The sequence below is a fragment of the Veronia nyctiphanis genome (assembly GCF_004116385.1).
In the GTDB taxonomy this organism is placed as follows: domain Bacteria; phylum Pseudomonadota; class Gammaproteobacteria; order Enterobacterales; family Vibrionaceae; genus Veronia; species Veronia nyctiphanis.
The window spans coordinates 1-57671 of record NZ_PEIB01000023.1 but is presented as its reverse complement, the minus strand read 5'-3'; the positions used below and the strand labels follow the sequence as shown (position 1 = coordinate 57671).

General features: G+C 48.3%; 39 protein-coding genes, 2 tRNA genes, 1 other RNA gene and 16 pseudogenes. 27 read left to right on the top strand and 31 right to left on the bottom strand.

Annotation, left to right across the window (positions count from 1 at the left end; all coding sequences use genetic code 11):
* Positions 1 to 38: 38 nt before the first annotated feature.
* Positions 39 to 221, bottom strand: a non-coding RNA gene (gene ssrS / locus CS022_RS16535) — 6S RNA.
* An 8-nt stretch (positions 222 to 229) separates the two neighbouring features.
* Positions 230 to 541 carry a cell division protein ZapA gene (zapA, locus tag CS022_RS16530; protein ID WP_129123205.1) on the bottom strand — a complete coding sequence of 104 codons (312 nt, stop codon included), beginning with the start codon at positions 539 to 541 and terminating at the stop codon, positions 230 to 232.
* Between the two features lie 268 nt (positions 542 to 809).
* Between zapA and CS022_RS16525 the strand changes: the two genes are divergently transcribed.
* The 3 genes and pseudogenes from CS022_RS16525 to CS022_RS16515 all read left to right on the top strand — a co-directional run bounded on the left by CS022_RS16525 (position 810) and on the right by CS022_RS16515 (position 3816).
* Complete coding sequence (locus CS022_RS16525; RefSeq protein ID WP_129123204.1) at positions 810 to 1379, top strand: YecA/YgfB family protein; 570 nt, start codon at positions 810 to 812, stop codon at positions 1377 to 1379.
* Positions 1380 to 1394: 15 nt separating this feature from the next.
* Positions 1395 to 2597 (top strand): annotated as a pseudogene (gene ubiH, locus CS022_RS16520) (2-octaprenyl-6-methoxyphenyl hydroxylase).
* Positions 2597 to 3816 (top strand): annotated as a pseudogene (locus tag CS022_RS16515) (FAD-dependent 2-octaprenylphenol hydroxylase). The pseudogenes ubiH and CS022_RS16515 overlap by 1 nt, the downstream one beginning before the upstream one ends.
* Before the next feature lie 113 nt (positions 3817 to 3929).
* On the opposite strand, the gene eno reads toward CS022_RS16515, so the two are convergent.
* The 5 genes and pseudogenes from eno to rlmD form a co-directional block, all read right to left on the bottom strand.
* Complete coding sequence (eno, locus tag CS022_RS16510; protein WP_129123203.1) at positions 3930 to 5231, bottom strand: phosphopyruvate hydratase; 1302 nt, start codon at positions 5229 to 5231, stop codon at positions 3930 to 3932.
* A gap of 80 nt (positions 5232 to 5311) precedes the next feature.
* Positions 5312 to 6947 (bottom strand): annotated as a pseudogene (locus tag CS022_RS16505) (CTP synthase).
* A gap of 143 nt (positions 6948 to 7090) precedes the next feature.
* Positions 7091 to 7902 (bottom strand): annotated as a pseudogene (mazG, locus tag CS022_RS16500) (nucleoside triphosphate pyrophosphohydrolase).
* Between the two features lie 73 nt (positions 7903 to 7975).
* Complete coding sequence (gene relA, locus CS022_RS16495) at positions 7976 to 10192, bottom strand: GTP diphosphokinase (protein WP_129123202.1); 2217 nt, start codon at positions 10190 to 10192, stop codon at positions 7976 to 7978.
* A gap of 61 nt (positions 10193 to 10253) precedes the next feature.
* Positions 10254 to 11569 (bottom strand): annotated as a pseudogene (gene rlmD, locus CS022_RS16490) (23S rRNA (uracil(1939)-C(5))-methyltransferase RlmD).
* Between the two features lie 172 nt (positions 11570 to 11741).
* On the opposite strand from rlmD, the pseudogene barA reads away from it, so the two are divergent.
* A pseudogene (barA, locus tag CS022_RS16485) lies at positions 11742 to 14508 on the top strand (two-component sensor histidine kinase BarA).
* Between the two features lie 57 nt (positions 14509 to 14565).
* Here barA and acpS read toward each other — a convergent pair.
* From acpS to rpoE, 11 genes and pseudogenes are all read right to left on the bottom strand, one after another.
* Entirely contained in the window at positions 14566 to 14940 is a 375-nt protein-coding gene (gene acpS, locus CS022_RS16480) for a holo-ACP synthase (protein ID WP_129123200.1), read from the bottom strand.
* Positions 14940 to 15671 carry a pyridoxine 5'-phosphate synthase gene (pdxJ, locus tag CS022_RS16475; protein WP_129123199.1) on the bottom strand — a complete coding sequence of 244 codons (732 nt, stop codon included), beginning with the start codon at positions 15669 to 15671 and terminating at the stop codon, positions 14940 to 14942. The genes acpS and pdxJ overlap by 1 nt, the downstream gene beginning before the upstream one ends.
* A pseudogene (gene recO, locus CS022_RS16470) lies at positions 15671 to 16380 on the bottom strand (DNA repair protein RecO). Before recO ends, pdxJ begins: the two are co-directional and overlap by 1 nt.
* 41 nt (positions 16381 to 16421) lie before the next feature.
* Positions 16422 to 17327: a GTPase Era gene (era, locus tag CS022_RS16465; protein WP_129123198.1), complete on the bottom strand. Its 906-nt coding sequence runs from the start codon at positions 17325 to 17327 to the stop codon at positions 16422 to 16424.
* Positions 17324 to 18001, bottom strand: a complete 678-nt coding sequence (gene rnc / locus CS022_RS16460) for a ribonuclease III (protein ID WP_129123197.1) — start codon at positions 17999 to 18001, stop codon at positions 17324 to 17326. Before rnc ends, era begins: the two co-directional genes overlap by 4 nt.
* An 11-nt stretch (positions 18002 to 18012) precedes the next feature.
* Positions 18013 to 18911, bottom strand: a pseudogene (lepB, locus tag CS022_RS16455) (signal peptidase I).
* A gap of 28 nt (positions 18912 to 18939) precedes the next feature.
* Positions 18940 to 20735, bottom strand: a pseudogene (lepA, locus tag CS022_RS16450) (translation elongation factor 4).
* Positions 20736 to 20811: 76 nt separating this feature from the next.
* A complete protein-coding gene (locus CS022_RS16445) occupies positions 20812 to 21309 on the bottom strand; it encodes a SoxR reducing system RseC family protein (protein ID WP_129123196.1) in 498 nt (165 codons plus the stop codon).
* A 2-nt stretch (positions 21310 to 21311) separates the two neighbouring features.
* A complete protein-coding gene (gene rseB / locus CS022_RS16440) occupies positions 21312 to 22277 on the bottom strand; it encodes a sigma-E factor regulatory protein RseB (protein WP_129123219.1) in 966 nt (321 codons plus the stop codon).
* Between the two features lie 13 nt (positions 22278 to 22290).
* Positions 22291 to 22912, bottom strand: a pseudogene (locus tag CS022_RS28200) (RseA family anti-sigma factor).
* 27 nt (positions 22913 to 22939) lie between these two features.
* The gene (gene rpoE / locus CS022_RS16430) at positions 22940 to 23518 is read right to left on the bottom strand and encodes an RNA polymerase sigma factor RpoE (RefSeq protein ID WP_129123195.1); all 579 of its coding nucleotides are present in this window, start codon (positions 23516 to 23518) and stop codon (positions 22940 to 22942) included.
* Positions 23519 to 23930: 412 nt separating this feature from the next.
* Here rpoE and nadB point away from each other — a divergent pair, with 412 nt between their 5' ends.
* On the top strand, positions 23931 to 25544 hold the full coding sequence (nadB, locus tag CS022_RS16425; protein WP_129123194.1) for an L-aspartate oxidase: 1614 nt from the start codon (positions 23931 to 23933) through the stop codon (positions 25542 to 25544).
* Between the two features lie 39 nt (positions 25545 to 25583).
* On the opposite strand, the gene CS022_RS16420 is transcribed toward nadB, so the two are convergent.
* The 3 genes from CS022_RS16420 to CS022_RS16415 all read right to left on the bottom strand — a co-directional run bounded on the left by CS022_RS16420 (position 25584) and on the right by CS022_RS16415 (position 28175).
* Complete coding sequence (locus CS022_RS16420) at positions 25584 to 27389, bottom strand: methyl-accepting chemotaxis protein (RefSeq protein WP_129123193.1); 1806 nt, start codon at positions 27387 to 27389, stop codon at positions 25584 to 25586.
* Between the two features lie 152 nt (positions 27390 to 27541).
* Positions 27542 to 27868, bottom strand: coding sequence for a protein YgfX (locus CS022_RS28195; RefSeq protein WP_408057255.1), 327 nt, complete (start codon positions 27866 to 27868; stop codon positions 27542 to 27544).
* A 46-nt stretch (positions 27869 to 27914) separates the two neighbouring features.
* Positions 27915 to 28175, bottom strand: coding sequence for an FAD assembly factor SdhE (locus tag CS022_RS16415; protein ID WP_129123192.1), 261 nt, complete (start codon positions 28173 to 28175; stop codon positions 27915 to 27917).
* Positions 28176 to 28370: 195 nt separating this feature from the next.
* Here CS022_RS16415 and ygfZ point away from each other — a divergent pair, with 195 nt between their 5' ends.
* From ygfZ to CS022_RS16400, 3 genes and pseudogenes are all read left to right on the top strand, one after another.
* On the top strand, positions 28371 to 29354 hold the full coding sequence (ygfZ, locus tag CS022_RS16410) for a tRNA-modifying protein YgfZ (RefSeq protein WP_129123191.1): 984 nt from the start codon (positions 28371 to 28373) through the stop codon (positions 29352 to 29354).
* A gap of 4 nt (positions 29355 to 29358) precedes the next feature.
* A pseudogene (locus CS022_RS16405) lies at positions 29359 to 29837 on the top strand (aminoacyl-tRNA deacylase).
* Positions 29838 to 30108: 271 nt separating this feature from the next.
* Complete coding sequence (locus CS022_RS16400) at positions 30109 to 30312, top strand: DUF1107 family protein (RefSeq protein ID WP_129123190.1); 204 nt, start codon at positions 30109 to 30111, stop codon at positions 30310 to 30312.
* 89 nt (positions 30313 to 30401) lie between these two features.
* Here CS022_RS16400 and gcvH read toward each other — a convergent pair whose 3' ends face one another.
* From gcvH to epd, 5 genes and pseudogenes are all read right to left on the bottom strand, one after another.
* Complete coding sequence (gcvH, locus tag CS022_RS16395) at positions 30402 to 30794, bottom strand: glycine cleavage system protein GcvH (protein WP_129123189.1); 393 nt, start codon at positions 30792 to 30794, stop codon at positions 30402 to 30404.
* A gap of 200 nt (positions 30795 to 30994) precedes the next feature.
* Complete coding sequence (gene mscS / locus CS022_RS16390; protein WP_129123188.1) at positions 30995 to 31849, bottom strand: small-conductance mechanosensitive channel MscS; 855 nt, start codon at positions 31847 to 31849, stop codon at positions 30995 to 30997.
* Between the two features lie 212 nt (positions 31850 to 32061).
* A pseudogene (gene fbaA, locus CS022_RS16385) lies at positions 32062 to 33137 on the bottom strand (class II fructose-bisphosphate aldolase).
* Positions 33138 to 33312: 175 nt separating this feature from the next.
* A pseudogene (locus CS022_RS16380) lies at positions 33313 to 34475 on the bottom strand (phosphoglycerate kinase).
* Between the two features lie 78 nt (positions 34476 to 34553).
* Positions 34554 to 35567, bottom strand: a complete 1014-nt coding sequence (gene epd / locus CS022_RS16375) for an erythrose-4-phosphate dehydrogenase (protein ID WP_129123187.1) — start codon at positions 35565 to 35567, stop codon at positions 34554 to 34556.
* 546 nt (positions 35568 to 36113) lie between these two features.
* Here epd and metK point away from each other — a divergent pair.
* The 7 genes and pseudogenes from metK to ruvX all read left to right on the top strand — a co-directional run bounded on the left by metK (position 36114) and on the right by ruvX (position 41609).
* Positions 36114 to 37268 (top strand): methionine adenosyltransferase, encoded by a 1155-nt coding sequence (gene metK, locus CS022_RS16370; RefSeq protein WP_129123186.1) that lies wholly within the window; start codon positions 36114 to 36116, stop codon positions 37266 to 37268.
* A 104-nt stretch (positions 37269 to 37372) separates the two neighbouring features.
* Complete coding sequence (locus CS022_RS16365; RefSeq protein ID WP_129123185.1) at positions 37373 to 37858, top strand: SprT family zinc-dependent metalloprotease; 486 nt, start codon at positions 37373 to 37375, stop codon at positions 37856 to 37858.
* Positions 37859 to 38032: 174 nt separating this feature from the next.
* Positions 38033 to 38740 carry an endonuclease gene (locus tag CS022_RS16360; RefSeq protein WP_129123184.1) on the top strand — a complete coding sequence of 236 codons (708 nt, stop codon included), beginning with the start codon at positions 38033 to 38035 and terminating at the stop codon, positions 38738 to 38740.
* An 87-nt stretch (positions 38741 to 38827) separates the two neighbouring features.
* The gene (rsmE, locus tag CS022_RS16355; protein ID WP_129123183.1) at positions 38828 to 39559 is read left to right on the top strand and encodes a 16S rRNA (uracil(1498)-N(3))-methyltransferase; all 732 of its coding nucleotides are present in this window, start codon (positions 38828 to 38830) and stop codon (positions 39557 to 39559) included.
* A gap of 13 nt (positions 39560 to 39572) precedes the next feature.
* Positions 39573 to 40519, top strand: a pseudogene (gene gshB, locus CS022_RS16350) (glutathione synthase).
* Between the two features lie 104 nt (positions 40520 to 40623).
* Positions 40624 to 41187 carry a YqgE/AlgH family protein gene (locus CS022_RS16345; RefSeq protein WP_129123182.1) on the top strand — a complete coding sequence of 188 codons (564 nt, stop codon included), beginning with the start codon at positions 40624 to 40626 and terminating at the stop codon, positions 41185 to 41187.
* A complete protein-coding gene (ruvX, locus tag CS022_RS16340; protein ID WP_129123181.1) occupies positions 41184 to 41609 on the top strand; it encodes a Holliday junction resolvase RuvX in 426 nt (141 codons plus the stop codon). The genes CS022_RS16345 and ruvX overlap by 4 nt, the downstream gene beginning before the upstream one ends.
* Positions 41610 to 41667: 58 nt before the next feature.
* Here ruvX and CS022_RS16335 read toward each other — a convergent pair whose 3' ends face one another.
* Positions 41668 to 42768, bottom strand: a complete 1101-nt coding sequence (locus tag CS022_RS16335; protein ID WP_129123180.1) for a PilT/PilU family type 4a pilus ATPase — start codon at positions 42766 to 42768, stop codon at positions 41668 to 41670.
* Between the two features lie 11 nt (positions 42769 to 42779).
* A complete protein-coding gene (locus CS022_RS16330; protein WP_129123179.1) occupies positions 42780 to 43820 on the bottom strand; it encodes a type IV pilus twitching motility protein PilT in 1041 nt (346 codons plus the stop codon).
* Between the two features lie 27 nt (positions 43821 to 43847).
* Between CS022_RS16330 and CS022_RS16325 the strand changes: the two genes are divergently transcribed.
* The 7 genes and pseudogenes from CS022_RS16325 (at position 43848) to CS022_RS16295 (ending at position 50632) form a co-directional block, all read left to right on the top strand.
* Positions 43848 to 44555, top strand: coding sequence for a YggS family pyridoxal phosphate-dependent enzyme (locus CS022_RS16325; RefSeq protein WP_129123178.1), 708 nt, complete (start codon positions 43848 to 43850; stop codon positions 44553 to 44555).
* A 49-nt stretch (positions 44556 to 44604) separates the two neighbouring features.
* Complete coding sequence (proC, locus tag CS022_RS16320; RefSeq protein ID WP_129123177.1) at positions 44605 to 45423, top strand: pyrroline-5-carboxylate reductase; 819 nt, start codon at positions 44605 to 44607, stop codon at positions 45421 to 45423.
* Positions 45424 to 45432: 9 nt separating this feature from the next.
* The gene (locus CS022_RS16315) at positions 45433 to 45987 is read left to right on the top strand and encodes a YggT family protein (RefSeq protein WP_129123176.1); all 555 of its coding nucleotides are present in this window, start codon (positions 45433 to 45435) and stop codon (positions 45985 to 45987) included.
* A 285-nt stretch (positions 45988 to 46272) separates the two neighbouring features.
* Entirely contained in the window at positions 46273 to 46713 is a 441-nt protein-coding gene (locus tag CS022_RS16310) for a DUF4426 domain-containing protein (protein WP_129123175.1), read from the top strand.
* Positions 46714 to 46839: 126 nt separating this feature from the next.
* A pseudogene (locus tag CS022_RS16305) lies at positions 46840 to 47435 on the top strand (XTP/dITP diphosphatase).
* Positions 47436 to 47439: 4 nt separating this feature from the next.
* Positions 47440 to 48591 carry a radical SAM family heme chaperone HemW gene (hemW, locus tag CS022_RS16300; protein ID WP_129123174.1) on the top strand — a complete coding sequence of 384 codons (1152 nt, stop codon included), beginning with the start codon at positions 47440 to 47442 and terminating at the stop codon, positions 48589 to 48591.
* A gap of 91 nt (positions 48592 to 48682) precedes the next feature.
* Positions 48683 to 50632 (top strand): DUF3857 domain-containing protein, encoded by a 1950-nt coding sequence (locus CS022_RS16295; protein WP_129123173.1) that lies wholly within the window; start codon positions 48683 to 48685, stop codon positions 50630 to 50632.
* A gap of 59 nt (positions 50633 to 50691) precedes the next feature.
* Here CS022_RS16295 and CS022_RS16290 read toward each other — a convergent pair whose 3' ends face one another.
* The 3 genes from CS022_RS16290 to trmB all read right to left on the bottom strand — a co-directional run bounded on the left by CS022_RS16290 (position 50692) and on the right by trmB (position 53298).
* Positions 50692 to 51453, bottom strand: a complete 762-nt coding sequence (locus CS022_RS16290; RefSeq protein WP_129123172.1) for a DUF2884 family protein — start codon at positions 51451 to 51453, stop codon at positions 50692 to 50694.
* 37 nt (positions 51454 to 51490) lie between these two features.
* Positions 51491 to 52411: a glutaminase B gene (gene glsB, locus CS022_RS16285; RefSeq protein WP_129123171.1), complete on the bottom strand. Its 921-nt coding sequence runs from the start codon at positions 52409 to 52411 to the stop codon at positions 51491 to 51493.
* A gap of 170 nt (positions 52412 to 52581) precedes the next feature.
* A complete protein-coding gene (trmB, locus tag CS022_RS16280) occupies positions 52582 to 53298 on the bottom strand; it encodes a tRNA (guanosine(46)-N7)-methyltransferase TrmB (protein ID WP_129123170.1) in 717 nt (238 codons plus the stop codon).
* Between the two features lie 279 nt (positions 53299 to 53577).
* On the opposite strand from trmB, the pseudogene mutY reads away from it, so the two are divergent.
* The 5 genes and pseudogenes from mutY (at position 53578) to CS022_RS16255 (ending at position 56496) form a co-directional block, all read left to right on the top strand.
* A pseudogene (gene mutY, locus CS022_RS16275) lies at positions 53578 to 54640 on the top strand (A/G-specific adenine glycosylase).
* 15 nt (positions 54641 to 54655) lie between these two features.
* Complete coding sequence (locus CS022_RS16270; protein ID WP_129123169.1) at positions 54656 to 54928, top strand: oxidative damage protection protein; 273 nt, start codon at positions 54656 to 54658, stop codon at positions 54926 to 54928.
* 102 nt (positions 54929 to 55030) lie between these two features.
* A complete protein-coding gene (gene mltC, locus CS022_RS16265; RefSeq protein WP_129123168.1) occupies positions 55031 to 56170 on the top strand; it encodes a membrane-bound lytic murein transglycosylase MltC in 1140 nt (379 codons plus the stop codon).
* 127 nt (positions 56171 to 56297) lie between these two features.
* A tRNA-Phe gene (locus CS022_RS16260) sits at positions 56298 to 56373 on the top strand.
* Between the two features lie 47 nt (positions 56374 to 56420).
* Positions 56421 to 56496, top strand: a tRNA-Thr gene (locus tag CS022_RS16255).
* Positions 56497 to 57671 lie beyond the last annotated feature (1175 nt).

The window sequence follows — 57671 nt, the reverse complement described above, 5'->3', positions numbered from 1 at the left end:
TGTCCTTGCCGCGATGGAGGGCTCCACATTTTGCATTAGGGGGCCCCGGAGTGCCGTTGGGATCGTCAGCCCTTGAACCCTGCGGTTCAAGGCGGACAAGGCGAATAAACCGTAGGCTTCTCGGTACGAGCCGAGCATGCTCAATAGCTTATAACACATCATCCTTAAGTTTGCTTATCGGCTCAGGGACGTGGATCCGCTGACAAACACTCCAGGGTCAAACTGGTTTCTAGGCTTCATGCCGGGCGCTGTGTTTTTGCAGCGCCGCTTCGATGGATTGCTGAAGCAAGTCTATGCGCTGCTTCATTAGCTCCTTCTCGGAATCACTTTTCGCTCTTTCTGCATGCAGTTCATTACAAACATTCAATGCAGCGATAGTAAGCAGCTGTTCCGTATTGGTTACTTTAGTGCGCTCAGACAATTCATGCAACCGCTGATCAAAGTCTTCCGCTGCAGTGACAAGCGCTTCTTCCTGCCCAGACGGGCAGTTAACACGCATCACTTTACCAAGAATTTTTATTTCAACAGCCTGAGTAATCATAATCTTTGTGAGCTCCATGCAGAACGCGTTGTCGCACTCTGACGCAACAGCCGCAACTATAAGAAAAGCAATATTAAACTTCAAGTTTATCCTACACCTGAGTGTCTCACGACGTGTTAACTAGTCGAAAAGCCATCAATGTGATGAAAATCAGAACAAATGGTCTTTCTGGTCAACAGAGCGAGACTTTTTTCACTGCTTTGTTTAGTCATTTTTGATGGAAGTGGTAGCATGGCATCAATATTTTTCAGCATGCAAGGTAGTTCCATTGACTGACACCACTCTACCTCAATACGAGGCAATTAAAACCACACTCTCAACCAGCAGTCTGGCCGTGACACCTGCTGAGATGCATGGGCTTCTAGCAGGAATGATGTGTGGAGGCCTGGACTCGGAGCAAGGTACATGGGTACCAATGCTGTACGATTTCACTAATGACGGTATGGCGTGGCCTACCAATGCCATGCTGATTGCAACCAACAGCATGTCTATCATCAAAGGTGAGCTATTGTCTGATGAGCTGTCGTTTTCTCTGCTACTGCCCGATGAAGATGGTGATCTAATTGACCGTGCTGACGCGTTAAGTGAATGGGTAAGTAGTTTTATGGCGGGTATCGGGTTGATGAACATCAAACAAGCTGACCTCGACAGTGATATCAAAGAGGCGCTTGGCGATCTGACAGAAATTGCGCAACTCGGCGTTGACGAAGATGATGACATGGAAGAGCAAAGCATTTTGTTTGAACAAGTGATTGAGCACGTGCGCGTTTGTGCCATGACTATTCACGCCGTTCTTGGTAAACGCCAACCGCCGGAACAAAACAAAACGTTGCATTAAGGGAGCAGGCACCTCATGGCAGACACTAAGCAAAACCATCAATATGATCTCGTGATTGCCGGTGGTGCAATGGCTGGAGCAACACTTGCTCTGGCTTTGGAAAAACTCACGGCGGGTAACATCCGTGTGGCTGTGGTAGAAGCAGCGGTGCCCGACGATAGTCATCCGGCTACGATGCCAGAAGTATCGCGCTGGCCTATGGCAGTTGCCAGCTTCTTGATGAGCTTGGGTTGTGGCAGCAGCTCTCACCAAGCGCCACCGCCATCAAAGCCATCAAGGTGTCAGACAGTGGCCATTTTGGACACACGGCCTTTTCCGCTGACAGCGAAGGGCTTCCCTTTTTAGGCAATGTCATCGAGTTAGCTGATGCTGGGCGTGTTTTTCATCAAGCTCTCAATGCCAGCGATGCCGTCACGCTCCTTTGCCCAACCAAAGTCAGCAATATCAATCGCTATGTCGATAGCGTCGATGTTGAATTAGATAACGGTACAACGATCAATACAAAACTCACTGTCGCGGCAGATGGTGCGGTTTCCGCGTGCTGCGAGATGCTTGGCCTTGACCGCTCTGAATTCGATTACCATCAGGTCGCTGTGATTGCCAATGTATCAACCGAACGCCTCATCACGGATTCGCCTTTGAGCGATTTACTCGTTCAGGCCCTGTCGCCATGTTGCCAATGAGTGAGGGGCGTTGCTCTCTGGCATGGTGTATTCCGCCGGAGAAAGTGGATGAAATCATGGCGTTGCCTGACAGTGATTTTCTAGAACAGTTACAACAGGCGTTCGGCTGGCGACTGGGGCGGTTAACCCAAACAGGTAAACGTTCCGCCTATCCGCTTCTTCTGCGTCAGGCCAACCAGTTAGTCAGTCACCGTTTCGCTGTTATTGGTAATGCCGCACAGACGCTGCACCCTATTGCCGGGCAAGGTTCAACCTTGGACTCCGCGATGTGGCGACGCTTGCCGAAGAAATCGCTGCACACCTCGCCAATGGTGCCAAGGACTCTGGCGATATGTCGCTGCTGCAACGCTATCGCACTCGACGCGAAAAAGACCGAAACAAAACGGTGATGATGACATCCGCGCTGGTGTCGGGCTTCTCAAATGATTCTTCCATACTTGCCCTTGGCAGAAATCTCGGTCTGAATGCCATGACGGCGCTTCCCCCACTCAAAGCACCTTTGTTGAAACAAGCTATGGGACTGGTGAACCGATAATGAAAATGACCAATGTAGACATCGCCATTTCCGGTGGTGGTATGGTAGGACTGACACTGGCTGCTGCGCTGGCTGACAGCGATTTACGTATCGCAGTGATTGAAGGTCATGAACCTGACGGACAATTGCCGGATCAACATGACCTCAGAGTGTCAGCACTTAGCCGCGCCAGCGAACGCATTCTTCGCCGTGTAGGGGCATGGCCGGGTATAGAGTCCCGTCGCATGAGCCTTACCAAAAAATGGACGTTTGGGAACAAGACAGCTTTGCGGCCATTGATTTCGATGCCATGTCTTTAGGCCAACCTAACCTCGGGTACATTGTTGAAAACAGTGTTATCCAGCTGGCATTGTGGGAAAAAGTAAAACAGCAGGACAATGTCATACTGCTTTGCCCGGACAAGTGCAGCAACATCATGTTTGGTGAGAGCGAGGCATTCCTCACCCTGTCTTCAGGCAAGGCAGTGACCGCCAAACTGGTGGTGGGCGCTGACGGTGCCAATTCATGGCTACGAAACGAAGTGTCGATTCCTCTCACCCATTGGGATTATGGCCACAGCGCACTGGTTGCAAATATCCGAACCGACGAGCCTCATGGCGGTATAGCAAGACAAATCTTTACACCTGATGGCCCCCTGGCCTTTCTGCCGCTCTCAGACCCACACCTGTGCTCAATTGTCTGGTCGCAATCCCCCGATAATGCGCAGGCTCGCTGCGAAATTGAAGACGATGCATTCAATCGTGAGCTTACCGCCGCCTTTGACAGCCGTTTGGGGCTTTGTCATGTGGAAAGCGAGCGCGTAGCGTTTCCGCTTAAAATGCGCTATGCCAGAGACTTTGTCAGAGACCGTGTCGCATTGATTGGCGATGCCGCCCATACTATTCATCCACTAGCTGGACAGGGCGTGAACCTTGGTCTTTTGGATGCCGTATCCTTAGCGCAAGAAATTGAACGCCTGCACAATGTCGGCAAAGATATTGGCGATAAAGCAAATCTGCGCCCGTTCGAACGTTGGCGTAAAACAGAAGCTGCGCAGATGATTGCGGCTATGCAGGGCTTTAGAGATTTGTTCTCAGGTGAGCACCCAATGAAAAAACTTTTTCGCGGCATTGGCCTGACGGCAGCATCTGTATTGCCAGGCGTAAAAGACTTATTTATCCGCCGTGCACTTGGGCTAAGTGGCGATTTACCAAATATAGCTAAACCAGATAAAGCATAAACTGACTACGAAAAATTAAGCGCAACGCAAGCAATAAAAAACGGCTCCCACTTTGAAAGTTGGGAGCCGTTTTGTTTCAAAGCGCCGCTTTTGCAGCGCTACGTCGCGAATAATTACGCTTGGCCTTTCACTTCTTTCAGACCGTTGTATGGTGCTTTTTCGCCCAGCGCTTCTTCGATACGGATCAGCTGGTTGTACTTAGCAACACGGTCAGAACGGCTCATAGAACCTGTCTTGATTTGCCCTGCTGCAGTACCTACCGCTAGGTCAGCGATAGTTGCATCTTCTGTTTCACCTGAACGGTGAGAGATAACAGCCGTGTAGCCTGCATCTTTCGCCATCTTGATCGCAGCCAGAGTTTCGGTCAGTGAACCGATTTGGTTGAATTTGATCAGGATAGAGTTAGCAACACCTTTCTCGATACCTTCAGCAAGGATCTTAGTATTCGTTACGAACAGGTCGTCACCAACCAGTTGGATTTTGTCGCCCAGCAGTTCAGTCTGGTGCTTGAAGCCAGCCCAGTCAGACTCGTCCAGACCGTCTTCGATAGAAACGATTGGATACTGATCAACCAGACCTGCCAGGTAATGGTTAAACTCTTCAGAAGAGAAGACTTTACCTTCACCTTTCATGTTGTAGTTGCCTGCTTCTTTATCGAAGAACTCAGATGCCGCGCAGTCCATCGCCAGAGTAACGTCTTTACCCAGCTCGTAACCTGCCAGCTCAACAGCTTCTTTGATAGCAGCCAGTGCCGCAGCGTTTGACTCAAGGTTTGGTGCGAAACCACCTTCGTCACCCACTGCTGTGCTCATACCTTTGCCTTTCAGAACTTTAGCAAGGTTATGGAACACTTCTGCACCAACGCGTAGGCCTTCTTTCAGGGTTTTCGCGCCAACTGGCTGGATCATGAATTCCTGAATGTCTACGTTGTTGTCTGCGTGCTCACCACCGTTGATGATGTTCATCATTGGCAGAGGCATAGAGAATTGACCTGCAGTGCCGTTCAGCTCAGCAATGTGCTCGTACAGTGGCATGCCTTTGGCAGCAGCGGCTGCTTTTGCGTTAGCCAGAGAAACCGCCAGAATAGCGTTCGCACCGAATTTAGACTTATTGTCAGTACCGTCCAGATCAATCATCAGCTGGTCGATATCTGCTTGAGCTTTAGCATCCTTACCCAGAAGTGCTTCTGCGATTTCGCCGTTTACCGCTTCAACCGCTTTAAGAACACCTTTGCCCAGGAAACGTGCTTTGTCGCCGTCACGCAGTTCCAGAGCTTCACGAGAACCGGTTGATGCACCTGAAGGCGCAGCAGCCATACCCACGAAACCACCTTCTAGGTGAACTTCCGCTTCTACAGTTGGGTTACCGCGTGAATCAATGATTTCGCGACCCAGAACTTTAACGATCTTAGACATTGTGTTTCCTCTTAATATGTCATTTAGCTTCAAAAAACAAAGCGGCTGCAAGCTCAGCCTGCAACCGCTCTTTAATCCTTTTATTTCAACTCGCCGCGCTGATTTTTCCCTGCTGCCGCGACAAAGCCCTCAAACAGAGGGTGGCCGTCACGAGGCGTTGAAGTAAACTCTGGGTGGAACTGACACGCCACAAACCATGGGTGAGCCGGGTTTTCGATGATTTCAACCAGCTTCTTGTCAGCAGACAGGCCAGAAACTACCAGACCTGCTTCTTCAAGCTGAGGACGCAGCACATTGTTGACTTCGTAGCGATGGCGGTGGCGTTCATGAATCGTCGCGTTGCCATAGAGTTCACGTGCTTTGGTGCCGTCAGCGAGGTGACACAGTTGCGCACCCAGACGCATTGTGCCGCCTAAATCAGATTTTTCAGTGCGTTGCTCAACCAGCCTTCGCCGTCAACCCACTCAGTGATCAGACCAACAACGGGGAATTCAGAGGCTTTATTAAATTCTGTTGAGTTTGCACCTTCCATACCCACAACATTGCGTGCGTATTCAATCAATGCAACCTGCATACCGAGCAGATGCCGAGGTACGGGACATTGTTTTCACGGGCATAGTTTGCCGCTTTTATCTTGCCTTCAACACCACGGTCGCCAAAGCCACCCGGTACCAATATCGCATCAAGACCCTGAAGGGCTTCTTCGCCTTTAGCTTCAACATCTTGTGAATCAACGTACTTGATGTTCACAGTTAGACGATTTTTAAGGCCACCGTGCTTCAGTGCTTCGTTGACTGATTTGTAGGCATCCGGCAGTTCTATGTACTTACCCACCATACCGATGGTGACTTCACCCGTTGGGTTGGCTTCTTCGTAGATAACCTGCTCCCACTCAGACAGGTCAGCTTCAGGCGCTTCGATACCGAAACGCTGACAAATCAGGTCATCAAGTCCCTGTGAACGAATCAACGATGGGATCTTGTAGATGGAATCGACGTCTTTCATTGAAATAACGGCTTTTTCCTGCACATTACAGAACAGTGCAATCTTGGCACGCTCGTTAGCAGGAATAACACGGTCACTGCGGCAAACCAGCACGTCTGGCTGAATACCGATAGAAAGCAGCTCTTTCACTGAGTGTTGTGTCGGCTTGGTTTTCACTTCACCAGCAGCGGCAAGGTAAGGAACCAAAGTCAGGTGCATAAACATTGCACTTTCGCGGCCCAACTCAACCGCCAACTGACGAATTGCCTCAAGGAACGGCAGTGACTCAATGTCACCCACTGTTCCACCGACTTCAACAATCGCAACATCATGGCCTTCGCCACCTGCCAGCACACGCTCTTTGATTGAGTTTGTGATGTGAGGGATAACCTGAATAGTGGCACCCAGATAGTCACCACGGCGCTCTTTACGCAGTACGTCTGCATAGACACGACCGGAGGTGAAGTTATTACGTTTGCTCATTTTGGTGCGAATAAAGCGCTCATAGTGACCGAGATCGAGATCAGTTTCTGCGCCATCTTCCGTTACGAATACTTCACCGTGTTGAATCGGGCTCATGGTACCCGGATCGACATTGATGTAAGGGTCAAGTTTCATCATGGTTACTTTCAAACCACGTGCTTCTAGAATTGCTGCCAATGATGCTGCAGCAATACCCTTACCAAGGGAGGATACAACACCGCCCGTAACAAAAATGTAATTCGTTGTCATGCTAAACCTGAGAGTTGGGTTAGGGGAATTTTTTGGAAATCTGGACGGGAAGCCATGATACCAGAGCCTTAAAATTCCCACAACGTGAAAACTATCACATCAAGATGTCTTTTTTTTTATCACAAATCAAGTGTTTGATTGTTTCAGTTTTTTTGTTCTTTTCGTTTAACGTCTTGCCAGATCGCTTCTAACTCATCCAATTGACTTTGCTCAATATTTTTCCCGCACTCCCTGCAAGCATCCTCACTTGCCTGAAGCGACGTTCAAATTTGCTGTTTGCTGCGCGAAGTGCCATTTCCGGATTGGTGCCCACATGCCTTGCTAAATTGACGACGGCAAACAGAAGATCGCCAATTTCTTCATCGACGCGCTGCTGGTTAATATCTGCCATTAGCGCCTCTTCCATCACCTCTTCAATTTCTTCATGCACCTTGTCGACAACAGGGCCCAGTGAGTCCCAGTCAAATCCAACATGGGCACAACGCTTCTGGATTTTATTGGCACGGTTGAGAGCCGGCAGTGCGTTGGGAATATCATCAAGCACACTTGCAACCTTTGCAGGCTCCGTTTTGCCTTCACGCTCTTTGGCTTTTATCCCTTCCCAATCAGCGGGCACCAATAGCTTACCATCGGCATCTTTCTCACCAAAGACGTGTGGATGACGGCGCACTAATTTGTCGCAAATACTCTGTGCGACGTCCTCAAAATCAAACAGCTCTTGTTCTTTGCCCATCTGACTGTAGAAAACAATCTGAAACAGTAAATCACCCAGTTCATCTTTTACCTCTGACCATGCTTTATGTTCGATGGCATCAATCACTTCATAGGTTTCTTCGAGGGTGTACGGGACAATAGAGTCAAATGTCTGCTTTTGATCCCACGGGCACCCCTGCTCCGGGTCACGCAGCGTTGCCATAATCTGAAGCAATGTGTCGATGGCAGAAGTTTTTTCCATTTTTCAGTCCTTTTAACATCAAAAAAGGGGAAAGCATGGCTTTCCCCTGATTACAGTAGCCATACGAGACAGATCAGCGAAGACGTTTCGCTTCAATCACATCTTTGACCTGCTCTAGGCGATTGATCACTCTACCCAGTGTATCCAGGTCGCTGAGCTCTAAGTCAAAGTCCATGATGGACATTTGCTTTTTATAATCGACACGGCTGTGCATGCCTGCGACTTTCACTTTCTCATTCGAAAGCGTGCCTGTCAGGTCTTTCAACAAACCGTTGCGTTCAGTGGCAAGAACGCGAACACCAATGTTGTAGTTACCGACAAATCCGCGTCCCCAGACGGTATCAATGATACGTTCCGGGGCATGATGACCGAGCTCTGTCAGCTGCTCGCAATCGGCGCGGTGAACCGAGATACCACGACCTTGCGTCACGTACCCACGAATATCATCGCCCGGTAAAGGGCTACAACAACGGGCCAAATGGGTCATCAGATTATCAACGCCCTCAACCACAACCGCATCGCGATGCGTTTTCGCCGGAGACGACGCGCGAGCCTCTGCTTGCTCCAGTTTCTCACGAAGCTGACGGTCTTCCTCTTCCTTGGTCGGTTTATTGACCAGAGCGTTGATGTGATTGACGACCTGATTGATGCGAAGGTCGCCGGTGCCCACACCTGCATACAACTCATCGAGCGAGTTGATATTGAATCGCTCGATTGCCAGTGAAGCATCTTTGCTGACCGCGCCGATTTTGACCAGCTCCGCATCCAGCATCTCTTTGCCTGCGACTATATTTTTGTCTTTGTCTTGCTTTCGGAACCAAGCATTAATCTTCGCCCTCGCACGGCCTGAATTGACAAAGCCATGGCTCGGGTTCAACCAGTCACGAGAAGGGTTCGGCTCCTTCTGGGTGATAATCTCTACCTGATCGCCCATTTGCAGATGATAAGTGAAGGGTACGATACGCCCTTCCACTTTGGCACCGATACAGCGGTGGCCGACTTCTGAGTGAATGTGATAGGCAAAATCCAGCGGTGTCGCACCAATTGGCAAGTCAACCACGTCACCTTTCGGGGTAAACGCATAGACTCTGTCATCAAATACCTGACTGCGAAGTTCATCCATCATCTCGCCGGTGTCAGACATCTCCTCCTGCCATGCGAGCAGCTTCCGCAGCCAAGTAATTTTCTCGTCGTAGCCGCTTCTACCAGCCGATGCACCTTCTTTGTATTTCCAGTGCGCAGCGACCCCAAGCTCAGCATCATCATGCATTTGCTTGGTACGGATCTGTATTTCTACCGTCTTGCCTTCTGGGCCGAGTACCACGGTATGAATTGACTGATAGCCGTTTGGTTTTGGGTTCGCGACGTAATCATCAAACTCTTTTGGCAGGTGACGATACTTGGTATGCACCATGCCTAAAGCGGCATAACAATCCTGAAGTTTATCCGCGATGATCCGCACAGCACGCACATCAAAGAGCTCATCAAACGCGAGACTCTTCTTCTGCATTTTGCGCCAGATGCTGTAGATGTGCTTAGGTCTGCCATACACCTGCGCATTGATATGGCCCGCTTCCATCGACTGCTGAAGATCAGTCACAAAGGTGTCGATGTATTGTTCACGGTCAATGCGGCGTTCTGACAACTGGCGGGCTATCTGCTTGTAGGTACCTGAATGCTGATAGCGAAATGCGTAATCTTCGATTTCCCATTTGAGCTGGCCAATGCCAAGACGGTTTGCCAGAGGCGCATAAATATTTGCACATTCTTTCGCCACGGATTCCCGGATCTCATCAGGCTCGTCTTTCACTTCACGCAGATGACAAATACGTTCAGCCAACTTAATGACCACACAGCGGAAATCATCCACCATCGACAGCAACATACGACGGATGTTATCGACCTGCGCCGCAGTTGCGCTCTCTTCTGTGGTCGCGTTCAAGTGGCGTATCGCTGCCATTTGCTGAACGCCAGAGACCATTTTGGCGATCTCGGTGCCGCAATGCTCAGCGAGCGCATCGGTATTGAGCAAGCCCGCTTCCACCAGCGGAAAGTACACTGCAGCTAGCAGTGTATCTTTGTCCATACTGAGAGTGATCAGTATTTCGACCATTTCGCGGCCGCGCCAGAGCGGCAAGCGAAGTTCATCATCTTCGCCTTGTTTCAGACAAAAGTGATAAGCCGCCAGAATTGCATCACTGGTGGCTTTATCCTGATCCAGTCTGTTTACCCAGTCAGTAAGCTTAAATTGTTTATCTTCGTTTAGGTGCGAGTCACGTATTGCGACCATTTCACTTTCCTGTAGTTATTCTATTCTTGCCCGGCAGGCTCTCCCTCCGGGGCTGACATCTTTAGGCTTTGACAAACAGTGCCATTGATTCGAGATGCCCGGTATGCGGAAACATGTCCACCATCCCCAACTGCGCCAGTATATACCCCTTGTCCAGCAAATGCTGGCTATCTCGGGCCAAAGTGGACGGATTGCAGGAAACATAAACGATTTTCTCTGCACCCGACTTTGCCACGAAAGGCATAATGCCTGAAGCACCTGCCCGAGCGGGGTCGAGAAGGATTTTTTGGTACGTTTGCTTGCCCCATTCGGTTTGCTCAGCGCCCTCTTCGAGATTGGCATGATAGAAACGTGCGTTTTCAATCTGGTTACGTACTGCATTATCTGTCGCACGCTCAACCATGATATCAACTCCTTCTACACCAACCACACTACCTGCTTGTTGCGCTATCGGTAATGAGAAATTCCCCAGGCCACAGAAGAGATCAAGTACCTGATCTGAAGGGTTAAGATCAAGCCATGCTAGCGCCTGAGATACCATTTTATCGTTAATAGAGGGATTGACCTGAATGAAGTCAGAAGGTTCAAAATGCAGAGCTTGGCCATCAATACGGTATTCCGGCGCATCGCCTAAAATGCGCTTCAGCGGCGCATCGCCTTGTTGCAAATAAAAAATCAGCGAATGCTCGCCGACAAACGCATCGAGTTGCTCAAGATCAATCTGGTGAAGCGGTTTTGTTGTTCGTACAGACAATACAGTACCGTTATCGGCTTCAACGAGCTCAATGTGACCAATGATTCTGCGCCCTTTCAAACCATCAAGACAAGCGTGTAACTTTGGCAATAACGCGTTGATAGCAGGACGCAAAACAGCACAGTCGTTTACCGACACGATGGCATTGCTACTGCGCTGCCTAAAGCCCATCATTAGCTTGCCGTCTTTGTCGACCCGAACGCTCAACCGGGTTCTTCGGCGATACCCCTTGTCACTGTCAATGCTTGCAGGGACTTGCTCTATCGCTCTTCCGGCAAACTTATTCATCAGTTGGCTCAGCGTCTGCTGTTTGCTCGCAACCTGCTCAGTGTGTCCCAAATGCTGAAGATTACAGCCACCACAAGCGTCGTAATGCACGCAAAATGGGTTCACTCTTGATGCTGACGGCTCGGTCACTTTGATTAGCTTAGCTCTCGCAAACTGGCGTTTGTCCTCAGTGAGCTGAGCGACAACAGTTTCACCGGGCAAACTACCGGCAATAAAAACCGGTTTCTTATCAATGAATGCCACACCGTCACCATGATGATCAAGTCGCTCAATGCGTAATGCTTTATGTTTGGTATCGAGTATTTTTTTCTTCTGAGCTTAAAAAAACGCGCCATGTGTTCATCCACGTTACGCAGACAGTCATAACATCCAAGGTAAACTGTCTGTATGTATTTTTATTCCGGCTTAACAGTTGTGATAACCTACCGCTTCCCAGCCGGCGACTTGATATAGACTAAAGAGTGATTGTCTTGTCACCATCGGTGATTGTCCCACAGAACAAAGAGCATGACCAAATACGGACTAAGAGCCAGGGTACTGACCCTTACCATTGCCCCCACACTGATCATCGGCTTATTGCTGAGCGCTTATTTTATTCATAATCGCTATGAAGATTTAGAGCAGCAACTGACAGTCACTGGTGAGGCCATCATCGAACCACTTGCGATTGCCAGTGAAATAGGGTTAACCAACGAAAGCCGTGAAAGTGTCAGGCGGCTAATAGGATTCACTCATCGTCAAAACAGCCAATACGTGCGAAGTATTGCGGTATTTGACAAACGTAACCAACTGTTCGTCACTTCAAACTATCACCGCAACCTTGACCTGATGTCGGTGCCAGACGGTGACCCCATCCCTACAAAGCTTGAAATATCGCGGCAAAAGGACACACTGCTTTTACGGGCCCTATTCGTGCCGTTGGTCGTTTCAGTGCAGGTCTCGATAATGAAAGCCCGATGGGCTACATCAGCATGGAGATGGATTTAAGCGCCGTCAGGCTTGAGCAGTATCAAGAGCTTCTTTCCGCCACCGTGGTCATGGTGCTCGGCATGATACTGTCAGGGATTTTTGCCTATCGCCTACTCGCTGACGTGACAGAGCCTGTTTCGCAGATGGTCAGCATGATTGATCGTATCCGGCGCGGTCACCTCGATGTAAGGATTGAAGGAAAGCTCCATGGCGAACTGGATACGCTGAAAAATGGTATCAACGCCATGGCAATTTCGTTATCTGAATACCATTTGGAAATGCAGCAAAGCATTGATCAGGCGACCTCAGATTTACGGGAAACACTGGAACAGCTTGAAATCCAGAACGTCGAGCTCGACATTGCCAAAAAGCATGCGCAGGAGGCTGCGCGGGTCAAATCTGAGTTTCTGGCCAACATGTCTCACGAGCTGAGAACACCATTGAATGGTGTTATCGGATTTACCCGTCAGATGCTCAAAACCCGCCTGACGACAGCGCAGCAGGATTATCTGCAAACCATCGAAAAGTCTGCCAATAACCTGCTGACCATCATCAACGACATTCTCGATTTCTCGAAACTGGAAGCAGGCAAACTGCTGCTTGAAAATATTCCTTTCGATTTCGAAGATAGCCTTGATGAGGTAATGAAGCTACTGGCTCCCATGGCCCATGAAAAAGGTCTGGAGCTGAACCTCAAGCTAGATGCTGAAGTGCCCGCAGGCATGATTGGCGATCCGCTGAGGCTCCAGCAGGTTTTGACCAACTTGGTAGGTAACGCCATCAAGTTCACCGAGTCCGGTAATATTCGTGTCACCACAGAGCTGAAAAGTTATAACAACGAATCAATTGAAGTTCGCTTTGAAGTGCAGGATACCGGGATCGGGATTTCGGAGCGCCAGCAGGCTCAGCTATTTCAGGCATTCCGCCAAGCAGATGCGAGTATCAGCCGTCGTTATGGCGGTACTGGTCTTGGCTTGGTGATCACCCAGAAACTGGTCAAGCAGATGGGTGGTGAAATCGGTTTTACCAGCCGCCTACATCAAGGGTCCACCTTCTGGTTCTCAGTGACTCTGATGCATACCGATCTACCACTGATTCAACCAGTTGATATGTCAGGTATGGAAGAGCATACCCTCTTGCTCATTGAGTCCGATGAGGAGAGCCGTAAGTTGATGACGCAACGCCTGACACAGACTGGCCTCCATGTCACCGCGCAGGAAACGCTGTCAGCACCGACAAATCTTAATACCAGCTATGACGCGGCACTGATCAGTGTCAGTGCTAAGAAAGTCCCACCGACAGAAAAGCTGTTACAGATGGCGATGGATGCAGAGGGGCAAGCCAGACAGGTTATCTTCTGCCTGCCAACCACAGAGCTCGCCGTGTCAGAGCGCTTGATGCAAGCAGGTGTGACAGCCTGTTTCGCTAAACCACTGCCGATAAGAAAGCTGGCTGAAACCCTGCTTGGTGACTCTGACAAATATGAAACCGTGCCTGAACAGCTGCCCGTGGCGCAAAATAAATTGCCGCTGACAGTCATGGCGGTCGATGACAACCCCGCCAACCTTAAACTGATCTCTGCCCTGCTCAGTGAACGAGTGGAAAACGTGGTCACTGCTGAGAACGGGGTGAAAGCTGTCGAGCAAGCCAATCTGCATGCCTTCGATATGATTTTGATGGACATTCAGATGCCTGAAATGGACGGCGTCACCGCGAGTCAGGCGATTCGTAGTTCTATGTTGAATCACCACACCCCTATTATCGCAGTGACCGCCCACGCGATGGCAGGCGAGAGGGAGCGGCTGATCAATGCCGGGATGGATGATTACCTGACCAAGCCCATCGAAGAACCCGTTCTGGAACAGGTGCTGAATAGTTGGATTGGGGACACTACTGATAGAAGGCAGCTGAGCAGTAGCGAGCTTACCGGCACAAAACCTGCTGAACCGACATCAAAAGGTTCTGGAGATATCAGCTAGATTGGAATCTCGCCTTACAACAAGCGGCAGACAAACAAGACCTTGCTGTGGAGCTGCTGCAAATGTTGGTCGAATCGTTTGATCAGGTGGAAGCACTAGTGAATGAAGCACTGGAAGGCACAGAGCATGACCTTTGGCCGCCTATCCACAAGTTACATGGCAGCTGCGCATACAGCGGTGTACCTAGGCTAAAACAGCTTTGCCACGATCTTGAAACGCAATTAAAGCAAGGCGCTGAGCTGGCCGATATTGAACCTGAGCTCCTCGAACTTCTCGATGAGTTCAGTCACATTCGCGAACTCTCCCGCCAGTACATTCCTGCATGAAAAAAAAGGGGCTAACGCCCCTTCTCTCATTTCCCGACGACTGTCAGCTCAGCGCGATCAGCCTTCTAATATCACCGTCGCAACAGAGTAGTTTTTCTCATCAGAAATCGATACCAGACAGCGGGACACTCCCATACTGTCTGCAATTTCTTTCGCTTTCCCTACCAGCGTCAGAATCGGCTTTCCTAACTCATCGTTACTGATGTCGAGGTCTTGAAAAGTAACACCGCAAGCAAAGCCCGTCCCTAACGCTTTTGCCGCAGCCTCTTTCGCTGCAAAGCGTTTAGCCAGAAAGCGTGCCTGAAATTTACTCTCATTAAACCTCAGGTGCTCCTGTGACGTTAGGACTCTGTCAGCAAAGGCCTGCAAGCATCTCATCTTATCAAAGCGTTCCACTTCAACAATGTCAGTACCGAGCCCTAACACTGCCATTAGCTGCGCGCTGCCATCATCACGGCTTTCATATCAGCCACAGCTTTTGGGAGTCCGTCAAACAGCGCTCGACCAATAATGGCATGACCAATGTTGAGTTCATAAATCTCAGGCAGCGCCGCAATAGGGGTAACATTATGGTAGGTAAGACCATGACCTGCATTGACTTTAATACCAATATCATCGGCGTAGCTGGCAGCTGCAGCAATTTTCTTCAGCTCAGCCTGCATCTCTTCATCGTTTTCCGCATCCGCATAATGACCAGTGTGAAGCTCGATATACGGCGCACCGCAGGTTTTAGCCGCATCAATTTGCTCACGGTCCGCGTCAATAAACAGCGACACCTTGATACCTGCTTCTGTCAGGGTTTCCGTTGCTGCTTTGACTTTCTCAAGCTGGCCAACAACATCTAACCCGCCCTCGGTGGTCAGCTCTTCACGCTTTTCGGGAACAAGGCAAACAAACTCAGGTTTTACCTCTAGGGCAATGGCGACCATTTCATCCGTCACTGCCATCTCAAGATTCATGCGCGTCTGAATTGTCTCCTTCAGAATCCGCACGTCTCTGTCCATGATATGTCGGCGGTCTTCACGAAGATGCACAGTGATCCCATCAGCACCCGCACGCTCTGCTATTTCAGCGGCATGAACAGGATCAGGATACTGAGTGCCTCGCGCATTGCGGACTGTCGCCACGTGGTCAATATTCACGCCCAGATAAATGGTGTTCATTAGGTATTTTTCCTCGTCCTTAAAAGAAACAGCTCACGGCTTTTCAGGGGTCTGGCGCCAAGATAAGGCTTGAGGGCCAGACGTGTAAAGCGTTTCGCTGCTTTTAGCTGCTCTGACGTCACAAACTGACGCTGCGACATGGCAATGAGCTCATTCCCACGAAACGTCTTGTTATTTGATTTCATTAATGATGCCACAAAGCCCTGCTGGTCGCGAAACAGATAGGTCATCGTATCTTCTACCGCTTCGCCACTTCCCGCACAGTGCAAAAAGTCAATGCCATAACCCAGAGCTTCCAGCAATGAGAGTTCGAAACGACGCAGGGCAGGCTCAGGGTTATCCATTTGTGCCAGCTCACTGAGCGCAGTAACGTAGTCAAAGAACACCTGATGATAGGCCGTCTCGCGTTCAATAACCCTGCTTAAGATTTCATTCAGATAAAAGCCCGAATAAAGGGCATTGCCAGAAAGAGGAAGCGCCAATCCAATCGCCTCAGCGTGACGTAGGGTATGCATATCGCCTTTTCCTGACCATTTCATTAGGAGGGGCGTAAAAGGCTGAAGTGCACCTTTGAGGGGAGAGCGTTTACCACGGGCGCCTTGGCCATTAAGCTGACACGCCCGTGATTTTCGCTAAAGACATCCAGAATGAGGCTGGTTTCGCTGTAAGGCCGGGTGTGCAGAACAAAGCAGCGCTGCAATCCTTCCATAACTCTCCTTTCAGTCCCGTTCAGTCGATGTCTGCTGGTGTTTAGAGGTCGTCGATATAACCAAGGCTACGCAGTGCACGTTCGTCGTCTGCCCATCCTGATTTCACTTTGACCCAAAGCTCGAGATAAACCTTACGCTCGAAAAGCTCTTCCATATCCAGTCGCGCTTCACGGCCAATAGTTTTGATCTTATCGCCACCTTTACCGATCACCATTCGCTTTTGGCCATTACGTTCGACCAAAATCAGACCGTTGATTTCGAAGCCATCGGTTTCCGGGTTGTAATCGAATCGCTCTATATCAACTGTCACCGAATAAGGGAGCTCATCACCAGTAAAACGCATTAACTTTTCACGGATGATTTCTGACGCCATAAAGCGTTGTGAGCGGTCAGTGACGTATTCCTCTGGGAAGTACCAATCACCCTCAGGCAAGGATTGACGCACCAGTTTTTCAACCACATCGACATTTGTGCCGTGTTTCGCCGATACGGGAACCACATCAACAAAGTTCATTTTTTGGCTAATTTCCTGCAGATGCGGGAACAACTCGCCTTTCTCTCTCACATTGTCGACTTTGTTAACCAAAAGGACAGTAGGCAGTTCTGATTTTTGTAGCTTATTCAGAACCATCTCGTCGTCTTTTGTCCAGTGCGTTCCATCCACAAGGAAGAGAACCAGCTCGACATCGGTCAATGAGCTGGACGCTGCGCGATTCATCAAACGGTTAATGGTGCGTTTTTCTTCAATGTGTAGCCCAGGTGTATCGACGTATACGGCCTGATAGCCATCTCGAGTGTCAACACCCATGATACGGTGACGGGTCGTCTGCGGCTTGCGAGAGGTAATCGAGAGCTTCTGTCCAACCAAACGGTTAAGCAGTGTCGATTTACCCACATTTGGGCGGCCTACAATGGCAATAAAGCCACAGTGTTGTTTATCTGTCATGAGTCCAGCTTCTGTAATGCCAGTTCTGCAGCGGCTTGTTCTGCCTTGCGTCGACTGCTGCCTTTACCTATAACAGGCATCTCCAGTCCCGTCACTTCGCACTCAACCGTGAATTGTTGGTTGTGCGCTTCGCCCTGCACCTTAGTTACATTATAGGATGGCAGTGGCTTGCGTCGTCCTTGCAGAAATTCCTGCAGGCGCGTTTTGGGGTCTTTCTGACTTGCACCCGGTTCAATGGTATCAAGACGGGTTTTGTACCAACCCAAGACTATTCCACGGACCGTTTCCAGATCGCTGTCGAGATAAATCGCACCAATAATGGCTTCAATCGCGTCAGCAAGGATAGACTCGCGGCGGAATCCGCCACTTTTCAGCTCACCCGGCCCCAGAGAAAGTACATCACCCAGCTCGAACTCACGACCAAGTTCAGCCAGCGTGTTGCCGCGCACTAAAGTGGCGCGCATACGACTCATGTCGCCTTCATCAACGTTCGGGAAACGGTGGTAGAGATCATCAGCAATAACGAAGCTTAAAATAGAATCGCCCAAAAACTCTAAACGCTCGTTGTGCTTACTACTGGCACTGCGGTGAGTCAGGGCGAGACTAAGGTGCGCCATATCGGTGAATTCATACACGATACGACGCTGTAATTTATCTATGAGTGTTGTTGTCATGTTACTCCAAGTTAATCTATGCCGCCGACGCGATTAAACCGCACGCCAACGGGTACCCAGGACGGCATTGCCGAGTCGCCCTGTTTGTCGAATTCGAAACTGATCCAAATTCCTACCGCTTTACCCACCATGTTTTCTTCAGGGACAAAGCCCCAGAAACGGCTATCGCGGCTGTTATCCCGATTATCACCCATCACGAAGTACTGACCATTGGTACTGTCCATTCGTTTTTGCCGCTGGTTTTGGCATAGCGGCCGCTTTGATTGGGGATGTACGGGTTAACCAATATCTCATGCGGAACCTCACCCAGCGTTTCTTTCGCCTGGATCAGGTTGATTCCCTGCTGAGAAAACGGGCTTTCTTCCACTTCATCAATCGGCAGCAGTTCGCAAGTACTCTCACCTTTGCGTTGAATACACAGGCGTTTTTGCTCGTCATAGCGCACCTTATCACCGGGAACACCAACAATACGCTTGATGAAATCAATGCGCGGGTCTTCCGGGTATTTAAACACCGCAATGTCGCCACGCTGTGGTTTACCCGTTTCAACAAGCGTTGACCGCAAGACAGGATCTTTGATGCCATAGGCGAACTTCTCAACGAGAATAAAATCACCCACCAGCAGTGTCGGCATCATTGACCCTGACGGAATTTGAAACGGTTCGTAAACGAAAGATCGCAGCACCGTTACCAAACCGATAACGGGGAACAAAGAGGCACCGGTTTCAATCCAAGAAGGCTGAGGCGCAACCGCATCAATCTGTCCTTGATCCAGCTCTTCAGCACTGAGGCCAAGAACTTCTGCAGCTTTAGTCGTACGACGAGCGCTCCAGATAAATTTTTCCAGTACCCAGATAACACCGGTCACCAAGGTAATAGTTACCAAGATGAGTGCGAAGGTATTTGCCATTTATGTTCCCCTGAATCGTCCGTGTTTTTTATTTGTCTTTTCCAACGTGCAGAATCGCAAGGAACGCCTCTTGAGGCAGTTCTACGTTACCGATCTGCTTCATGCGCTTCTTACCTTCTTTCTGCTTTTGCAGCAGTTTCTTCTTACGGCTTATGTCGCCACCGTAACATTTCGCGGTTACGTTCTTACGAAGTTGCTTGACCGTTGAACGAGCAATAATGTGATTACCAATCGCGGCCTGAATCGCAATATCGAACTGCTGACGTGGGATGAATTCTTTCATCTTCTCAACAAGGTCACGACCTCGAGTCTGAGAGTGATCTTTGTGGGTGATGATCGCCAGTGCATCAACAGTGTCACCGTTGAGCAAGATATCAACACGCACCATGTCAGAAATCTGATAGCACTGGAATGCATAATCCAGAGATGCGTAGCCTCGCGATGTTGATTTCAGACGGTCAAAGAAGTCGAGTACAACCTCAGACATTGGGATGTCATAGGTCAGAGCAACCTGATTGCCGTGATAGACCATGTCGACCTGTGTACCGCGTTTTTCAACACACAAGGTGATAACGTTACCCAGATAATCCGTTGGTACCAGAATATGGCAGCGCGCAACAGGCTCACCGATAGTATCGATGTCGTTAACCGCAGGAAGTTTTGCCGGACTATCGACATAAATCACTTCACCGCTCGTTTTGGTAACTTCGTACACTACCGTTGGTGCCGTGGTGATCAAATCAAGATTGTATTCGCGCTCCAAGCGCTCCTGAATGATCTCCATGTGGAGCATTCCAAGGAAACCACAACGGAAACCAAAGCCCAGTGCCGCTGAGTTCTCAGGCTCATAGAACAGCGATGCATCATTGAGGCTCAACTTGCCCAGTGCATCACGGAAGTTTTCATAGTCATCCGATGAAACAGGGAAAAGGCCTGCATAAACCTGAGGTTTAACCTTTTTGAAACCCGGTAGTGCATCTTCTGCACCGTGCTTCGCGTGAGTCAGAGTATCCCCCACTGGCGCGCAAGAATGTCTTTGATTCCGCAGACAACCCAGCCCACCTCACCGGTTCTCAGGCCTTGGGTATCTTGCTGCTTTGGCGAGAAAACACCAATGCGATCAACGCCCCACACCTGACCGGTACTCAACACCTTGATCTTGTCGTTTTTCTTCAGCTCACCGTTTTTGATGCGAACCAAAGACACAACACCCAAGTAGTTATCGAACCATGAGTCAATAATCAGTGCCTGTAATGGGCCTTCAGGATTGCCTTCCGGTGGTGGAATTTTCTTAACAATATCTTCCAATACCAGATCAACACCAATGCCCGTTTTCGCCGAACAGCGGGTCGCATCAGTGGCATCGATACCGACAATATCTTCAATCTCTTCGGCGACACGATCCGGGTCTGCCGCAGGGAGGTCGATTTTGTTGAGAATTGGCACGACTTCGTGATCCATCTCAATCGCGGTGTAGCAGTTTGCCAGCGTCTGCGCTTCAACACCCTGCCCCGCATCAACAACCAATAATGCGCCTTCACAAGCAGCAAGAGAGCGTGACACTTCATAGGAGAAGTCAACGTGCCCGGGGGTGTCGATAAAGTTAAGCTGATAATCATTACCATCTAAAGCTTTGTAGTTCAGAGTCACACTCTGGGCTTTGATGGTAATGCCGCGTTCACGCTCCAGATCCATAGAATCCAGAACCTGCGCTTCCATTTCACGGTCGCTTAGACCGCCACAGACTTGGATAAGACGATCAGACAGGGTCGACTTTCCATGGTCTATGTGGGCAATAATCGAAAAATTACGAATGTGCTTCATAAGTGGTGTGACTAACTCGTTTAAATAAGATTCACGATCATACGATCAAGTGGCGGGATTCTACCGAAATTAACGGCTACTCGCTATCCTCAGATGCAGCATTTATCACCAGTTTACTGTTAACTGGCTTTCCGAGGACACGAAGAAGGGTAGGTTGGTAGCCAGGCTGTTGTTCAAACCGCAGAGACAACACGCGAGCAATGAATCCTCCCAACCCTGCAAAAAGGAAGGCTGAGAGCACCACAGCACCTTCACTACCATTGGCCAGATTAACAAAAACAAACTGACCAAAAATCGCACCCACAATTAAAAATAGCAGCGGGACAACGTAAACAACCAATGCTGATTTCAGCATGGCATTTTCCTGCATGCCTATCTCGACCATGGTGCCTACTGGCAGGGATTTATCTGAGGGAATTGATATATCTAATGTTTTCGCAGGTAACGCCTTACTGACGATACCCGTACCACAATCGCTTTGAGAGCCACAGCTGCCACAGCTGGTTTGCTGGGTCGAACGAACCAATAAACAGCCATTTTTATACGAGACGACCTCAGCCGTGGCAGTGATCACGATTACTTGCCTTGGTCACTATCAGTGGGCACAAAGCGTACTGACTCTGCGATGATCTTCGCTGTGGCTGGCGGTATATCTCCAACAACAGTGATTTCAGCGTTACCTGTGACGAAACTGTGCATCGTTCTGCGGCCAAGCCTCACTTTCTGTTCCCTTACTGACATTTTATCAGCATCGGCGAGATAAACAGAAAAACTGAATAGACCATCACTGAACATCTGACTTTCAACTGGACGGCTGGTTAACATCAATCGGTGTCGGTTTCGGTAAACGGGAACAAAGCCCTTGGGTAGAGACGTGACTTCCCACCCCATTTCCACATCCTGATGTTTGGGAGCATGCACGACGGGAGGAAGCTCCGCACTGGCTATCGCTTTCAGCGAATCTGCAACCTGTGATGAAATCACAAGTGATGTCACACGGTACTGCTCAAGCGGTTCGCCATCACGATCCAGCACATCAGCACGGAGAAGAAGATGGCTTCGATCTTCAATCCAGAGCACATAGGAGTAGCGGCTTTCATCTTTTGGCGACACTCTGACAAGGTTGGCTGACAGCCCTGCTTCACGACCTCGTCCCAAAGAAACAAAATTATACAGTTTTGCTATGCGCTTGATATCTGACTGAATAATCGCTGGCAAGGGCGCTACCATCTGCCCACTCTCGATAGTGAAGGATTCAACACCGGGCTCGTAATAGCTGACCTCACTGCCGCGCCGGATGATCTTACGGTTAGGTCCGCTCAGGTAATTGATATGGCCAAATGACTCACCATCGATCAGCGCATGTCTATAACGAAGTGGCTGTATGCTGCTCTTGCGGACGTGGATATAAGAAATTTCATAACTAAGCTGGTGGCTAGCATTATCCATTTTCTCAACAAGAACACGGGCGGCTTCATCCGCCGCCTGTGCTAAAGGGGAGAGTGTCATCAGTGCTACCGCACCCACCCAAAATGCTTTAATCAAGGTGTGCTCTCTACTCTTGCAATTCCGTCTTTGGTTCCACAGCATCTGCATTGAGCCTTAACTGTAACTCAAAGTCTTGTAATAACGCATTGATTCGAAGGCGCTGCTCTCGGAGCTGCTCGTCGCTAACTGCATTTGGCTTTTCAACTTCGCGGCTTAAACTAACAGGCTCGGCGGCACCGGAAAAAGGAATTGTCTCAAGAATCGGTGGCTGACTTGTTGCTTCAGCAAGTATTGGGCTGTCAGAACCAGGAGGCTGGGTCTGCACACCAATAAGAATGGCCATACAAACAGCCGCCGCGATACCCACTTGACCAACAGGCTGCAGCCAACCGGTAGAGAGAGCGTTTTCGGTCGAGGTTGAGACTCCCGAAGTGCTCAACGTTAGCGGGCATGGCCGGCTGATGGTCGATGTCACGGCTATACGAAGGTTCGTTTTCTAACGCAGCACTCACACTGGACGCAATGTCCCAGTCTAATGTCGCGGGCGCTTCCCCTCTCAGGGTGTCGCGGATAACACTGTAGCTTTTCCATGACGCCTGAGCACCCGAATCGCTTCCCAGCGCCTCGATTACTCTCTTGTCTCTGTCTTCACCATCAAAAAATGACGAGACATTCTCTTTATCAGCCATCTCTTTCACCGTTCAACAATACGTCGGTCATTGTTTAATCAGCGGATTGACACGTTTGTCTACCGCTTCTCGGGCACGAAAAATCCGGGACCTAACAGTCCCTACCGGGCAGTCCATCACCTCGGCAATTTCCTCATAGCTCAAGCCGTCGATCTCACGCAATGTGATTGCAACCTTCAGCTCTTCAGGCAATGTTTCTATGGTATCAAACACGACCTGCTTCAATTGTTCTGACAACAATAGGTTCTCAGGGTTCGAAATTTCTTTCAGTGCACCACCGTTCTCAAAATTCTCAGCTTCATCTGCATCGACGTCGCTGGGCGGCGGCCGTCTGCCCTGCGCCACCAAATGATTTTTGGCAGTGTTCACAGCAATACGGTACAACCAGGTATAAAATGCGCTCTCCCCCCTAAACCCCGGAATTGCGCGGTAAGCTTTGATAAAAGCCTCTTGCGCCACATCGGGAATATCGCCACTGTTGGTGACATATCGGGAAATCAGATTACACACCTTATTCTGATATTTTATAACAAGTAGGTTAAATGCTTGTTTATCGCCATTCTGAACCCGTTCAATCAGTGCCTGATCTGTCTGTTGCTCGCTCATTCGAGCACACTCTCCTTATTAGTGGCATCTGAAAACTTCACTCGGCTCAGCTCTCATCTTGTACTGCCTGTTAACGTAAAGGTTTTGTCCCCTTTACGGCCGGCAGCATCGCCACTTTCTGTGGGCTAACGTTCAGGCCTGTAGTTGGGAACACACCAAAGTCATTTAGTTCCAAATATTGTTTTGGATTCTTACATCTTTTGATCCAGATCCACAATTTTACCAGATTGCGCGCCAAGACTTCACCAAACTCATCGATATTTCAGAAAGCTTCCGTAACACCACTCAAATTACGCGTCTGATGCCTGATAGTGTACACTGATCGGTCAGAACACAAGATAGACCGATACATGGAACATCAGCGAAACACGTTGCGTTGTTTCTTTGAGAGTTTTTGGGATACAGGAAAGGTATGAAACACAACCGAGACCATCTGTGCGATGTGCTGGTTATTGGCAGCGGTGCTGCTGGCTTGTCACTTGCACTTCGCCTTGCCTCCAAGCACAAAGTGATCGTTTTGAGCAAAGGCCCGAGAGATGAGGGCGCGACCTTGTACGCACAGGGTGGAATAGCCGCGGTATTTGATGAAGAAGATTCTATTGAGTCTCACGTGCAGGATACACTCATCGCTGGTGCAGGCCTTTGTGATGAAGACACAGTGACCTTCATCGCCGAGAACGCCAAGCCGTGTGTGCAGTGGCTGATTGATGCAGGCGTTCCTTTCGATAAAGATGAAGAAAGCGAAGCGGGAGAAACCAAGTTCCACCTTACGCGAGAAGGTGGACACAGCCACAGACGCATTCTTCACGCAGCCGATGCAACTGGCCATGCTGTTCAGACATCACTTCAGGACAATGTGCATCAACACCCCAACATCACGGTACTTGAACGGCATAACGCTCTTGATCTGATCACCAGAAAAAAAATAGGTAAAAAGGGAAAAGATCGTATCCTTGGTGCTTACGTTTGGAATCGAAATAAAGAAGCAGTCGAAACTGTACGTGCACGTTTCGTGGTGATGGCAACAGGCGGAGCGTCCAAGGTATATCAATATACGTCAAACCCTGATGTCTCTTCTGGTGACGGTATTGCCATGGCATGGCGTGCAGGATGCCGGGTAGCAAACCTCGAATTCAACCAATTCCACCCAACCTGTCTTTTTCACCCTGAAGCGCGTAATTTCTTGCTAACTGAAGCGTTAAGAGGCGAAGGCGCATATCTACGTCGCCCCGATGGGACACGATTTATGCCAGACTTTGACTCACGTGCAGAGCTTGCTCCCCGTGATGTCGTCGCTAGAGCGATTGACTACGAGATGAAACGTTTGGGTGCAGACTGTATGTACCTGGATATCAGCCACAAAGACCCTGACTTCGTTACCAAACATTTCCCAACCATTTATGAGAAGTTGCTGACTTTTGGCTTTGACTTAACAAAAGAACCCGTTCCTATTGTACCTGCCGCTCACTATACCTGTGGTGGTGTGATGGTTGACCGTAATGGTCAAACCGACCTACCGGGGCTCTATGCTATTGGGGAAGTCAGCTATACAGGGCTTCATGGTGCGAATCGCATGGCATCAAACTCTCTGCTCGAATGTGTAGTATATGCTTGGTCCGCCGCCTGCCATATTGGATCGCAAGCAGGTGAGAGCATACCAGACGAGATACTACCCAGCTGGGATGAAAGTCAGGTGAGTTGCTCTGACGAGGAAGTGGTTATTCAGCACAACTGGCATGAGCTTCGTTTGTTAATGTGGGATTATGTTGGCATAGTGCGTTCTACAAAACGCCTTGAGCGCGCACTGAGACGCATCGAGTTACTGAAACAGGAAGTCAATGAGTATTACAGTAACTTCCGTGTATCGAACAACTTGTTAGAACTTCGTAACCTTTTAGATGTTGCTGAACTGATGGTTCGATGTGCAATGGCAAGAAAAGAAAGCCGAGGGCTGCATTACACCATTGACTACCCCGATATCAACGAAAACAGTAAGCCAACTATCCTCACACCGGATAACGCGTAAAATAAAACCCGCCGAAGCGGGTTTTATTTTCTCTTCGTTCTATGCCTTAAACGTCGAGATTGCTTTTTCGAGAGAGCCCGCCTGAGACGCAACGCTTGTCGCTATCTCACTGTTCTCCTCGCTTATCTGGCTGGTCGTTGAAGTGATTTCCTGAATCTTATGTACGTTTTGGTTCACTTCACGTGCGACCATGCTTTGCTCTTCCACGGCTGTCGCTATCTGTGTGCTCATGTCCATGATCTGCTGCATGTCTGCCATAATATTATCCAAACCCGTCGCCGCTTCAGATACAAAGTTTACCGACTCATCACCATACTGCTGACAAGAAGAAATCTGGTTTACAACCTGCTCTGTCTGCTTCTGAAGTGAGGTGATCATGTCATCAATTTCTTCTGTTGATTGGTGGGTACGGTTAGCCAGACTGCGTACCTCATCAGCAACAACCGCGAACCCTCTGCCCTGCTCACCGGCTCGTGCCGCTTCAATTGCCGCGTTGAGCGCCAGCAAGTTGGTTTGCTCAGAAATTTCCTTGATCACATCAACCACACTGCCAATCTTCTGGGACAATGACAGAAGGCTCTGAATTTCCTCACTCGCACGCCCCAGATCGTGGGATAGCGTACCTATCGCACTGCGAGTCGACTGCATGGTTTGGAAACCTTCCTGCGCACGGTCGAGGCTCTGGCCAGCGTTCGACGCTGCGGTTTCTGTGCGTGATGCAATCTCATGGATAGTGGATTCCATTTGGTTGACTGCTGTTGCGGCCAGTTCTGTTTCACTTCGCTGAGTAATGAGTGCATGCTCTGCATCATTGGTTCGACTTTTCACCTCAAATGCCGCGGTATTCAGCGAGGTTATGGAGTCTTTGACTTCACTGATCAGTGATTGACAGTTCTCCATCACTTTGTTGAAATCTTCAGCCACCTGCCCAAGCTCATCTTTCGATTCGGTACAAGCTCTTAATGTCAGATCGTGAGTAACCGCAACATCTGACATCGTCTTCAGCAAATCATCAACCCCTCTTTGGATAGTACGACTTACCCATGCTGTCACGGTAAATAGAAGTAATATCACCGCGATCAGGCTTGCAATAAGCCACGTCCAAACCATGCTCTCCGCCTCTGACGTTACCTCTGATAGCTGTTCTTTCATCTGCGTAAAGCTGTCTTCAACGGCATGGGAGCGCGAACGAATTTGACCACGCAGTCCTTCTTTGTGCGTCAAACCCATTACTTTTTGCTGCTTATGGAGCGCCGTCGCCACATTCAGCTGCTCAGCAAACAAGGTAGGGTTTGTATCAGCAACCGCTTCTGAGTATGTCGAGAAGGTCTTTGATGATTTATTTAATTGGAGCAATTCAACTAAACTCACCATTTTTCTTGCCAAGATCTTCTCGTCAGCATTGGATGCTATCTCTGTCAGTCGATTGTTAATTTCCGTCAGTTGTCCTCGAAGGCCCGATTTTGGATTCAAACCCAAAATCTCATACCCTTTCACAAGATCAGTAAAACCTTGTGAGTACTCTTCCATTGAACGTGTCACCGTGCCTTCCCCAGGGAGCACAATGCCCGCTTCGTGAGCACCAGACTTCAACTCTTCGAACTTTTCATCAAACAGCTTTTTGTTACTGATGAACTTGGTCAAATATTTAATATCAAAGCGTCCGAGAAAGTCTTTCTCGTTCCGGCGAAGGTGTAAGAGTAAGGCTTCTAACTGCGCAACGTTAGTTTGATTCTTCTGTAAGCCCATTAACGATTCATTGGCTTTCCACATCAGGCCAGAAAAAATAACTAATGAAAAACCTGCTACCGCAGACAATACCTGCATCTTTGTCTTGATTTTCACTTCCACTACTCCAAAAAGTGATACGCAACTGTGTGTACATAAAAGGTTGCTGATAATAGTGTCTATTAAATCCTTATCGACGAAACCATGAAAAAATGCGATTCATTTTGCTTTTTTGTTATGCAAATGGAAGCACCTTCAAATTAAGACCTTTAAATTGATCGCGAAACTCTTGCAAGGTGACGATATGAAATGGGTCCAACAGAGTCGGAGAAAATAGGGAAAAAGCGGGTAGAAGAGGTTTTAGGAAGTTTAAGAAGAATAAAAAATCGAGAGAATATAACAATTTGTTCAACTTGAACTTTTTGCTCACCACGAGAAAGTTGACCATCAATCCTGAGTTGATATGTTCCTGTGAGAGCTTGAAAACATCGCCATTTTTTCTGTCTGTCTCTCATCAAAATACCGACAAATGATGCTTTGAGGCAGAGCGGAAACGCCGAGGTGATGAACAAAAGGAGCAACAGAGAGACATACATTCCCCATAACAACCGTCTTACGGTTGGTGAGGAATGTAAGGTGAAGTTAACGCAGTTTGCTTCGGTTGTGCGAAACAATGGCATCGGTCATTGCTTTCATGCGGGGGTCATCACTGGTGCCATGTCCCATCAACCAAGCAAAAAGGTCAGGGTCATCACACTTCAAAAAATCGATAAAGTCCTGCTTATCTTCGTCAGAGAGTGAATCAAAGCGTTCCTCAAAGAAAGGATCCAAAATCACATCCAATTCAAGCATACCGCGTCGACACGCCCATTTTACTCGCGCTCTTTCTTCTGCGCTTACCATGTTGACCTCATTCTTGATGGTGTTTTGTCAGCATAGTACCAATGCCAATCTGACGAGGCTATGTCAAAACTGAGTCTGCCTCGCGGCTTGTGATCTCAGCAACATTAATCGGCCACTATCAGCGCCTTGTGGTGCTGACTTTATCCGGGACACCCTTTAACATATTCAACAGACAGAATTTATGTGAGAAAAATCATGACAACCTGGTACGAAAAACAGTCATTTTCACGTTTGCCCCTGACAGCGTCATCCGCCCTCCCTGCTTTGTCATTGATAGGCCTTGATAGCCTGTCACTTATCACTGCTACGGGTGCCGATACAACCAGTTACCTGCAAGGCCAGCTCACTTGTGATCTGGTTTCGCTAGATAAGGGAGCCTCGACACTGGCTGCACATTGCGATGCGAAAGGCAAAGTATGGTCAATTATTCGTTTGTTCCATCACGGTGAAGGCGTTGCCTATGTTCAGCCGGCATCCGTCAATGAGCAGCAATTGACTGAGCTGAAAAAATACGCGGTATTTTCCAAAATCACTCTGGAAACCAGTAATCTGATTTTGCTCGGCGTTGCTGGAGAGAAGGCTGACAACGCGATACAAACGCTGTTCAAACCAGACTCTAACGTCGTCAACACCGCAACAGGAACGGCAGTGAAAATTGAGCAAAATCGCTGGTTACTCGCTGTGACAGAACAAGAAGCGGATGATCTTCTGGGTAAACTCAAAGACGCCACGCTCTCAGACTCTTCACTCTGGGCACTTTACGATATAAAAAGTGCACTTCCAGCACTCGCATCAGAAACTGTCAGTGAGTTCATTCCACAAGCGCTAAACCTTCAGGCATTGGGCGATGCCATTAGCTTCAAAAAAGGCTGCTACACAGGTCAAGAAACCGTTGCCAGAGCAAAGTATCGAGGCATCAACAAGCGCGCCACCTATCTGCTTGCTGGACAAACAAACGAAACACCTAATGCAGGCGATACCATTGAGCGCAGCGTTGGTGAAAACTGGCGAAGTGGCGGTACAGTCATCTCCGGCTATCGTTTTGACGATGGCGAAGCATTAATTCTTGCTGTGTTGCCCAACAACCTCGATGACGACACTGAATTCCGTCTTGCAGGCGACAACAGCTGCCGTATTAGGCGCATAACATTGCCTTACGCACTTGATAACGAAGACTAAATGTATGTCATCATTCAAGTCATCCATCATCACAGACTTGCTCGATAGCAAGTCTGTTCCCTATCAAGTATTGTTACATGAACGTGAAGCAATATCTGTCGAAGATGCTGCAAAACAGCGCGGAGTAAACCAGAGCTGATGGTGAAGTCTATTCTTCTCAGAGACATGGGTGGCTTGTATGTGCTTGCCTGTATTCCGGGCTCAGCGCAGGTTGAGCCGCGAAAAGTGCGCCAACAGTTTAATTGCCGGAGAATGACCTGCGCTGATGCTACGCAGGTAGAAGAGATTACCGGATTTCAGTTGGGTACCGTGGCACCACTGGCACTAAAATCTTCAATTCCCGTCGTTTTTGATAAGGCCTTAGCGAGTAACAAAACTATCAATATTAGCAGTGGAACGCGTATGGCTGGCTTGATGCTAAGTTTTGAGCAGCTTGCCTCTCTCATAGACCCTATATTCGCCGACATCACAAGAACCACATAGCCCTTACGATTATAAAAAACAAATAATCTTCAGTATCGTAACGCATTTTACACAAAAATAACCTTAACTTTCGCCATGAATAGTAACGTATTCATTCATAACGTCTATTTTTACTACTTTTATTATTTTTATCCCTGTTCAGTCACTTTACAGTCATAAAGTCAGGGGTATAATCCTGCCGCCAGATTTCTGGTGAGCTTGCTTGTTAGCCAGGAGGATGGAGTTGGCTAGTTATGCCGTAAGGATAAAAAAATAATAAAAGGAATTACTAATGCGAATGTTTAATCGATATATCCCTGTCATGGTGGCGAAGCATGTCCAGCGTTTGTTCTCTGGTCGCTTGCACATCAATGGTAAGGGAGATTTCGAGTTTCAGAAGGGACTACTTCAAGCGCCGGAGAATGCTGAGATCCATCACTACAAGACAGTGAAGGAAGTTAATCAGGAAATTCGAAGACTACGCACTGAATACTGACTCTTTTCGCTTAGCCAAAACAACAAACACCGCGCCATGCGCGGTGTTTTATTATCAATTCGGAAATAATGGCAGTGAGCGTCGTACGATTAATCGTCGTCATCTAGTGACTCGGCATAAGCTTCGGCATCAAGCAGGTCGTTCAACTCCGCATCATCAGAGATTTTTATCTGAAACAACCAGCCATCGCCGTATGGGTCAGAGTTCACCAGCTCGGGGGAAGATTCTAAATCTTCATTGATGGCCACTACCTTACCCGTCAAGGGCGCATATACATCTGACGCCGCTTTTACCGACTCAGCCACTGCGCAATCATCACCCGCATCGACTGTATCATCAAGATCAGGCAAATCGATAAACACCATATCGCCGAGTAACGACTGGGCATGGTCTGATATACCGACGGTATAAACCCCATCGCCCTCGGGGCGAACCCATTCATGGGTCGTCGCATACTTAAGCTCTGACGGGATATCGCTCATAAATCAGCATCCTTATAACTGAGTGATTGGTATGTCTACCTGTTTATAAATTACACACTGTCTATGTAAGGCAAGGTAGGAAAGCCCGACAATATCTGCAAGAAAAAATGTTACAAACAGTGAAATTTCTTTAACCGGATCATAGGTATTTGACACCTTAATGAGAGTGTCACGCGTTGGCAGCAAGACATTACTCCCAACTATTCCGCACTGGATTTCGTTAACTGGATATCCATTTTCGGATACGGAATCTCAATACCTTTACTGTCTAATCCTTCCTTGATGGCCTGCATCAAATCAAAGTAAACAGGCCAGTAATCACTGGTGTTTACCCAAGGGCGAACAACCAGATTCACAGAGGAATCAGCCAGTTCAACCACACCGATAGTGGGGGCTGGGTTAGACAATATTCTTGATTCTGCAGCGATAATATCGGCAAGTACCTGCTTGGTCTCTTGCAGGTTTGCACTGTATGAAACACCAACCATCAGATCGATACGACGGGTGTTGTAGGTCGAGTAATTGGTGATAGGGCTACCAATGACTGAACCATTTGGCACCACCACCATTTTATTGTCCGGCGTCTTTAGCACCGTAGAAAAGAGCTGAATAGAGGATACAGAGCCTGACACGCCAGCAACCTCAACATAGTCACCCGATTTAAAAGGTCGGAACATGACAATCAGCACACCAGCCGCAAAGTTTGATAACGACCCCTGCAATGCAAGGCCAACAGCAAGGCCTGCAGCACCAATCACCGCAACAACAGATGCAGTCTGAACACCCAGCCTGCCAAGCGCAGCAATCAGTACAATGGCGAACAACATGTAGCGAACAAAAGCTTGAACAAAGTCGACCACCGTCATGTCGAATTTCTTACGCTTTAAGACCTCGGCAACACCATTCGCCAGCGCTTTGACTACCCAGTTACCGATAACCAAAATCAAAATGGCGGTAAGGATGTTCATCCCATATTGGATAAGTAGATCCTGATTATCCACCAGCCAGCTGGTGGCATCATTCGCGGCATGCTCAAGTGCATTTTCTTGGCTCATTGTAATCTCGCTTTTTGTTCGCTCAGATAACCTATCGGCAGAATAGCGTAAAGGTCCGTTATGTATTCATTAGGAAGGAATTACCGGCGAAATTGTAACGCCAATAAAAGTAGAGGCATTGGCTCAATTACTATACAGATAAAAAAAACCCGCCAAGAATTAGCGGGTCTTATCACACTATGGTTCACGCGATAGCGTGAATCAATCTCAGCTTACAGAACGTCGATCGCGTTCAGATCAGAGAATGCTTGCTCAAGACGAGTCACCATTGACTCTTGGCCTTTACGCAACCAGACACGTGGATCGTAGAATTTCTTGTTAGGTGCATCTTCACCCGTTGGGTTACCGATTTGGCCTTGTAGGTAGCCTTCGTTTTCAACGTAGTAAGTGCGGATACCGTTCCACGTCGCCCACTGAGTATCGGTATCGATGTTCATTTTGATAACACCGTAAGAGATAGACTCTTCGATTTCAGCTTGTGACGAGCCAGAACCACCGTGGAATACGAAGTTCAATGCATTAGGTGCGATACCGAATTTCTCAGCACAATAAGCCTGAGAATCACGCAGGATAGTTGGCGTCAGAACAACGTTACCTGCTTGTATACGCCGTGTACGTTACCGAAAGAAGCAGCAATAGTGAAACGGTGGCTGATCGCATTCAGTTTCTCATATGCGTAAGCAACGTCTTCTGGTGAGGTGTACAGCTCAGATGCGTCCATGTCAGAGTTATCAACGCCATCTTCTTCACCACCAGTACAACCCAGTTCGATTTCCAGCGTCATGTTCATCTTCGCCATGCGCTCAAGGTACTTGCCGCAGATTTCGATGTTTTCTTCCAGTGACTCTTCAGACAGGTCAATCATGTGTGAAGAGAAAAGTGGCTTGCCAGTTTGCTCATAAAACTCTTCACCCGCGTCCAGCAGACCGTCAATCCAAGGTAGCAATTTCTTTGCAGCGTGGTCAGTGTGCAGAATAACTGGCACACCATATGTTTCAGCAACAGCGTGAACATATTTCGCACCCGCGATAGCACCTGCAACTTGTGAACCTTGACCTTCCAGCTTCAGGCCTTTACCTGCGAAGAACGCAGCGCCACCGTTTGAGAACTGAACAACAACAGGTGCTTTAACCTTTGCCGCAGCTTCCAGGACAGCATTGATAGAATCGGTGTTAACAACGTTTACCGCTGGCAGGGCAAATTTGTGCTCTTTAGCAATTTCAAATACTTTCTGAACATCATCACCAGAGATAACGCCAGGTTTTACGAAATCAAAAATCTTAGACATAGCAATAGTCCTATTTAAACTGTCTTTTGATAATTTTCTGTCCGATTGACCCCCTCAACCGAACGCAATTCAGCAAACGTTTGCGAACAACGCGAAGCATTGTACCCAAACTGGGTGCCAAAACCACCACTGTCTGGCACCCGGCAGCGGCCGTAGCCACTGCAGTTTTGTTCAATTAACCGTTAGCGCGCTGTTCCAACATTTCTACGGCTGGCAGCTTTTTACCTTCAACAAACTCAAGGAACGCGCCGCCCCCTGTTGAAATGTAAGAAACCTGCTCTTTGATGCCGTACTTGTCGATAGCAGCCAGTGTGTCGCCGCCACCCGCGATTGAGAAGCCTTCAGAGTCAGCAATGGCTTTCGATACAATCTCAGTACCTTTACCAAACTGCTCAATTTCAAAGACGCCAACAGGGCCATTCCAAAGAATGGTTTTCGCATTTTTGATAATTTCCGCCAAATGGTGCGCTGAATCAGGGCCGATATCCAGCACCATGTCATCTTCAGCAATATCACCTGACGCTTTAATCGTGGCTTCTGCAGTATCAGAGAACTCTTTTGCACACACAACGTCAGTCGCCACAGGCACGTCAGTCTGAGACATTAGCGCGTTCGCCGTATCAACCAGATCGGTTCATACAGTGATTTACCCACGTTGTTGCCCGTTGCAGCGATGAAGGTGTTTGCGATACCACCGCCTACTACAACTTGATCGGCAATTTTCGCCAGCGACTCAAGCACTGTCAGCTTGGTAGACACTTTCGAACCACCAACGATAGCAACCATTGGACGCGCAGGGGTATCCAGCGCCTGACCCAGCGCTTCAAGCTCAGCGGCTAGCAAAGGCCCCGCACACGCAACAGGCGCGTGCATGCCAACACCGTGTGTTGAAGCCTGTGCACGGTGAGCAGTACCAAATGCATCCATGACAAATACATCACACAGCGCCGCATACTGATTAGACAGTGCTTCGTCGTTTTTCTTTTCGCCTTTGTTAAAGCGAACGTTTTCCAGAACAACCAGTTCACCTGCATTCAGCTCAAGGCCTGACAGGTACTCTTTTGCCAGTGTCACGTCGCAATCAAGCGCGTCGTTCAGATAATTAACTACAGGTTGCAGAGAAAACTCTTCTGCATACTCGCCTTCAGTAGGACGGCCAAGGTGAGAGGTCACCATCACTTTTGCGCCGGCTTCAAGGCAGCGCTTGATAGTAGGTAGTGATGCCAGAATACGCGCATCAGAGGTGACTTTACCCTCTTTCACTGGCACATTCAGGTCAGCACGGATCAGGACACGCTTACCAGCAAGGTCCAGATCAGTCATTTTAATAACAGACATATTCGCTCTCTCTTTAACTTAAAATTAAAAATAATCCATGTAAAAGTCGGCCCACGAAGAGGTTCAAACAGGCAAACCTCAGGAAAAACTCTCCATCGCTAACGCGGTGTCCAGCATCCGGTTAGCAAATCCCCACTCGTTGTCACACCACACCAACATTTTTACCAGATGTTGGTTACTGACTCGTGTCTGCGAGCCATCAACGATAGCGCTGTGAGGATCGTGAATAAAATCGTTCGAAACCAGTGGGGCTTCTGTGTAATCAACAATGTCCACCAATGTACACTGAGCCGCGTCTTTCAGGGCTTGATTTATATCATCAACATTGACATTGGTATGGACCGTCACGCTCAAATCCATGGCGGTGACGTTGATCGTGGGCACCCTGACAGAAATCGCTTCAAACTTATCAGCGAATTCAGGGAAGATTCGGCCAATGCCGAGGTGAAGTTTGGTGTCGACAGGAATGATCGACTGGCTGGCAGCCCGGGTTCTTCGCAGGTCTGGATGGTAAGCATCAATCACCTGCTGGTCATTCATCGACGAGTGAATGGTGGTGATAGTACCGGACTGAATGCCGAATTTTTCGTCCAACACCTTAATGACAGGAACAATACAGTTTGTCGTGCAAGAGCCGTTGGAAACGATGGTGTGTTCAGGTTTTAGTGTGTCGTCGTTAACACCGAAGATAATCGTGTTGTCTAGGTGGTGGCCACCCGGGTGGGAGAAGAGGACTTTTTTCGCGCCAGCATCAAGATGGGCCTGGCCATGTTCCCTCTCCCCGTAGACGCCCGTACACTCTAGGACGATATCAACGTCAAGATCAGCCCATGGCAGAAGGTGGATATCAGCGAGATGCAGAATACGGATTTTGTCCTGACCGACGAAAAGGTGCTCCTGATTGAAACTGACCTTTTCTTTGAATCTGCCATGACTGGAATCATACTTGAGCAGATGGGCCATACCTTCAGGCTCCGCAAGCTCATTGATGGCGACCACCTGTATCTGGTCTCTTTTGTCACTTTCGTATAATGCACGGAGTACACTGCGGCCTATTCGACCAAATCCATTAATTGCAATGCGTATTGCCATTTCCCTGAGTACACAACATAAGTAATGAAAAGCGACCGCTAGTGTATCTCATCAATGGAAAAGTCGCACTAAGAATGTGACGCCTCTCCCAGTGGCTCAGTGACTTAAAGAAGCATCAAGCAAATATAAGACAAAAAACGCCTGTTAATATGGGCTTTTATGACTAAATTTGCTTGATAGAAGTCGTTCTTCAGTACTTTCCTCCGCGTCGTAATTCAAACAAAACAACGCTGTATTCGGCACGAACAAATCCAAATCAAAAACGTGCTCGTAATGGAAGTCTGGAAATAAAGACGTCCAAACGCTTAACAAAAAAATAAAGCTCTGAAGTGACAAAATATTGCAGAACTACACGTCCGCAATGCTTCTCGTTTGTAAATTTGCAGTTACAGTTTCATTCACTTTATTTTGCAACTGACGTCATCTTTGGTTGATTTGCCATTCGTACTGAGTAGAATGGACGTCTAGATGGTAATACATCCGTACGTACACAAGCGTGTTTGGAATAACGAATCCAGAAAAATGAACATAGTGAGGCCCTGAGATATGACAAAACACCTCTTCACCTCTGAGTCTGTATCAGAAGGACATCCTGATAAGATTGCTGACCAAATTTCGGACGCTGTCCTTGATGCAATCCTCAAGCAGGACACCAAAGCACGTGTTGCGTGTGAGACTTACGTGAAAACCGGCATGGTTATGGTCGGTGGTGAGATCACGACCTCTGCTTGGGTCGATATCGAAGAATTGACCCGTGAAACCGTTCGTGAAATCGGCTATGTGCATTCAGACATGGGCTTCGATGCGGACTCATGTGCGATTCTGAACACCATTGGTAAGCAGTCACCTGATATCAACCAAGGCGTTGATAAAGCGGACCCGAAAGAGCAAGGCGCGGGCGATCAGGGTATCATGTTCGGCTACGCGACCAACGAGACTGACGTGCTGATGCCAGCACCAATCACTTACTCACATCGCCTTGTTCAGCGCCAAGCTGAAGTGCGCAAGAACGGCACGCTCCCTTGGTTGCGTCCAGATGCTAAATCTCAGGTTACTTTCCAGTACGACCAAGGCAACATCGTCGGTATCGACGCGGTTGTTTTATCTACCCAACATTGCGACAGCGTGACAACTGCTGACCTGCGTGAAGCCGTGATGGAAGAAATTATCAAGCCCGTTCTACCGACCGAGTGGTTGAACAGCGAGACCAACTTCTTCATCAACCCAACTGGCCGTTTTGTTATCGGTGGACCTATGGGTGACTGTGGTCTGACGGGTCGTAAGATCATCGTTGATACCTACGGCGGTGCAGCTCGTCACGGTGGTGGTGCATTCTCTGGTAAAGATCCATCAAAAGTTGACCGCTCTGCTGCATACGCAGCGCGTTATGTTGCGAAGAATATCGTTGCCGCTGGTCTGGCTGACCGTTGTGAAATTCAGCTGTCGTACGCAATCGGTGTGGCTGACCCGACGTCAATCATGGTAGAAACGTTTGGTAGTGAGAAAGTATCGCAAGACGTCATTGTTGAAGCTGTTCGTCAGCACTTCGACCTGCGCCCATACGGTCTTCAGGAAATGCTTGATCTTCTGCAGCCTATCTACAAAAAGACAGCAGCTTACGGCCACTTCGGTCGTGAAGAGTTCCCTTGGGAAAAAACGGATAAAGTGGCGGCTCTGCGCGATTTCGCTCAAATCAAGTAAGCAGACAACCTGTTGTATTAAGACTTTAAAAGGGAAGCATCGCGCTTCCCTTTTTGTTTCCTATCCCCTACCCTTTGCTCTTATTTCTCTCGCCAGACATCTCAGTGACAGAACTTCAATACCGCATCATCAAAGCTGTAGCATCCTGTGTCGAATATGCCAACAGCGCTTTAGGCACATCGCACCCGTTACCTGATATTCACTTTGATATTCGTGGAAAAACAGCGGGCATGGCACTGTTAAATCGCTGGACGCTCCGATTCAACCCTGTACTACTGCGAGAAAACCCTGAAGCATTTCTTAGCGAAGTAGTACCGCATGAAGTTTCTCACCTTCTTGTTTACGCAGCTTTTGGCAAGGTTCGCCCTCACGGAAAAGAGTGGCAAGCCATGATGACGAAAGTGTTTAAAGTACCCGCGAGCACCACGCACAGCTTTGATGTGGCCTCAGTGACTGGCAAAACATTCAGCTATCGTTGCGAATGTGACGAAATCCCTCTGACCATCAGGCGACACAATAAAGTACAAAGACAGCAAGCCACTTATGTTTGCCGACGGTGCCAGCAAGCTCTGGTATGGACAGGTCAATAAATAGAACTAACAAAGCTCCCACATCCCCCCTTAGAGTTGACATGACCTAACTGAGAGCACTCAGCTTTTTTGCCCTGCGTATCAGAAATAGAAAGAAATTAATAAGTTTGTCAGTGATAATTAAGTCAACAGAATCAACGTCCTGATTCACTGACGTCTTATTAAAGGTACTGCATGCGCCAGCTAAATCTTTTTGCCCTTTCTCTTGTCTTGGTTCCAATGCTCAGTTCTGCTGAGCCACCACAATCCTTTTCAAAAGCTAAACGACTAGCAGTGGAAATATATCAATCGCATCCGACCAGCTTTTATTGCGAGTGCCCCATCACTTGGCAAGGCAAAAAGGGAATACCCGAGCTTGATGCCTGCGGCTATAAAGTCAGGAAACAGCAAAAACGCGCCAGCCGCATTGAGTGGGAGCATGTAGTGCCAGCATGGCAAATGGGTCACCAGCGTCAGTGCTGGCAAAATGGGGGACGCAAAGCCTGCTCTAAAAAAGATCTGACATTTAGATTGATGGAAGCCGACCTTCACAACCTTGTCCCTGCCATTGGTGAAGTGAACGGCGACCGTTCAAATTTTCGTTTTTCACAATGGAATAACGCAAAAGGCGCCAACTACGGTCAATGTAGCGTAAAAGTCGACTTTAAACAGCGAGTCGCTGAGCCGCCCCAGCAAAGCAGGGGCGCGATTGCCCGCATTTACAAATATATGTACAAAGAATATGACTTCCGCCTAGCAAAAGCCCAGGTTCAACTGATGAACGCATGGGATAAAACCTATCCGGTTACAGCATGGGAATGTGAACGCGACAGAAAAATCGCGGCAATCCAGAAAAACCACAATCCTTTTGTATTGGAAGCCTGCAAAGCCCAAGGCCTGTAAAAGCTGAGCGGTAAAGGGATTCACGGATGATTAAGGATATTACTGCGTGATACAATCACCATCTTGCGATTGATGACAGAGCATATCATGCGGATCCCCAGAATTTATCACCCCAGCCCCCTCCCTGAGCAGGGGCTGATCACTCTCAGTGACGACGCTGCCAATCATATAGGCAGAGTCCTGCGCATGCAGCAGGGACAAGACGTTCTTTTATTTGACGGTAGCGATGCTGAGTTTCCTGCCACAATCGATACCGTGTCAAAAAAATCAGTATCGGTCCAAATCAAAAACCGTGTCGAGAGTAGTATCGAATCTCCGCTTTATCTTCACCTCGGTCAAGTTGTCAGCCGGGGCGATAAGATGGAATTTACCATCCAAAAAGCGGTAGAGCTTGGCGTGAATACCATCACGCCACTGATTTCAGAACGATGCGGTGTAAAGCTCAATGCAGAACGCTTTGAGAAGAAACTTCAGCAATGGCAAAAAATCGCCATCTCTGCGTGTGAGCAATGCGGACGAAACACAGTCCCGAGAATCGAGCCCATCATGTCTTTTGAGGATTGGTGTAGGGTTGAATTTGATGGCTTGAGTCTCAATCTCCACCCTAGAGCAAAATATTCTATCAATACACTGCCAGAGCCTGTCACCCGGGTTCGTTTGCTTGTCGGGCCTGAAGGCGGTTTATCGTCAGAAGAAATAGACAACACACGCGAGTGGGGCTTCGAGGAAACTCTGCTTGGCCCTCGGGTGTTGAGAACAGAGACAGCGGCTTTGACAGCAATAACAGCGCTTCAAGTGCGTTTTGGCGACCTCGGTTAACAAGGATAAAAAAATGATCAAAGTGGGATTCGTGATGGACCCTATTGAATCCATCAATATTAAAAAAGATTCATCGTTCGCTATGATGCTAGAAGCGCAGCGCCGTGGGTGGGAAATCCACTACATGCAAATGCAGGATCTGTCTCTCGAACAGGGTAAAGCGCAGGCAAGAACCCAAATCGTCACTCTAGAAGAAAACCCTGATAAGTGGTTTGAGGTTGTTAGCGAGCAAGAAATCACACTGGCTGATCTTGATGCGGTGCTGATGCGCAAAGACCCACCATTCGACACCGAATACATCTACGCGACCTATATTCTGGAACGCGCCGAAGAAGCGGGTAGCCTGATCGTCAACAAACCACAGAGCCTGCGAGATTGTAACGAGAAGCTGTTCACCGCATGGTTCCCGGAACTCACACCAACCACGCTTGTCACCCGCCGAGCGGATCAGATCAAAGCATTTCAGGAAAAGTACGGTGATGTGATCCTAAAGCCTCTTGATGGCATGGGAGGATCATCGATTTTCCGTGTCAAACAAGGCGATCCGAACCTCTCAGTGATTATTGAAACTCTGACCGGACTTGGCAACAACTACTGCATGGCACAAACTTTTGTTCCTGATATCAGTAACGGCGATAAGCGCATTCTGGTTGTTGACGGTGAGCCAATGCCATATTGCCTCGCTCGCATCCCAGCGAAAGGAGAGACTCGCGGTAACCTCGCAGCGGGTGGACGTGGTGAAGCAAGACCCCTGAGTGATACAGACTGGGAAATCGCTAAAAAAGTCGCCCCTACCTTGAAAGAAAAAGGCTTATCTTTGTCGGTCTGGATGTAATTGGTGATAAGCTAACCGAAATTAATGTCACCAGCCCAACCTGTATCCGTGAGATTGAAGCTGCTTTCGATATTTCTATCACTGGCAAGCTGATGGATGCCATTGAGCGTCGTATAAACGCATAGCCTTCAACAGGTTGGTCACTAGGGTGGATCTAAGCCGCCCTAATATGACTTTCTGATGCTTTATGCTCATACTTAGAGTAAGCACATCCGGTTAAAAGGGTGCCATGAACCTAAAAAATCATTTTTTGGTCGCGATGCCGAGTATGGCAGACGACCGCTTCCAAAATAGCGTTGTGTACATGTGTGAACACAACGATGAAGGTGCGATGGGACTGGTGATAAACCAGGCTATTAATATCTCTGTCGCCAATATGCTGGATCAGATTGAGATCGAAAGAGATCTCGTTGTCGTCCATCCTGTGAGTCTTGATCAACCCGTTTTGTTTGGCGGACCAGTTTCAGAAGATCGTGGTTTTGTGCTTCACAAACCCGCACAGCTCTATGGATCAAGTGTCGAGCTTACCGATGATTTAATGGTCACCACCTCAAAAGATATCCTTAGCCTTCTGGGCACCAGTGAGCAACCCGATCAGTTTATCGTTGCTCTTGGTTATGCCGGATGGGATGCAGGGCAGCTTGAGCAAGAGCTTGCCGAAAACAGCTGGCTGACCATCGAAGCCGATCCCGCTGTTATCTTTGACACACCGATTAATGAGCGCTGGGCAAAAGCGCTGTCTCAACTCGGTATCTCTGCCGCTAATCTTTCTTCTGAAATAGGACATGCATGAGTAACACCCAGACCGTTCTTGGTTTTGATTATGGAACCAAGAGCATCGGCGTTGCTGTGGGGCAAGCCATCACAGGCACCGCACAACCGCTTAAGGCACTGAAAGCAAGAGATGGCATTCCAAGCTGGGATGCCATTGAAACTTTGTTGAAAGAGTGGCAACCGGATTTGGTCATCGTGGGCCTACCATTGGATTTGCATGGTGGTGAGCTTGAAGCCATCACACCACGAGCACGCAAATTTGCCAATCGCCTCAATGGTCGATTTGGCTGCAAGGTCGAATTACACGATGAGCGTTTGACAACGACTGAAGCTCGTTCATCACTGTTCGAACATGGTGGCTACCGGGCGCTTGGTAAAGGAAATATTGATAGCCAGTCAGCAGTGATTATTGTTGAAAGCTGGTTTGAGAATCAGTACTAATCTTTCAGTCGAATAGAGGAAATGGCAGCTCAAGGCTGCCATTTTTTATTTGTTTTACCTATCCCATATCAATAGTAATTTTCTTAAGTGTCTCAGGTGACGTTTGATCATTATTCATCTTGATCATTAGCTTGAGGTCATTTTGTGAATCAGCATGATGCAGGGCATCACGCTCAGTGATCTTTCCTTGCTGAAGCAAGGCAAACAGTGATTGATCGAAACTACACATCCCCGCATTGTGACCACGGGAGATAGTGGTTTTCAGCTCATGTAGTTCGCCTCGACGAATAAGATCAGACACACTGGAAGTATTGATCAAACATTCAAACGCACCGTGCCGACCTTTGCCACTGACATCCGGGATCAGTTGCTGCGCCAACACACCTTTGAGGTTTAAGGACAAGTCGAAAAGAAATTGCTCTCTGCGCTCTTTCGGCACCAAGTGCAGAATCCGCTCCAATGCCTGATTTGCATTATTGGCGTGCAGCGTTGCGATACATAAGTGACCCGTCTCAGCAAACTGCATTGCATATTCCATGGTCTCCTGTGTCCGGATTTCACCAATCATGATCATATCCGGCGCCTGCCTGAGCGAGTTTTTTAACGCAATTTCATAGCTCTCGGTATCTATACCGATTTCACGCTGCGTAACAATACAGGCTTGGTGGGGGTGAACAAACTCAATCGGATCTTCCACCGTCAAAATGTGCCCACTCAGGTGCTTGTTGCGAAAGCCAATCATCGCCGCCATCGAGGTCGACTTACCGGAGCCTGTCGCGCCAACCACGAGCACCAAGCCACGTTTGGCAACAGCCAAGTCCTGCATAACGGCAGGCAGGCCTAATTCCTCAATCTCTGGGATTTCTGTCTGAATCCGTCGAATAACGGCACCTGGCATGTCCCGCTGCCAAAATGCACTGACACGAAAGCGACCACGTTCACTGACCAGCGCAAAATTAGCTTCTTTATGTATTTCAAAAGTCTGCCATTGTTCCATGTCCATGCATTCTTTTAGCAGAATACAAATCAGTTCTTTGGTCATTTCTGACGCATAGGGCGTCAATTGGCCATCAACTCTGAGCATGGGTTTCGCACCGACGGTAATATAACAGTCAGAGGCACCACGCAGGTTTATCTCATCCAATAAGTTTTCGAGCATGAAAAATCCTGTTAGTAGCTCGGTGTATTGTTGATATCTTGATGCTTGGCCATTTCTTCCATGTCAATGGAACCTTGAGCCAACAGGATACGAAGCGCCTGATCCATGGTCTGCATGCCTTGCGAAGCACCAGTTTGGATCATGGAATACATCTGAGCGACTTTATCTTCACGGATCAGGTTACGAATAGCCGGAGTCGCGACCATGATCTCGTGGGCTGCCACACGACCGCCGCCAACACGTTTGATCAGCTTCTGTGAAATCACAGCACGTAACGATTCAGATAACATCGAGCGTACCATCGATTTATCACTGCCAGGGAAGACATCAATGATCCTATCGACAGTTTTTGCCGCGCTGGAAGTATGAAGGGTACCGAAGACTAAATGCCCGGTTTCCGCTGCCGTCAGCGCTAAACTGATAGTTTCTTGATCGCGAAGCTCACCGACAAGAATGACATCCGGATCTTCACGCAGTGCTGAGCGCAGTGCTTTACCAAATGAATGGGTATCACGGTGCACTTCACGTTGGTTGATCAGGCATTTTTTCTGCGCATGGACGAACTCAATCGGATCTTCGATGGTCAACACGTGCCTGTGCTGTTCACTGTTAATGCGATCGAGCATCGCGGCCAAGGTCGTTGATTTACCTGATCCTGTCGGTCCGGTAACCAGCACCAAACCATTTTGCAGGTTAACAAAACGCTCAAATGCGGGTGGCGCACCAATCGATTCTAATGTCGGTACTTCAGAAGGTATGGTACGGAACACAGCGGCACAACCGCGGCTTTGGTGGAAAGCATTGACACGGAAGCGTCCTGTCGATGCCATCTCGAAGGAAAAATCCACCTCAAGGTTTTGTTCAAATTCACGCTGCTGCGCATCATTCATGATATCAAAGATAAGCTTTTGTACTTCGTTATGGCTAAATGGAGGCAGGCTTAACTTACGGACATCGCCATCTACTCTAACCATAGGGGGAATCCCCGCGGAAAGATGTAGATCTGACGCGTTATGCTTTACACTAAAGTCCAGTAACTCGGTAATGTCCATTAACTTATTTTCCTCGCAGAAACAAACATGTGTAGTATCAAACAAAACCTTGTACAGGTCACTCGACAAATTAGCGTCGCTGCCGAAAAATGCGGGAGAGACGAACAAAGCGTAACACTGATGGCAGTCAGTAAAACTAAGCCAATCAGTGATATAGAAGCTGCCGTTGCCGCCGGGCATACCTGCTTCGGAGAAAATTACGTGCAGGAAGGTGTTGAAAAAGTTCAGTATTTTAATGAAAAACACCCATCATTAGACTGGCACTTTATCGGCCCTATTCAATCGAACAAAACGCGCCTGATCGCAGAGCACTTTGGCTGGGTACATACTATCGATCGGTTCAAAACAGCCAAGCGCCTTAGCGACCAGCGTCCAGAAGATATGCCACCGCTGCAGGTTCTGATTCAGGTCAACACCAGTGGTGAAGAAAGTAAATCAGGCATTCCACTGGACGAAGTAGAGTCGCTTGCGCGGGACATCGACGCGCTGCCGCGGATAACACTTCGTGGTTTAATGTGTATTCCGCAACCAGAGTCAGACTATGACAGGCAGATGAGCGCCTTTGCGCCTCTTTCAGCACTATTTACTGAAATGCAGGTGACCCGTGACAACTTTGATACGCTGTCTATGGGCATGAGTGGTGATTTAGAAGCCGCTGTTGCATCAGGTAGTACCATGGTCAGAATCGGCACGGCTGTCTTCGGTGCCCGGGATTACAGCAATAAAGAAAGCTAGAAAGCCCAAACCGCGTTTTCTGCTCACGACTACAAAGGACTTTTCATTGATGGAACATCGCGTCATCGCCTTTATCGGCGCCGGAAATATGGCCAGATCAATTATCTCCGGCCTCTTGAAGTCAGGCTATCCCGCCTCCAGTATTATAGCGACCAACCGGACAACAGAAAAAAACACCTTGCTCACCGATACATTTGGTATTGAGGCAACACCCGACGTCAAAACAGCGATAAAAAAAGCTGATGTGGTGGTACTTGGTGTGAAACCGCAGGGTATGGAAGACCTGCTTTCCTCTGTCAGTGACCTCAGTTTTGACGGTAAGCTGGTTATTTCTATCGCAGCTGGCATTACAGTATCAAGATTGAATGACATGGTGGGTCAAACGCTGAACCTAGTCAGAACCATGCCAAACACGCCATCATTGGTTGGTTTGGGCATGACAGGATTGTATGCGCCAGCAAATGTTTCGGAAAAAGATCGCGACTACGCTGGAGACCTACTTTCAGCAACAGGTAAGATTTGCTGGGTGGATGAAGAAAGTGACATCAACAGCATCATTGCCGCTGCTGGCAGTGCGCCCGCGTATTTCTTTCTGTTTATGGAAGCGATGGAAGCTGAAGCTCGACGAATGGGCTTTGAAGCGGATATGGCACGAACACTTGTTCAGCAATCGGCGCTTGGTGCAGCCCAAATGGTCGTGGCTAATCCAGAAACAACGCTGGAAACCTTACGCTCACAGGTGACATCAAAAGGTGGTACAACTGCCGAGGCAATAAAAGTTTTTAACGACAAACAACTTTCTGAAACGGTATCAGAAGCCATGAAGGCAGCAGTAAACCGTGCGAAAGAAATGGAATCATTATTTTAGGGTTACCACATGAATTCTTTGACATTCTTAGTAAATACTCTTTTCGACCTCTATATCATGGTCGTCTTGCTGCGTGTTTGGCTGCAGTGGTCACGGGCTGACTTTTATAATCCGTTTTCGCAATTTATTGTGAAAGCAACTCAGCCAGTAGTTGCACCACTTCGAAGAGTTGTTCCTTCACTGGGCAACCTTGATATGGCAACTGTGCTTTTTGCCTATGTACTCTGCACCTTGAAGTTTATTGCACTTCAGGCAGTATCAGGCTCAGGTATTATCATCGACCTATCGATTCTATATATTGCATTGATAGCCATGGTGAAAGCCGCTGGTGGATTGTTGTTCTGGGTACTGATATTGCGCGCAATTCTAAGCTGGGTCAGTCAGGGACAAAGCCCTATAGAGTATGTGATGATCCAACTGACGGAGCCACTTGTTGCTCCCGTACGTAGAGTCATCCCATCAATGGGTGGTATTGACCTAAGTGTGCTGATAATTTTTATTGCTCTGCAATTTATTAACATACTGCTTGGCGACATCATTGGTCCGCTTTGGCGTATGTTATAAAACTCTCGTTCGCCTCTTGGCGAGGATGAGTGTTTAGTTCAAGTTAACATCACTATACTGGCGGCTTTCACACCGCCAGTTCTAAAACCCCCACCCAAATGTAGTTGATGTAACTCGATCCCTTTTTAGACCGAGCAGAAAAATTAACTTACCTCACAGCTTTCACAAAACAGAGCTTTAGCAAATAAGCATTTTTTGACCCAAACGGCATTCTCATTTCACAACGATCCGAGTTCTTGAGATATCGCGTATAAAGAAAAGGTCAAAGCCGTTAAGGATGTCACCATGAAACGTCTACTCATTGCCGCATTTTCAATATTTGCTCTGCTGATGTCAGCCTTTTCAATGGCAGGGCAATCAAAAGATATCGGTACTTTGGAGGTTCACTACTCCGCCTTCCCTTCAACCTTTATCCCCGCTTCTATTGCCAAAACGTACGGCATTCAACGAAGCCGCTACAATGCCGTGATCAATATTTCGGTGCTGGACAAAAGCCGCCCCGGTAAACCCGCAGTATCTACCATGGTTGATGGCATAGCACGGAATCTGCTTGGTACGACTAAGAAACTGTCTTTTCGTGAAGTTAGAGAGGGCAATGCCATCTACTATTTGGCCGAGGTTGGCTATGCGAATGAAGAGACTTTTAACTTTGAAATTAACGTCAACGCGCTTGGCTTGAGTGCAGGCAAGCTTAACTTCAAACAGAAGTTCTACACCGACGGTTAGTGACCCGCAGCTAATGCACTTGCGTCAAACATCAACGAAAGGTGACTCTGTTCGCCAAATCCGTATGATAGCGGCCTGAATGGGCCGCTTTTTTATTTGGCCGACACAAACACAGAGGAACAGAAAATGAGCAAAGTGGTTCTGGCAACAGGTAACCCGGGTAAAGTAAGAGAAATGGCGGACATGCTGGCAGAGTTTGGTCTTGACGTTGTTGCCCAGAGCGAATTTTCTGTTTCCGATGTCGCTGAAACAGGCACCACCTTTGTGGAGAATGCCATCATCAAGGCACGTCATGCAGCCAAAGAAACCGGGCTGCCTGCCATCGCGGACGACTCAGGCTTAGAGGTCGATTACCTGCAAGGCGCACCCGGTGTCTATAGCGCCCGTTACGCAGGCGAAGGCAAAAGCGACCAGCAAAATCTCGAGAAACTGCTGATAGAAATGGCCGACGCCCCTGACGACAAACGCACTGCGCGTTTTCACTGTGTGCTGGTTTACATGCGTCATGCGGATGATCCAACCCCTTTGATCTGCCATGGCACTTTTGAAGGTTCGATAGCAAAAGAAGCGGCAGGCACTAATGGCTTCGGTTACGACCCGGTATTCTGGTTGATTCACACGATTGTACAGTTGCCAATATTGAACCTGCTGAGAAGAAGCAAATCTCCCACCGAGGGCAGGCACTGATGAAGCTGTTTGCGGCAATGCGTGACGCTGGGTAATTGAATGTCTGTTTCTATTCCGCTCAGTCTTTATGTTCACATCCCATGGTGCGTGCAAAAGTGCCCATACTGTGATTTCAACTCGCACACACTCAAAGGCGAGATCCCAGAACAAGACTATATTGATGCGCTGTTGGATGACTTGTCAATCGATCTTGCCCGATTCAATCATGTATCTGACCGACCGCTCCATTCCATCTTTATCGGCGGCGGTACACCCAGCCTAATGTCGCCAGAGGAAATGGGGCGCTTACTCAAAGGTATCGAGCAGCAAATTCCATTCAGTGACAACATCGAAATCACCATGGAAGCGAACCCCGGCACTATTGAAGCGGACAAGTTCATCGCTTACAGAGCTGTTGGCGTAAACAGAATTTCTATCGGCGTACAAAGCTTTGAGACAGCGAAACTGAAGCGGCTAGGACGTATTCATGGTCCGGAAGAAGCAACCCGAGCGGCGAAACTCGCACATGAAGCGGGCCTCAACAGTTTTAACCTTGATTTGATGCACGGTTTGCCCGATCAAACGCCAGAAGGTGCACTCGACGATCTCAAGCAAGCCATCGCTCTGGCTCCGCCCCATTTATCTTGGTACCAGCTGACCATTGAACCCAATACCCAGTTTTATTCCAAGCCACCAACCTTGCCTGATGATGACGATCTTTGGGATATTTTCGAACACGGCCACCAGCTGCTCAGTAACGCAGGGTATGTGCAATATGAAACGTCCGGCTACAGTAAACCTGACTTTCAATGTCAGCATAATCTGAATTACTGGCGGTTTGGCGACTACCTCGGTATCGGCTGCGGTGCGCACGGCAAAGTAACAGATGAAGACGGCAGCATTACTCGAACAGTCAAAGTGAAGCATCCACGTGGATTTCTCGATCCTGATAAAGCTTACCTGTCTGATTCGCGTACAGTAAAGGTAGATGAGCTACCTTTTGAATACTTTATGAACCGATTCCGTCTGGTAGAGGCTTGTCCTAAGTCTGAATTCGCAGAGCGAACCGGGTTATCACTTGATAGCATTGAAAACACCCTTAATGACGTCATCTCTCGCGGGTATCTTGACGACTTAGGGGACAGTTGGAAAGTAACAGAAAAAGGAAGACTGTTTCTTAACGACTTGCTCGGTAGCTTTATCTCAGAGTAGTGCCAGCTCCAAGGCTGGTGTGTTTCGATAACTTCGGGTCGCCAGCCACTCTCTCGCTTTTCTGTGCGACCGAGCAAAGGATTGCTGAGTAATGGTTCTTTCAAGGTTTTACGTCATTGTGCTGGCGTTTTTCTCTGCGGTGACCTTAGCAGATACGCCACTTTACTCTCCAACACCCGACTGGGTTGGCCCCCACTCAACACTATCAATACCTGAAACCACCCCCGCTGGAGATCGCCAATACCTGTTGGTCGAGACCCAACTTAACCTTACAACAGAGACGCCCAGCCAATTTAAACGCATTGCCTTCAAAGCCCTGACAGCCAAAGGAGCCAAAAAAGCCACTACCCTCTCGATTGACTTTGTCCCGGCTCATGAGGTGTTATCGGTCCACACCGTGACGGTCACCAGAAACGGGGAAATTCAAAACAGGCAAGATAAAGCCAGCATCGTCGTTGCATCGATACCGCAAAAACGTGAGTCGCACCTGTATGTACAAAAACAGCGCCTGAAGCTCACGCTGACCGATGTTCAGCAAGGCGACATCATAGACTACAGTTACTCAATTACAGGCAAGAATCCTGTCTACGGCAACAAGTATGACCAAAACATCCGTGTTGGCTGGCCAGTCAAAGTAGAACAAAGCACAGTCCGAATTCTGGTGCCTGAGGCCAGCAACCTTGTAGTAAACAATACCGATCAGAAAGCAAAAGGCACATTTAACTTCAACCAACAAGATGGCATCACCACGTACCTGTATGAAGAACGTCAAGGGCAATATGGCCATGGTGAATCGCAGCAGCCATTATGGTACGACCCCTACCCTGTCTTACACGTCAGTAACTTCCAAAGTTGGCAAGATATCGTTGATTGGGCACTGCCGACATTCTCATTAAATGGCGATCGTTCAACGGCGGCCATTGCGTCAGATATTGCTGCGCGCAAAGCCGATAACAAAGAAGCACAAATTGTCGAAGCCATTCACTACGCACAGCACAGAATACAACACCTTGGAAAAGATCATGCTTTGGACTCTCATCCCCCTTCAAATCCGGACGATGTGATTCATCAGGGTTTTGGCGATAACAAAGAAAAAGCATTGCTGATGGTGGCACTACTTCGACAAATCGGTGTTTCAGCAACGCCTGCATTGGTAAGCGACCAGTGGAAAGGGGCATTGAGAAGCCGCCCGGTGTCGACTTCCAGCTTCGACCATGTGATTGTCAAAATTGAGCACATGGGAAAAGCTTGGTGGATAGACCCTCTATCGACGCATCAAAGCAGTAAGCTCGATACCTTGGCACAATCTGACCATGTCCTCGCCTTGGTATTAAAGCAAGGAAACAACGCCTTGGAGTCAGTGCCGATTTCTGGACCTGATGTTTTGCATGAAGTCACCCAAAATTTCATTATCAATAAAGCAGACCGGGACAGTTTTCTCACTGTCACCACGTTAATGAGAGGGAAAGAAGCAGAGAAGTGGCGGCACTATTTGCATTCCACGCCACCGATTGAAGTGAGTAAACTGTTCTCCAGCTATTATTCACGCCACTTCAATGAACTCGCGGTATTGAACCCGATTAAAATTAGCGATGACAAGGCTGCTAATCAGATTGAGATTATCGAGTCATACATCATTCGCGACCTCTGGCAACAGAAAGAGAGCCTTTATCACCTGACAATCGCAGGCGATATCGTCGATGACTTTCTTGTCCGCCCGAAAAAAACGTCGCGAAAAACCCCTTTTCACTTTGGTACAGACGGAAAAATCGTTCAGCGTGTGCAGCTTAGCTTGCCTGAAGAATGGCAAATAGAGCCCGTCGAACACCAGATCAGTAATCCGTTTTTTGAGTACCGAAGTGCACTCAAACCAATGAATCGCGCGGGAACCAATGTGCCAGGCAAAACCTATATTGAAGCCGACTACCACTATCAGGCGAAAACACGTTACGTGCCACCTGCACGGCTAAAAGAATATCTCGCTCAAATAGATTTGGCATGGAAAAACAGCGAATACGAGTTTGTTTACCCGGTAAACTGACGTGATACATCTAAGGGGCTTTCGACGACTACCTTCCATCGTCAGCCCCCAAGGCCCACTTACCAATTAATGGTGACCGTTTTCCAGCTCTTCAGTGCCGGGATCAGTGACTGAATTTTCTCTTCCTGCTGCTGCCAAACAGTCAGGCGAGCACACACATCCTGCATAAAACCTTCAGAGCGTGTTTTCTCATCACTGATGGTTACGCGCAACTTAGATTGCAGTCTACCGATTTCATCAGACATATTGTTAAGCTTTTGCGAGGAATCGGTGATGACAGTGCGCTGGAAGTCCATCAACCCACGGCGAGGGATAGTGGTAATGAACTGTGGCACCGTCATATCCATTTCTTTCATCACATAATTCAGCTTGCGGTGATCAACGCGCAGTGTCTTATCTTTAGCGTAAAAAGCGCTATAAAAGCTTTTCTGCAAGTAGATGTGAAAGTGACCCAGCTCATTTCGCAGAATACTGCGTTTGCCTAGCTGGTTTTCAAGGACTTCATCAAGAGCGAGCCATGAAGTCTGAATTTCTTCTAGCAGTCCTTGGCCCATATATGGCAGGTCATCACGGACTGTTTGGTTATAAATTTTCAGGGAGGCTTTTTGCTCCTCGCTGAGTTTCACCGGGTGAACCGTCATGAACAGACTACCGTCTTTTTCAATGATGAATTCACCGTGTTCGCTTCGGCTGATCACTGTATCGTCTTTGATAGCGATATCATTGTGAAGTGTTGGCGTACATTTTGTGTTTTCTGCCATTGCAGACAGCGGGGCGATCGTAAATGCACATCCCAGGGCCAGTAACAAGCGCAGCTTCATAACAAGCTCTCCTCTCAACAGGGAGCTTGTAAGCTCCCTAAAAAATGGAACGACCGATGCGCTCGGCCAGCAGTTCTAGTGCTGCTGTGCCAGCCAGGGAGTTACCGGAAGGGTCCAGTTCTGGAGACCAGACTGCCAATGACATTTCTCCCGGTACTACCGCTACGATGCCGCCTCCGACGCCAGACTTTCCTGGCATGCCAACCCGGTAGGCAAATTCACCTGCACCATCGTACAAACCGCAAGTGGCCAGTAATGCATTCACTTGCTTACTTTGAGTGTGGCTCACTATGGTTTTTTCTGCGCCTAAAGAAAGCCCCTTATTTGCCAGATAGTTAAAGGCTTTTGCCAAATCAACACAGCTCATCTTCAACGCGCAGTAATGAAAATATGTCTGCAAAACTGGCATCACTTCATTGTCAAAGTTGCCAAAAGATCGCATCAGATAAGCGATAGCCGCATTCCGATCGCTATGATCCATCTCTGATTTGGCGACAGCTTTGTCATAGCAAATATGGTTGTTACCGCAAAGTTCACGCACAAATTCCAGCATCCGCTGACGCGGCGCAGAGAGGCGACTTTGCAAGAGATCGCAGACCACCAATGCTCCCGCATTGATAAACGGATTGCGAGGGATCCCTTGCTCCATCTCAAGCTGGATCATCGAATTGAATGCCTGACCCGAGGGCTCTTTACCGACACGGCTCCAAATTTCCATTGGGCCATAGTTTTGCAATGCCAGCGTCAGGCTCAGCGCTTTTGAAATTGATTGAATAGAAAATGGCTCATCGGCGTCACCGGCCGAGATAATATCGCCATCGTTATAACAGACCGCTATACCCAGCTTATCGGCGGGCACTTCTTCCAGTGCCGGGATATAGCTGGCGACTCTTCCTTGTCCTATCAGAGGCCGGACTTCTTCCAGAATGTCCTTCAGTAATTCAGGGCTTGGCTTCATTACATACTCCAACAGCCAAAGCACAGGTACGTGGGAAAAGCATCTCAAGTCGCTGTGCTTTAAAGGTCAAAAAAGCCAACCTAAAGGCTGGCTTTTTATGGCTTTAGGGACGGTAACAAACAATGGCTGTCTGTACTGTCTTACTTTGCCTGTCGTTTATCAGGCAACGCTCACTCAGAACGGGCGTATTTCATATCCCAAACACCGTGACCAAGACGGTGGCCACGCTGTTCAAATTTGGTCAAAGGGCGCTCTTCAGGACGCGGAATATAAGGACCGTCGGTCGCTGTGTTCTGATAACCCGGCGCGATATCCATCACCTCAACCATGTGCTCGGCGTAGTTTTCCCAGTCCGTTGCCATGTGGAAGATACCACCGATTTTCAACTTATCACGCAGCATTTCAACAAATGCTGGCTGAACGATGCGGCGCTTGTGGTGGCGCTTTTTATGCCAAGGATCAGGGAAAAACAGTTGAACCGTCGCAAGGCTCGCTTTCGGCAACATGCTCTCGAACACTTCAACCGCATCGTGGCACATCACGCGCAAGTTAGTAATGCCCGCATCACGCGCCGCCATCAGGCATGCCCCCACACCCGGCGAGTGAACTTCTATGCCAACAAAGTTTTTTTCCGGCGCGTTTTTCGCCATCTCAACGAGCGAGGCACCCATACCGAAGCCGATTTCCAACACAACTGGGTTGTCGTTGCCAAATACGTCACTCCAGACGAGTTTCTTGTCTTCGAAGTCAAGGCCCATTGTCGGCCAGCATTCTTGCATCGCCTGATCCTGTCCTTTCGTCAGTCGCCCTTCGCGACGAACGAAGCTACGGATTTTACGGACAACTTTGCCGTCTTCGGTCAGTTCAGTTTTGGTCACTTCAGTCATGATTCTGTGCCTTCGCCTTCAGTGTGAAGAAAAGTTAAGCGGATCGCGCATTATCCAAAGATTCTGTTCGTGTGCAAGAGGTAAACGGCCATCAACCTGTTTCGGCGGTTTGATCTTCCACTGTTGCCGCTTTGCCGAGAGCAAATTATGAGTAACCTTGTTACCATGTAAACACTACATATTCGAGCATCTGATACGGATCATCTGTTGCATACGGCCAAACTACTCCGCTTGCATGTGCGTATACAGTTGCCAAAAAACACACAAGAGAAGCGAACAGTGAGTCAGTCTTTTTCCGATGCCATTCTAACCTGGTATGACAAATACGGCCGTAAAACCCTGCCTTGGCAGATTGAGAAAACGCCCTACAAAGTGTGGCTGTCTGAAATCATGTTGCAACAGACACAAGTCGCGACCGTTATCCCCTATTTGAACGTTTTATGGCGCGTTTCCCGACAGTGTCAGATCTCGCCGCCGAGCTGGACGAAGTCTTGCACCTGTGGACGGGGCTCGGCTATTACGCCAGAGCAAGAAATCTGCATAAAGCGGCTGTCGCGGTGGTCGAAAAGCATGGCGGCGAATTTCCGACCAGCCTAGATGAGATGGTAGCGCTCCCGGGGGTTGGACGTTCAACGCTGGTGCTGTTCTGTCCCTCTCACTCGGCCTCCACCATCCTATTCTTGACGGTAATGTAAAGCGCACTCTCGCCCGTCACTATGCGGTTGAAGGCTGGCCAGGTAAAAAGCCTGTCGAAAACAAGCTGTGGGAGCTGGCTGAGAAAAACACGCCAGCCGAAGGCGTCACCCGATACAATCAGGCCATGATGGATATGGGGGCGATGATTTGTACCCGCAGTAAACCAAAGTGCGAGCTTTGTCCTGTAAACCACAGCTGTGATGCCAATGCGCTTGGCAGGCAGACCGACTTTCCCGGTAAAAAGCCGAAAAAAGTACTGCCCGAGAAACAAGCCTGCTTTTTGATTTACCAATATGAAGATCAGATTTGGCTGGAACAACGACCACCCAGTGGTCTTTGGGGTGGCCTGTGGTGCCTTCCAGAAACCAAAGAAACCGAGATTGAATCGACGGTACTTCAGGTAAGCGGCGGCCGCGACGCTGATATCGAACACCTGACCGCGTTCAGACATACCTTCAGTCATTTCCACCTCGATATTTTGCCTGTTCGTGTGAAGCTCTCACAACAGCCAACCATGGTGATGGAAGCACAAGGCGGCCTTTGGTATAACTTAACCCAACCCGAAAAGGTTGGTCTAGCAGCCCCAGTGCAAAAATTGCTGACCTCCCTGACTCGAGAACTTGATTCATTGGCAAACGCCATATAACACCAGGAGCCTACAATGAGCCGCACCGTATTTTGTCAACGCCTTCAGAAAGATGCAGAGGGACTGGATTTCCAGCTGTACCCGGGCGATCTTGGCAAACGCATTTTTGACAATATCTCTAAAGAAGCCTGGGCTGAGTGGCAAAGCAAGCAAACCATGCTGATTAATGAAAAGAAGCTCAACATGATGGACCCTGAACACCGTAAGCTGCTTGAGTCAGAAATGGTGAAATTTTTGTTTGAAGGTCACGACACTATTATCGAAGGTTATACACCGCCTTCGGAATAACATTCATGGTTGAGATTTCACCGACTGTTTTGAAACAAAGACTTTAAGATTAAAGGCATCCTGTCTAAGCTGGGCAAGATGTCTTTTTTATTGGTTTTTTTCATGCGCTATAGAATATTCAGTACCCTTCTTTTGCTGTTTCTCATTGCCGGATGCAGTCGAGCATCCGTGGAGAAGTTCTGGGGTGTTGACTACGAAACCACTAATCGTTTTGCCAAGAACTTAGCGCCCCTGCCCGGACAGTTTCAAAAAGATATCGCAGCACTAGACAGTTTGATCCGCAATTTTACCGGCGATATCCAAATCAAATGGGGTAAAGACGAGGTCTATGTTGCAGGCAAACGTGACTACGTCAAATACACGGACAATTACCTGAGCCGAGCGAGAATCGATTTTGATTCAGGCCTGATCACCATTGAAACGGTGGCAAAGACAGAAGCGAAAAAACACCTTGAAACCGCCATCGTCACCACATTACTGACGCCCAACGACCCGTCGTCGGTTGACCTTTATTCAGCAGCAGATGTGCCTATCGAAGGACGCCCCTTTCTTGAAGGACAGGTCCTCGATCAAGAAGGAAAGCCCATTACTTGGCGTTGGCGTGCACAACGTTTTGCCAATCATCTTGTCGCAACAAAATTGAAGAAAAAGGCGCTTGGCATTCAGAGTATTTTCTACGTCGAAATCCCTATGGTGGGTAACCATAGCGAGAAACGCAGTTATCAATATGCCAGCTTAGTGAAAAAAGCATCGCAGCGATACGGTATTTCAGAATCACTGATCTACGCGATCATCAAGACAGAAAGCAGTTTTAACCCCTACGCAGTGAGCTGGGCCAATGCCTATGGCTTGATGCAAGTGGTGCCGAAAACCGCAGGACGGGATGTCTTCAAGCTGGTGAAAAAGCGCGGCGGTCAGCCAACACCTGAATATTTGTTTGACCCGGCTAACAATATCGATATGGGCACAGCGTATTTTTATTTGCTGAAAAATCGTTATTTGAAAGATGTGCGCGACCCGCTCTCACTGCACTACAGCATGATCTCCGCCTATAACGGAGGTGCCGGAAATGTGCTCAATACATTTAACCGACGAGACCGTGGCCGGGCTATGAACGACCTCAATCGATTAAAACCTAATCAGGTGTATTGGGCGTTAACCAATAAACACCCCTCGGCTGAGTCGAGACGATATTTGCAAAAGGTCACTAAATTTCAAAGTTCGTTCGAGAAGTCGGGTTAAAAACAGGAAAAATCGCACACCATTGCAGCACTTTGACCGACAAATGTTCAAACGATGCAATATGAAGTTTTTTTTGAAAAAAACAGTTGACGGTCAGCGCTAAAATCCGTTTAATAGCGCTCCGTTAGCCCGGATAGCTCAGTTGGTAGAGCAGGGGATTGAAAATCCCCGTGTCGGTGGTTCGATTCCGCCTCCGGGCACCATGATTAAGAAATGGTGTTTTGCTAAAACATTGTTTCAAAGTTTGTGTGCCGGCTTAGCTCAGTTGGTAGAGCAACTGACTTGTAATCAGTAGGTCACCAGTTCGACTCCGGTAGCCGGCACCATTAACAGAAAAAGCCTCGTCATTGACGAGGCTTTTTTCGTTTCCGCATGGCATTAGAATATAACAGACGCCAAATCGGCCCAATCAAGTCACTAAATCGGATGGTCTTAGATTATGCAGGCAACCTTTCAGGTAACAGCAATCATTACGGCGGCCTCAATACAGTCGATAACTGGCATCTTGTATCGTGTTGAAAGCGTATCCGCCATTCATGTTAGTCCTCCTGAACCAAGGATGATTGCCTCAGCACCATCAATTGAATAAGCTAGTTCTATTGTCTGATCGACTGAATAAAGCATGATTCGAGCAAGCTCCAGTTGAGGTGACCTGCCTTTTAGACAAAATACACCGCAGCAAAACGCCAAGTGCTGCACATATGTTGTTAACCAACAGTGACGCTAAATCGCGGCTCAGCCCGTGGCGAATCATAATTTGTTGGATAACTGTTTGTTGGCAATTATCAGGTGGCCGATAAGAGGCTTTTTTCGTTTTCCGCATTGCTTCTCTCCGTCAACGCTGATTATGGTTAAACCTCATTAAGACGCTGCTTGGCAACTTACTTCTTTTCGAGGGTTAGGGCATTTCCGTAAGTGATTTGTTGACTCACTCAATTTTTAAAAGAAGGAAGATATGGAATTAGCTGAGTGAACGAAAATGTGTCTTTGTTTGGCTTTGAGCGCAAGGTGTAAAGGAAAGATGTTACCTAAAAGTCTGAGTAAGCATACATGTGAAACGCCTTTTTCTGACGAGAGACGGCTCAAGTTTAGTGGAGCTAAGTATTGAGCATAGAACGACCATTACATGTATGAGGGTTGAGCGAGTAATTCCTCAAGTGTCTGTATGGAAAACGCATGCCTAACATTGAACGGCGTCTAAATTAATATATTTCATTGGCTTAATTTGTGTTCGTGTAGTTACTTTGAGTATCAATATTGAACATTATATTTCAGAGTTAGGGGCCAATCTTTCTCGGGCAGTTCAGTATCAGTCAACATAGTCTAGAAGGTTAAATTGACCAGATTTTAGTGAATCTTGTTAATACTTAATTGGTTTGTGAGTGACTAAGAGCGAAGTTATTGACGTTTGTCCTGTCTAAAAAGTTGGCATCCTTCTTGTTATGTTGACCTGCTCCCCAAAAACTAGTCCAATCGGTCCTTAGTAACATCCGCTTGGTTG

Excerpts from the sequence above, each read along its gene's own strand:
- CS022_RS16315 (WP_129123176.1), top strand. The coding sequence starts at position 45,433 with ATGAATTCTTTGACATTCTTAGTAAATACTCTTTTCGACCTCTATATC.
- gcvH (WP_129123189.1), bottom strand. The coding sequence starts at position 30,794 with ATGAGCGATATCCCGTCAGAGCTTAAGTATGCGACGACCCATGAATGG.
- trmB (WP_129123170.1), bottom strand. The coding sequence starts at position 53,298 with ATGACTGAAGTGACCAAAACTGAACTGACCGAAGACGGCAAAGTTGTC.
- pdxJ (WP_129123199.1), bottom strand. The coding sequence starts at position 15,671 with ATGAACACCATTTATCTGGGCGTGAATATTGACCACGTGGCGACAGTC.
- CS022_RS16415 (WP_129123192.1), bottom strand. The coding sequence starts at position 28,175 with ATGGTAAGCGCAGAAGAAAGAGCGCGAGTAAAATGGGCGTGTCGACGC.
- mltC (WP_129123168.1), top strand. The coding sequence starts at position 55,031 with ATGCGCTATAGAATATTCAGTACCCTTCTTTTGCTGTTTCTCATTGCC.
- metK (WP_129123186.1), top strand. The coding sequence starts at position 36,114 with ATGACAAAACACCTCTTCACCTCTGAGTCTGTATCAGAAGGACATCCT.
- relA (WP_129123202.1), bottom strand. The coding sequence starts at position 10,192 with ATGGTCGCAATACGTGACTCGCACCTAAACGAAGATAAACAATTTAAG.
- epd (WP_129123187.1), bottom strand. The coding sequence starts at position 35,567 with ATGGCAATACGCATTGCAATTAATGGATTTGGTCGAATAGGCCGCAGT.
- CS022_RS16360 (WP_129123184.1), top strand. The coding sequence starts at position 38,033 with ATGCGCCAGCTAAATCTTTTTGCCCTTTCTCTTGTCTTGGTTCCAATG.
- ygfZ (WP_129123191.1), top strand. The coding sequence starts at position 28,371 with ATGACAACCTGGTACGAAAAACAGTCATTTTCACGTTTGCCCCTGACA.
- CS022_RS16335 (WP_129123180.1), bottom strand. The coding sequence starts at position 42,768 with ATGCTCGAAAACTTATTGGATGAGATAAACCTGCGTGGTGCCTCTGAC.
- CS022_RS28195 (WP_408057255.1), bottom strand. The coding sequence starts at position 27,868 with ATGTATGTCTCTCTGTTGCTCCTTTTGTTCATCACCTCGGCGTTTCCG.
- rnc (WP_129123197.1), bottom strand. The coding sequence starts at position 18,001 with ATGACAACAACACTCATAGATAAATTACAGCGTCGTATCGTGTATGAA.
- CS022_RS16290 (WP_129123172.1), bottom strand. The coding sequence starts at position 51,453 with ATGAAGCTGCGCTTGTTACTGGCCCTGGGATGTGCATTTACGATCGCC.
- rpoE (WP_129123195.1), bottom strand. The coding sequence starts at position 23,518 with ATGAGCGAGCAACAGACAGATCAGGCACTGATTGAACGGGTTCAGAAT.
- CS022_RS16325 (WP_129123178.1), top strand. The coding sequence starts at position 43,848 with ATGTGTAGTATCAAACAAAACCTTGTACAGGTCACTCGACAAATTAGC.
- CS022_RS16400 (WP_129123190.1), top strand. The coding sequence starts at position 30,109 with ATGCGAATGTTTAATCGATATATCCCTGTCATGGTGGCGAAGCATGTC.
- rsmE (WP_129123183.1), top strand. The coding sequence starts at position 38,828 with ATGCGGATCCCCAGAATTTATCACCCCAGCCCCCTCCCTGAGCAGGGG.
- hemW (WP_129123174.1), top strand. The coding sequence starts at position 47,440 with ATGTCTGTTTCTATTCCGCTCAGTCTTTATGTTCACATCCCATGGTGC.
- CS022_RS16295 (WP_129123173.1), top strand. The coding sequence starts at position 48,683 with ATGGTTCTTTCAAGGTTTTACGTCATTGTGCTGGCGTTTTTCTCTGCG.
- mscS (WP_129123188.1), bottom strand. The coding sequence starts at position 31,849 with ATGAGCCAAGAAAATGCACTTGAGCATGCCGCGAATGATGCCACCAGC.
- ruvX (WP_129123181.1), top strand. The coding sequence starts at position 41,184 with ATGAGTAACACCCAGACCGTTCTTGGTTTTGATTATGGAACCAAGAGC.
- CS022_RS16330 (WP_129123179.1), bottom strand. The coding sequence starts at position 43,820 with ATGGACATTACCGAGTTACTGGACTTTAGTGTAAAGCATAACGCGTCA.
- era (WP_129123198.1), bottom strand. The coding sequence starts at position 17,327 with ATGACAGATAAACAACACTGTGGCTTTATTGCCATTGTAGGCCGCCCA.
- nadB (WP_129123194.1), top strand. The coding sequence starts at position 23,931 with ATGAAACACAACCGAGACCATCTGTGCGATGTGCTGGTTATTGGCAGC.
- proC (WP_129123177.1), top strand. The coding sequence starts at position 44,605 with ATGGAACATCGCGTCATCGCCTTTATCGGCGCCGGAAATATGGCCAGA.
- zapA (WP_129123205.1), bottom strand. The coding sequence starts at position 541 with ATGATTACTCAGGCTGTTGAAATAAAAATTCTTGGTAAAGTGATGCGT.
- CS022_RS16310 (WP_129123175.1), top strand. The coding sequence starts at position 46,273 with ATGAAACGTCTACTCATTGCCGCATTTTCAATATTTGCTCTGCTGATG.
- acpS (WP_129123200.1), bottom strand. The coding sequence starts at position 14,940 with ATGGCAGTGTTAGGGCTCGGTACTGACATTGTTGAAGTGGAACGCTTT.
- eno (WP_129123203.1), bottom strand. The coding sequence starts at position 5,231 with ATGTCTAAGATCGTTAAAGTTCTGGGTCGCGAAATCATTGATTCACGC.
- CS022_RS16345 (WP_129123182.1), top strand. The coding sequence starts at position 40,624 with ATGAACCTAAAAAATCATTTTTTGGTCGCGATGCCGAGTATGGCAGAC.
- glsB (WP_129123171.1), bottom strand. The coding sequence starts at position 52,411 with ATGAAGCCAAGCCCTGAATTACTGAAGGACATTCTGGAAGAAGTCCGG.
- CS022_RS16270 (WP_129123169.1), top strand. The coding sequence starts at position 54,656 with ATGAGCCGCACCGTATTTTGTCAACGCCTTCAGAAAGATGCAGAGGGA.